Genomic DNA, 57,671 nt, shown 5'->3' on the forward strand with positions numbered 1-57,671 from the left:
ATTTCCGATTTGTACGCTTTTTTCGTCGCTTTTTTAGCGTAGGTATACGATCTTCTATATCAATTACTTTCTCCAAAAAGTACCCCTCCTTTATATTTATTTCGCTAATTGATAAATAATACCTATTATTAACCACATTGTTACTAAAGATGTTCCGCCATAGCTAATAAAAGGCAATGTTACACCTGTTACTGGCACTAAACCAATCACAACAGCTATATTAAGAAATGCCTGCACCATCAGCATTGTGACAAGCCCTATAATGGCATAATAGGATGTTCGTGTTTTAGCCTGTACAGCAAATTTATAGCCTGCATAAATCACCAGTACAAAAAGTGCCAAAATAACAAGCCCACCAATTAATCCAATCTCTTCTAGAATAATGGCATAAATAAAATCATTTTGTGGCTCTGGTAAGTATAAAAACTTTTGACGGCTTTGACCAAAGCCATGTCCAAAAATACCAGCTGGTCCAATCGCCATGAGTGATTGAACTGCCTGGAATCCACTTACCAGCGGATCAGCCCAAGGATCAAGAAATGCCTCTATGCGTTTAAGTCGATACGGTGCTGTTGCAATCATTCCTACTAATCCAGCAATGCCAGCTAGCATAATAATGGCATACAGCTTTAATGGATAACCTGCCACAAAAAATAATAAAAACACTGAAACAACGAGAATAAATACAGAGCCAAAGTCTGGCTGCAACATAATGAGTGCAACAGGTAACAGCAGCACTAAGCCATGACGCCAATTTACAACGGGCGCACCTGTTTTATGCTGTGCCAATATATGGCTCAAGTACACAATGACTGTAATTTTCGCTAACTCTGCTGGCTGAATCGTTAAAGGGCCTACACCAATCCAGCTTTGAGAGCCATTTCGTACAAGTCCAATACCAGGTATTAACACTAGCACAAGTAGAATAAGCGAAAATATATAGGCCATTTTCCAGAAGGACTGCTCTCTTAAAATTTTCAAGCGAGTTGTGATTAAAAACACAATAATCGCAACTATAAAATAGACACTTTGCTTCATATAAAACGGCATTTTTCCACTATAATGAACGGCACTCCAATAAGTACCTGCAGAATAGACGAAAATAATGCCGATTATTGATAACATCAAAGTTGTGACGAGCAATAAATAGCTTTCTTTCCCTCTCAGTAATGCCATCCTTCCAAGTCAAGTATATTCTAAAATAGTTACAGGGTCATTACAGCTTCATTACAGCATCAATAAAAACATCGCCGCGTATTTCAAAGCTGTCATATTGATCCCAGCTTGCACATGCTGGTGAGAGTAAAATCACATCACCCTCTGCAGACATCGGTGCTGCATAATGCACAGCATCTTCTACATTTTGCGCGATAACTGTTTGTGAAACGCCGCATGATTTCGCAAACTCTACAAAACGTAAACCCGTTTCGCCAAATGCGACAACACCCTTCACATGATGCATACAAGGGCGTAATTCCTCAAAAGAATGTCCTCGGTCTAAGCCGCCTGCTAGTAAAATAACAGGTGCTTCGAATGCGTCTAATGCACTCTTTGTCGCTAAACAGTTGGTTGCTTTAGAGTCATTGTAAATCTTACGACCATTCCACTCACGCACAAATTGGGTACGATGCCTTACGCCACCAAATGTTGCTAGCACTTCTTCCATTTTTTCTTTGTCACAGCCTACTAAAATGCAGGCTGCTATAGATGCTAAAATATTTTCTAAATTATGCTTACCTGGCAAGGCAATATTTGCACGTTCCATATATGGTTCGCCTTGCCAGTAAATCGTTGTATCATCGGCACTAATGCCATGTGCTGTCCGTCCATTCACGCTAAACGGAATTTTTTGTGCCTTTGATTGTGTTGCATAATCTGCCACAATCGCTTGGTCCGCATTATAAATAAAATAATCGCTGTCATCTTGATTGCACGTCACAGCAAACTTTGCTTGTGCATAATTATCAAATGTGCCGTGATAGTCAAGATGTGCATCATATAGATTTGTTAAAATAGCAATTTTAGGCTTAAACGTTTGTGTTCCCATCAATTGGAACGAGGATAATTCTGTTACAATAATATTATCCTCTGTTGCCTCCTTTGCAACGCCACAAGCAACTGTTCCAATATTGCCCGCAATCAAAGGGTTTTTACTACCTTTATCAAGCATATCAAAAATTAATGTTGTTGTTGTTGTTTTACCATTCGAACCTGTAATACCAATAAATGGCGCATCACTAATTAAATAAGCCAATTCAATCTCTGTCCATACAGGAATCTCTCGGCTAATTGCATCTGCCACAATGCGATTACTATAAGGAATTCCTGGGTTTTTCACTACTAATTCAAAGCCCTCATCAAGTAAATCCTCAGGATGGCGACCACAGATAACTGTAATCCCTTTCTGTAATAGCCCTTGTGCATCTGGGCTTTCATCAAATGGTTTTGAATCATTGACTGTGACAAAGGCGCCTAGTTCATGTAAAATTTCAGCAGCTGCCACACCACTCTTTGCTAAACCTAACACAAGTACCTTTTTATGTTGTAAATCCGTATAGTTTTTCATTAAAACGCCTCCGATAAAACTGCAATCAATGCTACTGCTAGGGCAGTTGACCAGAACACAAGCACTACTTTCCATTCTGACCACCCTGATAATTCAAAATGATGGTGGATAGGACTCATTTTAAAAATACGCTTTTTTCGAAGCTTAAAACTACCTACCTGCAAAATAACAGATAATGTTTCGATAACAAACACCAAGCCCACTAACAATAGTAAAAACTCCTCTTTCACTAAGACAGATACCATTGCCAATGCGCCGCCTAATGCTAATGAACCTGTATCACCCATAAATACCTTTGCTGGATTAGCATTAAACAGTAAAAAGCCTAATAATGCACCTGTTACAGCAAATGTAAATAAAGCGATATCTGCTTGGCTTTGGAATAATGCAATAACACCAAATGCTGCAAAAGCAATAGAAGCCGTTCCTGCCACTAATCCATCCAAACCATCTGTTAAATTTACTGCGTTGGAGAAGCCTACTAACCAGAAAATTAAAAAGGCTACATAGAAAACTCCAAGATCAATTGTCCACTCTGTAAACGGAATCGCAAGTGTTGTATCAAACGCTCCAACATACAGAAGGAAGTAAGCAAGAATAGCAATGACAATTTGACCAATCAGCTTTTGAAGTGACGTTAATCCTAAATTTCGTTTAAACACAACCTTTAAGCCATCATCCAATAAACCGATTAATCCAAACCCTGCTAATACTAATAATAATACAACGGTTTGGGTTGTTAATAAGTCTAAAAAGCTACCTACACCAACAGTTGTTAGGATGATAGAAAGTAAGAAAATAATACCTCCCATTGTTGGTGTACCAGCTTTTTTCATATGGGATTTTGGCCCTTCTTCACGAATACTTTGCCCAAATTTTAGACGGCGAAGAAGCGGAATACTAATTGGTGCTAGGATAACTGTTACTATAAAAGCAAGAGCTAAAATGGTAAGTGTTGTTGCGAGTTTCATTGAAAAATCTCCTTTAAATCTTGTTTCACTTTCTTCTTTTGGAAAAAAGCATAAACTTTCATTGTATTTATTACTACCCTTCATAATAATAGTGGTTCTTTCCCATTTTTTAAAGGTAAAGTTATATTACTTCTCCAAATATAAATGAATGGTACCATCTTGTTTGATAACACTATCCACCTCAGGTAACTGATTGCCAATTTTCGTGCCCTCTCCATGCCATTCTATACGGAATGGATAAAATTGCTTGGCAATATCATCCTTTGTTTGACCGATGAAATTTGGTACCTTCACAGTAATTGGATCACCATAACGATAATCCTTTTCAAGCTGTTCCTTTGATTTTTCAATACCAACAAAAGGTGCAACGTCCTCAATAATTTGCCCAACAATAGGTGCTGCTACAACACCACCAAATTGTGTTGTCTTTTTTGGATTGTCAACTGCTACATAAACGACGATTTGTGGGTCATCTGCTGGCGCAAAGCCAATAAAGGATACAATATATTCACCACTTTTATAGCGACCATCCTCAACCTTCTGTGCTGTTCCTGTTTTACCACCAATTCGTAAGCCCTCTCGAAAGGCTTGCCGCCCTGAGCCTTTTGCTACTACTGATTCCAGCGCGCCTCGAACTTTTGCAGAAGTTTCCTCACGAATTACCTGATTTTTCACAGTCGGCTTTGTTTCCTGAATAACCTCTCCTGTTTTCGGATTAAAAACCTTTTTCACAACATATGGCGTGTATAGCTTGCCTCCATTAATTGCCGCAGCTACCGCTTGCACTTGTTGAATCGGTGTAACAGCTACCCCTTGCCCAAATGATGTTGTAGCCTGCTCCACTGGTCCAAAGGCTTCCTTTGAAAATAAAATACCTGAAGCTTCACCGGCAATATTAGAGCCTGTTTTTTGACCAAAGCCAAAATCTTTAATATATTGCAGCAAGCGTTCATTGCCTAGTCGTTGCCCTAGCTCAATAAAGCCAGGGTTACAGGAGTTTTCTACAACTTCTAAAAACGTTTCATGCCCGTGCCCCTCACGCTTCCAGCAGCGAAGCCTTGCACCAGCAACCATTGTATAGCCTGGATCATAAAATGTATCATTTTCTAAATCGACTACATCCTCTTCCAATGCTGCACTCAACGTAATAATTTTAAAAGTAGAGCCTGGCTCATATGTCATCCATACAGGTAAATTTCGATTATAAATAGCAGGCTCTACTAATTGATAGTCAGCAGGATGAAAAGTTGGATAGGACGCTAATGCAACAATTTCACCATTATTTGGATTCATCGCAATAGCCAATGCTTGATCAGCATCATAACGTTTCATCGCCTGTGATAGCTCACGCTCAACAACCTGTTGCACATCCACATCAATGGTCAACTCAATCGTTGCACCATCCTCTCCTGCCTTCCAAGCACTTGCAACATTAGGCAAATTATTGCCTTTAGCATCTGTAAAAAGACGAATGGCAGATGAATTCGCTGTTAAAAACTTATTATATTCATATTCAATACCAGCTAAGCCTTGCGCATCATAGCCTGTAAAGCCTAAAAACCGTGAAAGCATTGTACCGTAAGGGTAATCTCTGGAGTAATCTACACCGCTATATAGCCCTTCAATCTGCATACCCTGCAATTCCACGGCTTTTTCATATGGAATATTTTTGCCTTCTGGTGCTAGTTTAACTAAGTAATCCTTTTTCTGCATCTTCTCAAGCAGCTTTGCTTTATCCACCTCTAAAACTTGTGCAATTTTTTCGGCTGCTCCCTCAATATCTTTGCTTTGGGCAGGCATAAAATATAAGGTTGGTGCTAGTTTATTTGTCACAATGCTTTTACCATCGCGATCTGTAATATGCCCTCGTTCATTCGCAAATGGAATTTCTCGATCCCAGTTTTCTTCCGCTTTTTGCGTTAGCTCTTTTTGATCTAACACTTGCAAAAAAAACAATCGAATAATAATTGCCGCTGCTACACACATAAACAACACATATAAAATTCGTAAACGTTTTTTAGAATGGATAGAAATCCACTTCATTCGACATCACACCTTGTTTTTTACAACGTATGAAATAAAGTGGACTTCTATTCAGCGTTATTTTCATCCTCAATTTGCTCTAGCTCTTCTTCGGGAATTTCTTCTCCCTCAGAGGACGCTTCAACATCCTGAATAAAACTTTCAGCTGGTGTTTTAAGCTTCACAACAATTGGTGAGCTATCTGTAATAATTGTACCTGCTGACACACTTTGACTAGCTACAAAGCCCTCACCGAAAACTTCTATATCTATTCCTGCCATTGCTTTAAATACAAGTAAATTTCGTAATGACCAATTCGTAAAGTCTGGCAATGTAGTATCACCATCTGTCTTTAAAAATACAAAACTACCTTTTACTAACTTTTGAACATCCTTTGGATATTGATCAATAATTTGGCCGCCACCGCCAACAATAACTGGCTGTAAACCATCATTTACTAACTCTACTTGAATAGCATCCGCATTTCTGCCTGTATAATCTTGAATACCAACATGATCTACATGCTGAACATCATCTGGATTAATATTGAGATGCTTTAAACTATTTAGCATAACAGGCTTAAACACTTTAGATACAGGCACTGAGCCCTGCTCACCTTGCTTTAATTGCGGCTTTTTCACTGAAACATAGACAATTAACTGTGGATCATCGACAGGCGCTAAACCTAAAAATGAATACAAATATTGGTTTGAAAGATAACCACCGCTCGCTTTTGGAATTTGGGCAGTACCTGTTTTCCCTGCAACCTCATAATCCTCCAATATAAAATCCTTCGCTGTACCATACTCTGATGTTAATGTAGATGCAAGAATTTCTCGTACTTGTTTAGCTGTATCCGCTTTAATCGGCTGTCCCTTTTCAACAGGCTTGTGGTTTTGAATCACCTTCCCTGTTGACGAGTCTACAATCTGATCAATAACGTATGGCTGCATCATTTTTCCATCATTTGCGATAGCTGTCATTGCTTGTACTAGCTGAATGGGTGTTACGGTAGAGCCTTGACCATAGGTAGTTGTGACACGCTGAATTGGATATTTAGATAGCAGTGTACCTGTTGCCTCATTTGGTAAATCAATGCCTGTTTTCTGCCCAAAGCCAAAGCGATCTAAGTAGTCGTAAAAGACATCCTCACCAATAATCTTTAATAAATGTGCCATTGCTGTATTAGATGAACGCTGGAACCCTTCTAAGTAAGTAATCGTTCCCCATCCTCTACCATTATTATGATCTCGAATATCACGATCAAGCACTCTATATCTACCTGACGCATAGGTTGCATTTGGTGGCCATGTATCTGTATCAATCGCCGAAGCGAGCGTGAATGTTTTCATCGTTGAGCCAGGTTCAATTGTTTCCTCAATCACTTCATTGAGCCACTTCATATTTTGGCTATCTCGTGTTTCAGGGTTAAATGTAGGGCGCTGGGACATTGCCAAAATTTTCCCTGTTTTCGCATCTGCAACAACTGCTGTCATCCCTTCAGGGCTATATTCCTTTTCAACCTTTGTCATTGCCTCTTCTAAAAAGCTTTGAATAGTTTTATCAAGTGTTAAATAAATATCATTACCGTCTTTTGCAGGTGTAATCATTTTCTCGCTATTTGGTAGTAAGTAACTAAATGCATCTGTTTCGTACTTGACCTTACCATTAACACCTGTTAATTCCTTGTTATACGTATACTCAAGACCCATCTCGCCTTTTGTTGTAACAGTACCATCACCATTATCCTTTTTTAATGCATAGCCTATTAAATGTGAGGCAAACACCCCATTTGGATAATAACGCTTTAAGTCATTAACAAATAAAATTCCCGGTAATTTTTCCTCTTTGATTTTTGTCATCACTTCATAGCTAATATCTCGACCTGCACTACCAAACTCCACTTGGTATAAAGGTTCCCCATCACTTCGATAACGGTTATTCAACCGTTCAAGGATATCCTCCTTCTTCATTGCAGGAATATATTTAGCTAAAACCTCTGCCGTTTTTTCAGCATCTACAACATGGCGAGGATTTTTTGCATCAATTGTAGCCTCTTCATTCACAATTGCCACTAATCGATAGCTTAATGTATCCTCCGCTATCACTTGACCATTGCGATCATAAATCTTTCCTCGATTTGCTGTAATAACACTCTCTTTGCCATACTTAGCCGCTGCCTTTGCAGCAAGCTCTTGTCCTTCTACCTGTCCTGTCGCTTGAATGGTTACCATTCTTGTGAATAATAGAAAAAAGAGCCCTCCATAAAAAATTAATAATAGAAAGGCTCCCCACTGGAATCGAAATCTCTTTTTTTTCATTCTCCCGGCACTACCTTTACATTTTTCTCATTTTGAGTTAAACCGAGTTCTTCCGCTTTTTTCCATATATTTTCGTATGTAGAAAGTTCACTTACCCGCACTGTCAAGTCAACATTCTGTCTTGCAACTTTATCTGCTTCTGCTTCGATTTTTTGAATGTCTATACTTGTTGTTTGAATAGCTGCTTGCTTATTTAGCACGAATACGCCCAATACAGCGATAATACCAACTAATACGAGTAGCATTGTTTTTTCAAACTTCTGGTTTGTTTTTTTACGACGTCTGATAGTGGGTTGTGGACTAGGTGGTGTTATTGGTTGTTGCACTTGTTGATGTTGGTGCTGTTTTACACGAACTGCTGCCATTTACTCACGCCCTTTGTCGTTAATTTTTTCTACCACTCTAAGCTTTGCTGAACGCGCACGATTATTAACTGCCAATTCCTCATCAGAAGGAACAATTGGCTTTCGTGTTATAAGCTTTAAAGTTGGTTTCATGTCATCAGGAATTACAGGTAAATTTGGTGGTAACTCCGGTAATGACGATGCTTCCTTAAAAATGGTCTTGCATAGGCGGTCTTCCAATGAATGGAACGTAATAACACTAATACGTCCACCTACATTAATCATATCAATCGCATCGACTAGTGAATCCTCTGTTGCGCCTAGCTCATCATTAACAGCAATTCGTATTGCTTGGAAAATGCGCTTCGCTGGATGTCCACCCTTTCGGCGTGCCGCTGCTGGAATACCCTCTTTAATTAATTCTACAAGTTGGCCAGTTGTTTCGATTGGTGCTGCTTTACGTGCTTCCTCAATTTTACGAGCAACTTGCTTTGAAAACTTCTCTTCCCCGTATCGGAAAAATATCCGCACAAGGTCTTCATATGCCCATGTATTGACAACTTCAAATGCTGTAAGCGTTGCCGTTTGATCCATGCGCATATCAAGTGGGGCATCGTGGTGATAGCTAAAACCTCGTTCAGGTGTATCTAACTGTGGGGAAGATACGCCTAAATCATATAAAATACCATCAACCCGCTCGATGCCATGAGCTAATAATTCATCTTTTAAATAGCGGAAATTCGCATGGATAAATGTTACGCGCTCTATATAGGGCGCTAAGCGAATTTTCGCATTTTCTATAGCCGTTATATCTTGGTCAAAGCAAATTAAACGACCTTTATCTGATAATTGTTGTACTAAATATTCACTGTGTCCTGCACCACCTAACGTACAATCCACATAAATACCATCAGGATCGATGTTCAACCCATCAACAGTTTCCTTTAGTAACACGGTTGTATGATCGAACATACCACTCGCTCCTCTCAGGCCTTAACCTTATTTAGCTAGCGCTAACATATTTATCAAAAGTTAAAAATCAAAGCCAATCATATTTTCTGCAATTTCATTAAAAGATTGTTCAGACTCACTAAAGTACGCTTCCCATGCATCCTTCGCCCAAATTTCAATGCGATTGGAAACGCCTAACACTACACATTCCTTCTCAAGATGTGCATGCTGGATAAGCGTAGCTGGGATATTTATGCGACCTTGCTTGTCTATTTCTACCTCCGTTGCACCAGAAAAGAAAAACCTTGCAAATGCTCGTGTATCTTTTTTGGTCATCGGTAAACCTTTTAATTTTTCTTCGAGTTTTCGCCATTCATTCATAGGGTAGCCAAATAGACAATTATCAAGCCCTCTTGTCACAACAAACGTTTCGCCTAAAGCCTCACGAAATTTTGCAGGTATGATCAATCGTCCTTTTGCATCAACGGAGTGTTGATATTCTCCCATGAACATGCTACTCACCCCACTTTATTAAATAATGTACCACATCCCCCCACTTTCCTCCACTTTTTTTAAAAAAACTTGACATTTTATCAATGAATATGCAAATAGACCTTTAATGAAATATTTGATATATGCTAAATGGCATAAAAAAAGAGCCATCCTTAGTAGGATAGCTCTTTATATACTATTTTTCTCGACAGTATTCATCAAATCTATATCGCATCAAATTATTATCTGGGTATAAAGCATCTAATAGTTGAGATTATATATATAGTAAATAGTGGTGTTTATCAATACTGTAATGTTGCTTTAACATTTCTGTAATAAACATAGGTCCAAACTCATTAAAATATTGATATGGATTATAAGCTCGCTCTTGGAAGCCATCGTTTGGATATAGCTCATTGTGTAATGTCATAAATTTTCGAATGGTTGTTTCATGCTTGCTCAGTACCATTTGTTCAATTTTTTGCTGTAGATAGTCAAATTGCTTGAGATGATTCTCTTGATTTTTTACAAGTATTTTATCGAGATAAAGGTGCTGCTCCTCTAAATAACCTGCAAGCTCCTTGTATTTTTCAGTGATCATTTGCTGCATTGCTTGAATTTGACGCTTCGCCTCATCATCCTGCACATCAGCAATAAACTGTTCCTTTAATTGCAATGCTTTCCCATCCCAAACATCAGCAACCGTTAGCTGATACTCCTGCAATAACTGCTCTACATGACGTGTCACAATTGTAATATGCAGGCGGGGAGCAAAAATTGGCATTTGTAGGTCTAATGCTGTAAAGGCATTTTTCAGTGTTGCCCAATACGCCAGCTCCCCTGGTCCACCAACAAATGCAAGCACAGGCAATACCATTTCCTGCATTAACGGACGTGTTACAACATTATTACTTAAACGTTCAGGGTGCTTTTCTGCTATCTCCAAAAGTTCCTCTTGAGAAAACTTAATGTTTGCCGCTAAATTAACAAAAAGCTTATTTTTTCTTTCTAGCAGATGACGCTCTCCATCCTCTACATAAAATAAATTAGCTGCATCCTTTGTTGCTAAAATAGGTTTACCGTAGCCAGCACACTCAAGTGCCTCTTCCTGCTCAGTAACAACGCTGGCAATTTCCTCAGTGTGCTGAATAATACGTGTGAAAGGCTTGCTTTCATATTGGCGCAAGCGAAAATCTGCTGCATCTATTAATAATAAGCCCTCACCTTTAAATAATTGATTCATCAATCGTGCAAAGAAATCCGTAAATGTTTCGCTATCATTTAATACATTTACTAATTGCTCCATAAGCCCTTCTGTAAATGCGGTTTCGCCATAATCTCTCACAATTGTATTGATTAATTGTGTCATTGCCTCTTTATTTAGCGCTGTTGCAGAAGCCATCGTTTTACGTCGAGAGCGCTCACTATATGTGCGTTTTTTAAGCGCTTCGCCTTGCATTGTATAGGTGTGATTAATCTCTTCTAAATCATGATCTTCTCCAGCTATCCAAAAAACAGGAACGACTGGCTGCTGAAGCTTCTCACTTTGTTCTTTTGCTAATGCAATAACCGAAATTGCTTTATGAACGGAGTAAAGGGGACCCGTTAAGATACCTGCTTGCTGCCCACCGACTATTACCATAGCTCCTTGCTCTAATTGTTTTAAATGTTCACTTGCTTTGCTGGATAGCCCAAGTGGCTCCATATATTGACGGATAATTGCTGTTAGTTCTTTTTGGTCATGGGCACGCTGTGCTAAATACGCTGCTCTTTTCTCAAAAGCTTGATCATGATAATCGTATTCAAAAAACTTATGGATGGCAGTATTTGGCGACCAATAATCTGCAAGCACATGATTTTTAATCGGTGCTTGGATAGACTCCAGTTTCATTTAACAAAAACTCCTCTACTCACTAAATCATTTTCCTCATTTTTAACAGGAAATCGACTCCATTCATACTATGCATATTATGCTATCAATAGTGCTGCTGCGCTGTTGTAAAAGTGCATGTTCCCTTCAAATATCATTCACAACAGCAAGCTATTTCGATACTATGCTTCTAGCACTAGAATTTAGTCACTATTCCCGTTTATATAAAATGATTTTTTATTACTATTTTCAATGCTTATTATTTTAACGCTTATAGCTCTAACATGAAAAGAAAATGCTTAAGCCACCTGTAAATATTCTATAATCGATTGAATAACGCCTACTAGACAAATCACAACATATGCCGTGCTTAGTATTAAAAACAAAAAGCGCCAAATTTTTTTCAACAGCAGCTTTACTTCTAGCTCCTTTTTCGTCCGCCAATCAATATATGTAAAAATTATCGCCAGCATTATTGCCAACATCACTAACAATGCCCCTACATTTATATGCCAAAGCACACCAATTGCTAAGGGCACTGAAAAGAATAAACATAATGTTGTAATATCAGATGCTGCACCAAATGCATGTGTGCCACGAATTTTAACTTTTCGACCAATCCAATAAACAATGATAAAAAGCACAATTGGGCAAAAAATTACAATACTAATGATGATATGTAAAAGGTCTTTCAACTTCGTTCACCGCTCTCCTCTATCGCAAGTACCTGATGATATAGAGTACGCAAGGTAGGTAAATTGTGTCCATTCACTAAAGCCTTGTTCAAAATAGCGCCAACAATTGTTTCAATTTCACTTTTTCTACCCTGCATACGATCTGCAAGCATAGATGATGTATTTTCGGCTGTTTTCCTACATAAGTCTACCACATCGTTAAAGGATATAGTGTGTGCAATGCTTGTAAAAGCTGCTGTCAGCTCCTCATATATCGTTTGCATTAGCAAAAACGCTTGTTGATTGGTTACTAATTCTCCATTCTTCACCTGTAAGACAGCCGTTAATGGATTAATCAAGCTATTCAAGATTGCTTTTTCAAATAGCATTTGCTCTGCGTCTTCGACATGTTCAACAGGAAATAAATAATGGTGTAGCTGAAGTAGCTGTTGAAAGGCCCGCTGTTGACCACGCGCTATCGCAATTTTGCAAGAACCAATCCCGCTATGTTGAACCGTTGATTGCCCTGCTATTCGCGCACCAAAAGACACTGAGCAAAAGGCAATATTGTGATGCGGTAATGCAAGAGCTTCTTCAAAATGCGCTAAGCCATTTTGCATAAACAACAATGGTGTATCATGTGCTAACGTTATAATTTGTTGATAGAGCTTTTGTAAATGACTATACTTCACAGCAATTACGATTAAATTTTGTGGTGGTAATGTAGCTAAATCTGTGGTAGCCATCACCATATGCTTGGTTTTTGTACCATCCATATTGATACGTGTTAGCTGATGTGTTTGAAGTTCATTTACCTGCTCCTGTCTTCTTGCTACCAATGTCACTGACATACCAGCTTCTGCGAAAAAGCTTGCTGTTAATTGACCAACTGCGCCCGCACCAATAATGGCTACCTTCACTCTCTCCACTCCTTTCCTTTTGATAACAACAAAGTGCCTTAGAATATTTCCAAGGCACCTTCTATATACATTCTTCTATTATACAGGATGGATGAATTGTTGACGATAGACAGGTAGAAAAACACATACACTTTCTTTTCGCTCTTATATTGCCCTTAATCTTTCATTAATGAATATCCCTGTTGTAGCCATTTCACTAATTTATCATGCTCATTTTGCAATTCGCGATGCTTCATTTCAAGGTTTTGATAAGCTTCTGTTAATTCGTCAAAACTTGTCAATGCTAATTTTAAGTGACTTCGCATAGATTGTTGTGGTTGATTGCGTACAGCTAATAGTGACTGACTATATTGGCTACGCAATGTTTTATTCCAGCGAAAACCACATGCTTGTTTTGTACGACCTAGCTCTGCAGCAGCTAATTCAAATGCCTCTAACTGTGTTTTGCCATTTTGCACATTATGCAACACAATTTCTGCTAGTCTTTCATCGTCTTCCTTTGTCCATTGGTCTTTTCTTTTTTTCAATTCCATAATCTATCACCCTCGCATTTTTTACTACTATATGCAAAAGCGAGCAAAATAGAATCATTGCATAAAAAAAGACAATGATGATGTTGCCCTCTCATCATTGTCTCTATCCATTACTGATTATTTTTCTTCGTCAAGAAATTATTAACAGCCTCGTGATGTGCCTCACTTTCCCACAATTTCGCACAGGTGCGAACTTCCTCCATCACACGTTCATACATATTGCGCTCACGCCACTTACGAAGTTCAATTTCTTTATAGGCTTTATGAACAGACGGATGAATTTTTCGCATATGTTCAATAAAATCGTTTAATGCCTCTTCCTTTGAGCCTTCGAAAACCCGCATTGCCCATCCTATTTCATATAGTAGCTGTGCTGGATATGGCTTGGCATCCACTAGCATCTTCATGGCACGGTCATGGCGTAAGCCTCGTTCAAATAGATATGTGCCACCACCCCAGCCGCTTGTAATTGCTAAAGTTCCTTGAATAAACCCACATTTTGCATGGCTTGCTACTAGACGAAAATCACATGCTGTAGCAATTTCACAGCCGCCACCAACAGCCGTGCCATTAATAAGCGCAATAGTTGGTACAGGAAGCGTCGCAAGGTTGTATAATATTTTTCCCATCTTGCTTAACATACCAAATGCTTCGTCCTCTGTTTCCAGTGAATGAAACTCTGATAAATCTCCTCCTGAGCAAAATGATTTCTCTCCTGCACCTGTCACTACTAAAAAGCGCACATCCTCATGCTCACGAATATATGTAATAACTTCCTGTAGTCCATCCATTACCTCATCATTCACAGCATTGCGTTTTTCTTCACGATTAATCGTAAATGTCATCACACCATCATGATGGTCAATTGTATAAGACATACTATTCCCCCTTTGTTTCTATGAATAGATTGTATCATACAATGATTTTACGATTATATGAAACTGCAGCACCAACGAAATATTCTGTCTTTTTAAGCTAACAAAAAGGCTAGTAAAGAGCCATGGTCTCTCTACTAGCCTTTTAAGTGAGCAAACACTGTATTATTTGCTTACTACTTCTTTACCTTTGTATTGTCCGCAAGCTTTGCAAACACGGTGTGATAATTTAGCCTCACCACAGTTAGGGCAAGTTACCATACCAGGTACAGATAATTTGAAATGCGTACGACGCTTTCTTTTTGCAGTTTTAGAAGTTCTTCTAAATGGTACAGCCATTGATGGCACCTCCTTACAGATCGTCTATTCGTCTGTTTGATCAAAATACTTAGCTAAAGCAGCTAGTCTTGGATCCACTTTTTGTTCGTCAGCTTTTTTGTGTAGCTCTACGTCTTCATCTGTTGCATAAGACCAATTTTTACCGCCTTGCACTTGTCCTTCAGAGTTTTCTTTGAACACTTGCATAGGTACCTCAAGTAACACAAGTTCCTCAAGCACTGGTTTCATGTCGATAACTTCACCATCAATATAGTGAATATCTCCATCATCGTCTCCTCGTTTATCTTCGTCAATCCAGCTAAAAATTTCAACTGTATCCACGTGGATAGGGAACTCAACATCCTCCCATGTACGAGCACACGGAAGTGTTAACGTTGCTGTCACAGTTAACTGACATGTCATTTGCGATGCACCAAAAGTACATAGCCCTTTTACATGAACGGGCGAAATTGCTCGAATATCCTGGTTTCGCGCCATCACTTCATCCAGTTGGATAAAGGCATCAATTGGCATCCCGTTTTGACGGTACTTCGATAATTGATGAATTGACCATTTCATTCGCTTAATCACCTCGAAACAACACTGTTGATTATATAATGTGTAAAAATAGATGTCAAGATAATTTCTTGTCACCATAAAAAAACCCACCTATAATTGTATACGATTAAACGTATAATTGCGTCTAATAAGTTTACAGCAAAGACATAATTGATAAGGAGGGATGGCATGCAAGCAGTTGGAATTGTTGTTGAATATAATCCATTTCACAATGGACATGCCTATCATTTAAAGCAGGCTAAAAAAGCAGCACAGGCGGACCTTGTGATTGCTGTTATGAGTGGAACATTTTTACAACGCGGCGAACCCGCAATGGTGGATAAATGGACGCGTACTAAAATGGCTTTGGCTGGTGGTGTAGATATTGTCATTGAGCTACCATACGTCTATAGTACAGCACCTGCTACAGATTTTGCAAAAGGTGCTATTTCATTATTAAGTGCTGTTGGTTGCAATTCCTTTGCATTTGGCAGTGAAGATGGTTCAATCCAGCCTTTTTTAAATACATTTGAACTTATCAACAATCACCGCGCTGAGTATGATGCACTTATTAAAGATAGCCTTAAAACAGGCGCAAGTTATCCAAAAAGCCTGTATTATGCCTATCATCAGCTTTCTCAAAAGTTTCCTGCTTCATACATTGATCTTGCACAGCCCAATAATATATTAGGCTTTCATTATTTAGAGGCAGCAAAGGCTCTTAATCGCCCTATAAAGCCACTGACGATTCCTCGCATTGCAGCAGGCTATCATGATGCGCTACAGGAGGATGCCTCCATTGCCAGTGCCACAGGAATACGTCAAGCACTTGCCGCTAGCCAATCATTACAAAGTGTGCAGCAAGTTGTTCCTGAAGCATCCTTTCAATATTTAACAGATTGGCAAACAAAATATCATACATTTGCAAGCTGGGAAGCATTTTGGCCATTGTTACGCTTTACAATTATGCGTCATACGCCTGCTGAACTTACTCGCTATGCAGAGGTAACAGAAGGAATTGAAAATGCCATGCTCAAAGCAGCTAAAACAAGCCAATCGTTTAGTAGCTTTATGGAAAAAATCAAATCAAAGCGCTATACATGGACGCGCCTGCAACGTATGCTGACACATATCTATACAGGCTTTACAAAAGAGCAGCTCCAAAGCTTTCAAGCGCCCTCCTTTATTCGCTTATTAGGCATGAGTACCATAGGTCAGGCTTATTTAGGGCAACAAAAAAAGCATATTGAGCTACCATTAATTAGCAGGGTTGCAGCTACGAATGATGCCATGCTTGCTATCGATATCCATGCAGCAGAGCTCTACAATTTAAGTATAGAGCAGGGAACTACAGGCTTCAGTCTTCCAAAAGACTACCAAACACCTCCCATTCGTTTTTAAACATAGCAGAGGGATGCTAGTTGTGTTGCTAGCATCCCCTTATTTTGGTTCTAGTTGTCTTAAATAATCAATTGCATCATCCACTGTTTTGACAGGAACAATTTTCATCTTTGTACCAATTTCCTTTGCTGTTTTTACGGCTGTTGCATAATTTGATTCTAGTTCTGGATGCTTAGCCTTGATCTCCTCCGAAATTTCATCATCTGGTGCAAAGAAAATTTCCATGCCATCACGATCAGCGGCGATCACCTTATAATCAATTCCGCCAATTCTACCAACAGAGCCATCTACAAGCATTTCACCAGTGCCTGCAATTGCATAGCCTTTTGTTAAATCTTCCTCAAGTAGCTGGTCTAAAATTTCAAGCGTAAACATTAAGCCAGCAGATGGTCCCCCAATGTCCTCTGTTTTCATCGTTACCTTTGGATGGGTTTCAATTGATTTGCTTTCTGTATAGGAAATACCTAAACCTGCACGATGCTCTTCTGTATTCGGAATTTCCTTTAATGTAATCGTAGCTTGTTGTTGCTTCTCATTACGTATAAATTGAACGGTTACTTGATCGCCAAGTTGCTTCGGCTCTAAAAGATCTATCAACATTTGCTGATTTGTTATTTTTTGACCATCCACCTCAACAATTTCATCTCCAGCCTTTAAAATACCGTCAGATGCCCCACCATCTAATACGTTTAATATAAAAACGCCATTAAAATGTACCGTTGTTTCTAACCCTGCTCTTTGAAAAGCTACATATTTTGCATTAAATTGGGAATCAGACATTAATTTTAATTGTCGAATATTATATTCTTCATCATCTTCTAATGGATTACGCACTTGCTCGATATCCATAAGCTTTTGATATTTTTGCCATTTTGCCCATGCATAAGTAAATGGTGTCGCTTGCTGCATAGCAACTGTCATTAAGCTCATGGAGCCTTCACTATCTGCCTCTTTGCCACCGACAGTGACAAATTTACTGACATCATAGGCACTGCCAGGCTTCATAATATACGCGTCTAGTCGGTATAGCATCGAAAAACAAATCACGACTAATAACACTACATAAATACTAATTTTTTTCTTCAATTTAACACACCTCCTAGGACGCCTACAAAACGACACGTTCATGTTTTTGCCTTTTTCACATATATTGATTTTAGCATTTGCCTATGTGAATGACAAAAAGTTGAAACGAGATGATAACATGTTTGCTACAATTCAAATAGCGCTCTGCATAATTCTTATTCTCTTACTCTTGTTATTCCCACAAACTGCTCATAGTGGCACTGACTTAGGTTTAAATCTTTTTATGGAGGCACTATTTCCATATTTATTGCCATACCTTATATTGACACAATGGCTTCTACGTTTAACAGCTCCTATGCGTACGAAAACAAAACGTGCCTCATTATACGTACAAGCATATATAATTAGTGCACTTGGCGGCTATCCAACTGGCGCAACAACCATTGTTTACTTAAAAAATAGCGGTCAGTTACATGTAAAAGAAGCCAATTTTTTGCTTGCTGTTTGCCATGCACCAAGCCCACTCTTTGTCCTTGGTTTTGTAAGCCTTGATTTACTACACAGTAATACGTTTGGATGGTTGTTTTTATGTTTACTACATACGTTTAATATTTGTTGTTTAATAACTGGTTATTTTTTATTTCGCAAAACAGCTCCACCAAGTATCTCCGTCCACAATACACCACTATATACTGCACCTTTCTCAGAAAGTATTCGAGAAACAGCTCCAACCATCCTTTTAGTTGGTACAACCATTATCTTTTTTACAACGATTCAGACCATTGTGCAAGAGGGTTTAGACCAAATGTTTCCTACACTGCCCTATACCCTTGAACTTTCCATCGCAGCGATCCTAGAGGTGACAAATGGTCTTCAAATGACTGTTACAGCCTTTCCAGACCTTCCATATACCTCTTTACTAGTTGTCATTTTATTAACAATGCAAAGCATTAGCATTCATTTACAAATTTTCGTTATTGCTAAATCATCTAGACTCTCTGTTCGTCCCTATATTAAACTACGCCTTCTTAGCATAATCATTGTGCCAACTATTTATGCTCTATTTTTTCTGAAATAGCACACTACTTTCAGAGGCTATCCGTCACTTTGCAAGCTCTATCCACAAACAAAAAGAGGATGTCTACTACACTGACATCCTCTTTCACACTTATTTTATAAAGCCATATTTTTCTTTTAAAGCCTGTGCCACATAAGCAGGTACAAGCTCGTCCACATTGCCACCATATTTTGCAACTTCTTTCACAATGCTGGAGCTTAGGAATGAATACTGATTTTTCGTCATAATAAAAAATGTTTCAATCGTTTCATCTAAAAAACGGTTCATAGATGTAATTTGCATTTCATACTCAAAATCCGAAACCGCTCGCAAACCGCGCACAATAGCCTTTGCATTTTTTTCCTTCGCATAGTCGATTAACAGACCTGAAGAGCTCTCTATCCGAACATTTGGCAATGCCTTTGTAACCTCAGCCATTAAAGCCATACGTTCCTCTACAGAAAACAATGGCTGCTTCGCTGAATTATTTAAAACTGCTACATATACGATATCAAACACATCTGCTGCACGTTTAATAATATCTAAATGGCCCAATGTGACAGGGTCAAAACTTCCAGGAACTACGGCTATTTTCTCTGACAACTTATTCTCCCTCTTCCTCTGTACAGCGATAAACAGATATAATTGTTCCGCCATAAGTTTCTTGTCTTGTTAAGCTAAAATCTCCAAAGCTTTGAGGTAATTGCACCTCTTTCGCATGCTCGCATAAAATAATCCCATCTTGCTGAATTTTATGATGGTCAACAAGCGTTTGGACTAAATCATAGTATTCCTTTTGATGGTATGGTGGGTCTAAAAAAACAAGTTTAAATGTAAGGTCACGCTTTAATAGCGCTTTCACAGCCCGCTTTGCATCAATACGAAATAGCTCTGCATAATCCTCATAGCGGCATTTTTTTATATTTTCTTGTAGCACTTGAAATGCCTTTGCATCCTTTTCAATAAAAATCGCATGCTCTACACCACGACTTAGTGATTCAATCCCTAAGCCACCGCTTCCAGCAAATAAATCAAGTGCAATGCCCCCATCAAAAAATGGACCAATGATATTAAAGATTGATTCCTTTACTTTATCAGTTGTAGGTCTTGTTGTATTGCCAGCTATTGCTTTTAGTGGCATTCCTTTGCGCTCTCCTGCTACAACTCTCATAACAGCCTATCACCATACTTTCATTTATATCAATTACAACTTGCCATAGTTGTATCCAGATTTTTTCGGGTTTACGAGGGACACTGTGACCTCTACGGCTTGTACAAACAGCCGTTAAGTCAGCATAAAGCATTTTGCAGCGGAAGACTACGTCCCCGCTGCAAAAATTATTGTTGTTCTTGCGAAATAACTTGAATTTGTTGATCTTTCTTTTGTAAATCAACAAGGAATAAACGCTGTAACCACGTTTCCTCCACATAGTAACGATCAGCAATTTTAATAATCGGCTCTGAAATTGTTGAATATCTACGTTGATTGAATACATAGAAGCCATGATTTAGTGGGAAGCGGAATGTACGATTCTCACTATTGACGTAATAGCCATGCTCCCCTTCTCCAGCCGAATAGCCGAGATAAGGTAATAACGTATCTGCTGTATACAATTTTTGACCCTCATATAAAATAACACGAACATCCTCTCTCTGTATACCATCTACATATACCTTGCTTGCATCTTCAAATAATAGCGGATAGGTGCCATTTTTTTGAGCTGCATTTAATGTAAAGTAGGATGTTTTCGCATTTAATACTTGTGACAAATGATTATCCATTGTAGCTGGTGTAATCGGTTCATCGCTCATATTTTTTAGTGTATCTTGCCAAGCTTGCTGCTGATTAGCTGTCATATATTCATTTAATGTTTGAATAATTTTCTTTGCTTTATCTGTACCAATCACATCATTTACTAAATAGGATGCCACTACCTCTGGTAACCATTCTGGTGCATCTTCAAATGTAAATTGTGACTTTATTTGCGATAAAATCACTTCCTGCTCCACAGCTTCTGGCGTTAACGCTGGTAAAAATAACAATCGATCATCATGGGCTGTTACTGGGCTTTTATCTTGAATAATCGCAATATGTTCATCACTTAAAAACTGTATATTTTTCAATGCTTGAAGAAAATCATTTGGAATGGCTTGCTGTGCATAAATCGATAATACAGATGTTTGTTCCTGAAGCGCTAGCCCACCTGCCTGCCAATAAATATCATGCACAGCACCGTATCCGCTAAACATTGTATAATTAACCAGTGATAGCTGTTGCTGCCCAACTAATGGTAAGCCAGTTACCCATTGACCCTGCACTTTACTATCTGTTGAAATATGAACAATCGAATAGGATGCTTCCCCATTTGTTAGTGTGGCAAAAATATTTTGAAGCAGCATTTTATTTTTCAAGCCACCCTCAATTGGAATTATGTATGATACAGATTGTGATTTTGTTTCTCCCTTTGCAAAATAAGAAAGTTCTTCTGATAAACGATTGCAGCTTTTTTCATTTTCAATAAAGCAACTAGGGTTTACAGCTTTTTCTGGCCATTTAATGTTGACCTTTTGATCTGGTAAATTTTTAAAATGTTGTCGAATATCTAAACTATTTTCACGATAGACAATTTCTATTTCCTGAGAGTAATGAAAATCCCCCCCACCTGTTTCTAAATCGGATGAATAGGCATGGTATTGGAAAAATAGTGTCCCCGCAATAATAAGTGCTAGAATGGAAAAAAAGCTTAATGCAAATTTCATGTGCTTGACCTCCCGCAGCATGATACTATAAGGATTGGAAAGGATGTGCATTTATTATGCCACAACAATTTATAGAATTAGGAGAAGGCTATGGTGATGTTTACGAGCTACTCGAAATTATTAAAACGAATCAGGAACGCTTTCATCAAGCCTTTATACTAACCTCTACTACAAAAGAAGGTAAACAAGTTCTCTCATTAGCAGTTGCATTCAAACCAGTTGGCGAAAGTAAATTTATGCCTATTTATATTTGCCGTGAAGGCATTCCTTTTAATGAAGAACAACCGACACAGCGACAAAAAATGTTTGAAACACAAATAGAACAACTCAATCGAAAAGTAGTTGTTGTAGAAATAAAGCACTCATCTATATTTTCGGAATCAAAACTATTTTATCAATACTTAATCGGTATATTAAGACTAAATAACTATATACCTGCATTATCTTAATATTATAAACCTACCTTATAATCATATTCCTTGGCTTTATCTGGCTTCGCATTTTCATATTCTGTTTTTACAAATGGACGATAAGATTCCACAACGTCTTTCACAAATGGAAGGCGTTGTAGTTTTGTTGTCATCATATCAATGTCCTCACGATTGCAATAAAGCACAACGTATTTTTGCCTTCTTGAAATATAAAGAACATGACCATATTTTCGCAAAGATTTCGCATGTTTTAACTGATGGACGTAAACGATTAGCCCTTGTCGTTCGTTCATATTAGACTCCCTCATTTCTTACATAAAAGAATACCATAGACCAGAAAATGATAGCAACAGAGTTTAGCTGACAGATCGCTCAATTTTCCGTTATAATGAAAAACATACTTGTAGTAATTCAAATCACCACAAGTTACAATATATTTGAACCATTATTAAAGGACAAAAGCAAACATCATCTTTCACTTATACTAGTTACTAGTAAAGCATCTTGACTACAAGAGCTGATGAATATTTTTATATAAAGCGAATTATTAAGGAGGACAAATATGGGTAAGAAAACAAAAATTGCACTTGCCATCGCAGCAGCAAGTGCAGCAGCTTGGGCAGGTAGTAAGGCTATTTCGAAACCACAGCAACGTGAAGGTAAGCAAGCATTACAATTTGATCGCCCTATTATTCTTGCGCATCGTGGTGGAGCACATTTAGCGCCTGAGCATACAATGATCGCATTTGACAAGGCCGCACAATTAGGTGTAGATGGCTTTGAAATAGATATACGTTTAACAAAGGATGAGGAAATTATTGTTTTCCATGACGACACTGTTGAACGTACAACAGATGGTTATGGACTTGTAGCTGATATGACATTAGCAGAAATTAATGCCTTCAATCATGGCTATCAATTTCAAGATTTAGACGGGGCTTTCCCATATCGAGAAGAATCACTAAATGTTGTGACATTGCGCGAACTGCTTGAGGCTTACCCAAATATGCTTGTTAATATTGATATAAAGGATGCTCCAGATACATACGAAGGAAGTTTAATGCCTTCTAAGCTGTGGCGTTTAATTGAAGAGCTAGGGGCAGAAAATCGAGTTGTTGTCACAAGCTTTTATGGTGAGCAAATTGATCGCTTTAATTTATATGCACAAAACCAAGTAGCACTTGGCGCAGGCGAATCAGATGTACGCAAGGCATTTGCTTCCTTCTCAAGTCAATTTGGACATTTATATCATCCAAAGGTAGATGTCTTCCAGATTCCAACAAAATCTGGTGTACTCGCCTTAGATTCACCAAAGTTTATTCAGTTTTTAAATAACTTAAATATCCCTGTTCATTATTGGACAATCAATGATCTGGATATAATGAAAAAATTAATTAATAATGGCGCTAAGGGCATTATTACAGATCGACCTGACATTGCGATAGAGCTATTTCAAGCTCAAGCACCTATTGAACAATAAAAAGACAAAAATCCACGAATAGTACACGTGGATTTTTTCCTTTTTATATTAGCTCATGCATAATGGCGTCTGTTACCTCTCGTAATGTTGCTGTCCCACCTAAATCAGCCGTTTTGATACCCTGTGCTAATGTTGCTTCAATTGCATTTAATATTTTTGTTCCCACTTCAGGATAACCAAGAAAATCAATCATCATTTTGCCTGTCCATATTTGTCCAATTGGGTTAGCAATTCCTTGACCTGCAATATCTGGTGCAGAGCCATGAACAGGCTCAAACATAGATGGATACTGCCCTTCTATATTTAAATTTGCTGCTGGTGCAATGCCAATGCTGCCCATAATCGCGCCACCTAAATCTGTTAAAATATCTCCAAACAAATTAGATGCTACAATCACATCAAAGCTTTCTGGCTTCATTACTAAAAACGCTGCTAATGCATCAATATGATTGGATGCTTGGGCTATCGCTGAATATTCGTTGCCTACTTGTGCAAATACCTCATCCCAAAATGGCATACTATGTGTAATGCCATTAGATTTTGTCGCACTTGTTACATGCTGACGACGTGTTTTTGCTAGCTCAAATGCATAGCGTATCGCACGTTCTGTACCTTTTCTTGTAAAAACAGCATTTTGAATGGCTACTTCCTCTTGCCCGCTATGTAATCTCCCACCAATATCTGCATACTCTCCTTCAGAGTTTTCCCGCACAACAATAAAATCAAAATGATTCGGCTGCCGCAAAGGTGAAGGGAGCCCTTGCAGGAGCTTTGCAGGTCGTACATTAATGGATTGCTGCATTTCTCGACGAATTTTAATGAGCAATCCCCATAAGGAAATATGGTCTGGCACTAATGCAGGCATTCCTACTGCGCCTAAAAAAATATGGTCATATTGTTTTAATAGCTCAATCCCATTATCAGGCATCATTTTGCCTGTTTCTATATAATACTCACAGCCCCATGGAAAGGTTGTCCACTCAAAACAAAAACGCCCATCCAATGCAGCCGCTTTATTTAGCACCTCTATAGCAGCAGGTACAACCTCTTTTCCTATGCCATCCCCTGGTATAACAGCAATTCGATATGTTTGCATATTATTATTCCTCCCTATCAATTATGCCCCAGCATCAGGTACAGCCACTGGCACTGGAGCTTTTATCTTGGTTCAGTGGGCGTTTGGATACCCACTAAAAAAGACTGTATACAAACTCTTTTAATACCATCGAGTTGTCTACAGTCTAGTCGTAATGTGGATATATTAAGCTGAGCAAGAGCAGGAGCCGCCTGAGCCACATCCTCCTCCACAAGATGAACCAGCTGCAAAAAATGGATTACTAACAGGAACTTTTACTGCTTCTGAAACTGTTTTGCCTATTAATAGACTAATTTCATCCAGCAAATCCTGAAATTCATTTTCAGCAATCTTTAATGCTGAAACCTTCTCATTTAAGTCGAGTGCCCGCTTCTGCTGACGAATCGACTTCATAATTGTATGGTAGTCCGGATGATATTTTCCGAAACGTTGTACATCTTCGTACTGTTCCTTCATGCGATTAAATGCATAAATAGCCTCTACAAGCTGTACATCACTATACACTGCATCATATGCTTGCTGTAGTGCCTTTGCAGGTTCTGAGGAAAGAATCATCTCACAAAGCGCCTCCGCCTCATCCAAAATGATTACCCAGTCAGAGGTTATCATCATTTTTAATTCCCCCAATCTCTTTCCCATCATAACAGATTTTATGGTAATTTTACATTATTGATAATTTTAATGAAAGAGGTTTTCCAATTGATAACAACATCTAAAGGACAAATTGAACAATTACTAGCAGCTATTTTACAGGACAGCTCTGAGGAGGATGAGGAGGTTTTATTGCACCTTTTACAAGGGCTTCACGATAAACAGCAAGGCATTCATCGGCGTTATATTAATGCAGCCCTTCATATGATAGGCAAGTTTGAGCCTGATGTCAGCGAGGTGCGTATTCCCATTACACCTGTTATTCATAATACGATTAAAGTGCCACATGGAGGAATTATTGCAACAATTGCTGATGCCGCTATGGGAGGACTTGCTTCACGTGCTGCACCAGAGGGCTATAATGTTGTAACAACCAATATGAATATTAGCTATATTGCAACAACCAACAATAACGAGCTGATTGCACGTGGGCGCTTTGTACATAAAGGACGCCAAACATTTGTAATGGAGTGCGATATTGAAGATGAAACAGGGCGCAAACTAGCTATTGCAACAGGCTCTTTCTTTGTTATTCAACGTCGTCCGTCATAAAGCTAGCAAAGTAATCTTTAATGCATTGTTGGTCGGAAAAGGGCAATTTTTGATTTTTAATTTGCTGTGTTTGCTCATGCCCTTTTCCAGCCACAAGTACAATATCGCCTTTTTTTGCCTTTGCTAACGCCTGATGAATCGCTTGCCTACGATCTAAATAAATTTCATAGTATTGTTGCTCTGTAAAACCAGCAATAATGCTTTCATTAATAACAATAGGATCTTCATCACGTGGATTATCCGTTGTTAAATAAATAATATCTGCATATTTACTTGCTACAGCCCCCATTGCAAAGCGCTTCGCTTTATCCCGATTGCCACCACAGCTAAACACAAGATAAATGGTCTTTGAATGATCAAACGTTTGCAATACTGCTTGTAAGGCTTCTGCTGTATGTGCATAATCTACATAAACATCAATGCCTAATGGATTATCAATCTTTTCGAGTCTTCCTTCTGGTAGCTTTAATGACCACATATGCTCGATAATATCTTCCATAGGGATACCTAAACGCCATATAGCCATTAATGCTGCTGTCGCATTTTGAACATGATATTTCCCAACAAAGGGGATCTCCACAATATGCTCACTCGCAGTTGTTTGTAAACAAAGCACAGTCTTTCCAACGGATTCACTAATAATTTGGATATGTAAGTCATTGTGATGTTCAAAGCCAAATGAGCAGGATTTTTTCTTATCATAAATACCTACAGATCGGCAAAAATTATCATCTCCATTAATGACTAGCTTTTTTGATAAATCTGCTAATCGTTTCTTTGCACGTTTATATGCCTCTAATCCACCGTGGTCCTCTAAATGATCCTCTGATAAATTTAAAAATACACCACAATCAATATCACAATGATCGAGTCTATGCTGCTGTAGCCCCATTGAAGATGCTTCTAATACAACATGTGTCACACCTTTGCGTACGCATTGCTTTAATATTGGGTGCAACTCCTTTGCCTGTAATGTCGTTAATTGCTCATAAGCCGTCTGTTGCTTCTCACCATTGATGAAAAAGCCTACAGTGCCAATAACAGCAACTTTTTTGCGTAAGGCGCTAAGAAGCTGACTCACAAAATGGCTGACAGTCGTTTTACCATTTGTACCTGTTATTGCAATTACCGATAAAGCCTCTGCCGGAAAAGCGGCAAGCTTCGCACTTGCATACGACAAAAATAAAGCTGTATTCGGCACCCAAACAAAAGGAATATCCTTATCAATAATAGGTAGCGAGATACTTTCCTCAGCGACAATTGCAGCCGCCCCTCGTGCCAATGCCTCTTTCACAAAGCGACTGCCTGATGTTTTTTTTCCTTTGCGTACAATAAAAATATCGCCTGGTTGTACAGCTTGTGCATAGTCCTCTACACCTGTAATTACCGTTCGAATTGATCCTCCCGTCACACTGCATGGCCAGTCTTTCAATAGCTCTGCTAATTGCAAGCCTGATTCCCCCTTTCAGTTCTCTATCATATGACGGCCTTTGTAACGGTGTGACGAAAAATACAGAAGCCTAGCAAAGGGGAAAAAATAAAGACAAGCTCAATTTTACAAGCTTGTCTTTAGGCTACTTACTTAGTTGTTATGGAGCAGTGAGATCATCCTGTTCTTGCCCCTCTGTATCCTGCTCTTCATTCTCCACACTTGGCGCAGTAGAAGCAGGCTCTAGATAAATTTGTGTATAATAATTTACAAAAACGCCAGAACCAACGCTTGAATATTGTTCATCCAGTAATACTTTTCGATGCTCAGGTGAATTTGTCCAGCCATGCATCGCTTCAATCGCATCAAAATAGGCTGTCGCAAGATTTTCATTTGCTTCACTATAGTCAATACTTTGTGCCTGTAATCGCTTTTTTAAATCTCCATATGTCGGAGAATCATGTGCTAAAAAATTTTGTATCTTCATATCCTCACTATGCATTTTTGCCACTTCCTCTAATGACTTATTAATTTCTAATGGCGGCAATGCATGATGAATTCTTGTGACATTTAGTAAATCATCCAACTGTTTACCGCTAGCTATATCAATTTCTTGTTGTAAAAACGAGGAGGGTGGTGTGCGTCTAACTAGCTCACCCTGATAGCTCATCTCATATGGCTGATGCAGTACGAGTGTTTCACTATTTGTATAACGTATTCCTTGCAGCTCACTTGTTTCTCGATCTATATAAAGTTGTGCATAAAGCCCATCAAATTTAACAAGCAACCTTGTTTGCATATCTTCCTCACTCATTGAGAAAATAAAAATATTATCATCGACATTGGCTGTTACCTCATAGTCAATAATCGTCATACGGTATATTTCATCACGCTTTTGCCCCACCTTAAAGGGAGATGCATCGATTTCTTGTCCTGCTATGTAAACTTGTGTCACAACATTGTTTTCAACACCAACCATAAAAAACGTTGCAACATCTTTATTATAGACCCACCATTGATAGCCAAATGAAGATGGTTCTTTTCTAGCTGGCTCTCCATACTGCTCTAAAACAGCCTGTGTCCCCTTCCCAATCAATGTGGATATCCCTGTTTGTGGACGTGTCATTGCCCCAACAGCAGGCTGCTGCTTTAGCTGTGTTTGAGGAATAATATTAGGGTTAGCGTTTGGACCTTCTAATGGCTCATTTTCCTTTGGGGTATTAAAAAACATAAAGCCGATTAATGCAATTGCACCACAAATCATTAAAATGCGGAATAAAGCTTTCATACAGGACTCCTTTTCATCACCATTATTATCGTTATTATATCAATTAGAATTAGCTTGACACAATGTTGTCATTGCAACAATGTCGAATATGCTCTATTATAAAAATGAGCGTATACTTTGTACGAGAACCTAAAGGAGGACTATACATGTATTTTGAAAATACTAACCTTGAAAATTTAACAGCTGATCAAGAACTAATTGTCAGCATTATGAAAAAACATGGTTTAGAATGTGATGGTGGCTGGGATTACGAGCGTATGACATTCGATAAACGCTTTGATACTCGTGAAGGTCGTTACTACCTACGTGTATTTGCCTATGCTATCTCTGGTGATGTAGGTGCACATGATGCCATCCTTACATTAATGAAACCAGTTCTTGGTAAATACTATTACCCACATGGTGTTGAATATGGTGATGACGAAGTTTATCCAGCACACCTTGTAAAAAAATGTGAAGAAATCTTAAAAAAGGTTAAATTAGAATTAGATCAATTCGCAATTGAGCCTATCAATAAAAATAATTTTGAACCTATTGACGCAAACTAATCTTTAATCCATTAAAGTGACGGCACATATAGCGTAAATAGCTTCGTTGTTCTGAAAAGACTGGTCATCCAGTCTTTTTTTATCTGCACGAAAGCGAAGCGTCAGCGACAGATGCTTCAGCATTCTATTAGCCTAAAGCTTCAACGAATACCGTGCACTTTAAATTTGAGTAAAAATAAAATTTTATCTCATACTACCTATATCTATTACAAGATGTAGGTGAGAACATTGTTATCCTTTTTCAATCATCCCTTTTTCCGTCATCCCATTATCGTGATAGCTATTGGTATTCTTATTGTTTGGTTAATTTCATTATCATTGCCCATTTTACTTGCCTACTTTACTGCACTGCTTTTAGAGCCTGTTGTTATTCGCATGTGCAAACGTTTCCGAAAAAAACGTAAAATGGTCGTATCCATCTTTTTTTTATGTTTTCTTAGCATCTCATTACTAGTATGTGCGCTTCTCCTCTTTATAAGCTGGAAACAATTTTCATCATTTATGCTTCATATCCCAGACTATCTAAATCAATTATCGGCGATATGGATTCAGCTACAATCCAAGCTTAGCAACTACACCTATCATTTACCTGTAGAGCTTGTTGCACAAATCCAAGCTATAATTGTTAAGGCTTTAGCTTCTATTGAGAAATTTGCTCTATCTTTAACAAATACCAATGTATGGTCAGTATTATTCACCTATATTCCATCACGTTTATTTGATATTTTTGTTTATTGGATTGTTTTATATATGCTGTTATTGGAATTGCCCTCCATCAACCATAAATTATTACTATCTGTCCCTTTCCATTATCAGCAAAAAATTATTTTTATTGGGCAGCGTGTAAAAATAGCATTATTTGGCTTTTTAAAGGCACAAGTATTTGTAGGTGTTGGCATATTTGCTCTATCTGTTATTACCTTTTATATTTTAAAAACACCCTTTCCTATTCTTTTATCATTGCTTCTTGTTTTTTTAGATATTATTCCGTTTCTCGATTCATTTCTTGTCCTGATTCCATGGGCGGTATATAAAGCTTTTACAGGTGAATATCTCTTTGCTGTTGCCTTAATACTGCTTACTGTGGCTCTATTTTTAGTGCGTCGCATGATTGAACCAAAAATTATCGGCAATAAAATTGGGCTTTCCTCCCTTACTACCTTTATCGCAATGTTTATTGGCTTTAAAGTATTTGGCTTTCTCGGCATTTTAATAGGGCCATTGCTTATTGTTGTCGTGCTATCGATCTTCCAACCAAGTACAAAAAATCTCCCATCCTTACAAAAATAAGGAGGGAGATTTCATTAAAATCCTAATATCGCTTTAATAACAGATGTTGTTTCACCCGGTTCAAATAATACATACAATAGTATATACACTAATACACCTGTGATTGCCACAAAGAACCAAATAATACTTGTAATCGGTCCAATACGTCTGTGTAGCTTAATATTTGTTTTTAGCCCTGAAATAATACTAACAATCCCAAATACTGCTCCAACTGTTGCCAGGATAATATGGAAAATAAGGAAGAACGTATAATATGGCTTTAAATGTTCTCCGCCACCAAAGGCAGTATTCCCAACAAAGATTGTACGTGAAGCATAAATAATAAAGAAGATAAGTGCAGCAGCACCCGCAGCCAGCATCACTTTTTTATGTGCTTCTACATTTCTTTTTAAAATTAAGCCCCAACCTATTGCTACGAGTACAGCACTAATAACAATAAATGATGTACTAATAGTAGGCAAAATTTTTAAATCCATTCTCAAAACCCCTTATACAAAGTAAATTTCTATTTTACAATCCATGTTGCTGTTGACTTTCCCATTTCTTTTGATGTGCAGCTAACGCATCAGCAGTAATTTTATCTGGGTCTTTTTGTTCAGTGCGATACCATTTTGTAAAAATAACAGTAATTAATACACCAAAAATAAGCTCTTGTAAAATTTTCATAAGAACACCACCCAATTGCTGATCGGCAACAGGCTTCATATCTGTAAATAGCTCAGGCCCTGATAGTGATAAACCTGATAATGTGGAGGCTGGCACACAAAGCTCCATTGCCTTTAGCCAAGCGTCACCATTTGTATATGTTTCATAAAGTGCATTAGGTGCGAAAATAATCAATCCACATGCAGGCGTAATTAACACAGCATTCGCAATAATATAAGCCAATTTATGCAGTGGCTTCATTTGAGCACCGTCTGGCATATTTTGAATTAAAGGCCAGTACATAAAAACAGCGGAAAGGAATAATACAAGTGTATAAACATTGTGTAATATTTCATTCAATTTAATATAATCCATCACTGAAGGTAGATGATAGAAAGAAAATAGACCAATAAACACAAAAACTGCAACAACTGGTAATGTCATAATTTTAAATATCGTTCGAGCAACGGGAGCCTCCATTACAACCTTCCAAAGCCACCAAGGAATCCCTTTAATTAAGAAAATCGGTACAAGCAGTAATAGCACAGCCATTTGCACCATATGCATTGTAAACATAATATGCGCCATTAAATCAATAGGCGATCCTTTAATAATATAAATTGTCACCATGGCTAACACAAAATAAATAGCCTCACCCTTTTTTAAAGGCTCACTTACTTTAAAATCTTTGCGCCACTTTGTTGTGACTAAAAAATAAACTACTGTTATAAAAATAAGAACCCCAATCAAGTATGGGCTCCATAATGCTTGAAAACCAAAAATACTAAGTGGCATATAGAACGCACTCCTTTAAACTTCAGTATCCCTATTATAGAACGCTTACAGCCATACTGCAATGAACGAAAGGTGAACAAATATTAAGTTTAGACCTGCATCCTCTGCGTATACTATGACAAGCTCCCTTACTAGATTATCTTTAAATATCGAAAATTAAAATAGAAGACTTGTTGATAAAAAATATTATAGACTAAAATTTCCATACTCATACAAAGTATCTTCTTTCTACTACTATATAAAATTTTTTCAGCAATATAAAAGCACGTTCGTTATGTTGAAACGAACGTGCTCTTTTTGGTGCTTACCACCAAATAATTGTTAAGAATGCTAAGAAGAATGTAAAGGCAATAACCATTCCCATCCACATAAAGAAGCCAATTACACCACCGAAGTGTGTCTTTTTATCCTCTAAGTGCATGAAAGAATAGAGCTGCAGTACAACTTGAACACCCGCAAGTAATAAAATAAACGGGAAGACTAAGTATTTAGAGAAACCAGCCGCAGCCATGCCAAATGCGATAAATGTAAGGAAAATCATAATCGCAAAATTGATGACTTGCTTACGCATATGAACGGCATTATGATGACGATCATATTCGTATTGTGCCTGTGATTTAGCAACTATAGGTGTATCGTGTGAAGACATTATCCGATCACTCCCATCAAGTATACTACTGTAAAGATAAATACCCAAACTACGTCGATAAAGTGCCAATATAAAGCAGCCACGAAGAACTTAGGTGCATTGTATAAGTTTAGACCACGTTTTGCATTGCGAATCATTAACGTTAAAATCCAAACAAGACCTAATGATACGTGGAAACCATGCGTACCTACTAATGAGTAGAAAGCAGTGGCAAACGCCGATTGTGTAAATGTAAAGCCAAGATGTGTATAGTGATAAAACTCATAAATTTCTAAAGCTAAGAAACCAAAGCCTAGCAACACTGTAATACCAAACCATGTTTGCATCCCTTTAAAGTTAAAGTTACGCATATGGTGAATCGCATAAACAGATGTTAGTGAAGATGTTAATAGTAACATTGTCATCGCAAATGCTAATGGTAATTCATATAGACCTTGAGTTGTGAACTCCATGCCAGCTGGCCCTTTGTTCTTAAGCGCTAAGTAAGTAGCAAATAAACTTGCGAAAAGTACAACTTCACAGGCAAGGAAAATCCAGAAACCAACGACTTTATTTTTCCCCTCCATTGTAGCTTGTTCAGGGTGATCTGGCCAAGTGTGAGGAGTAAATTTAGTATTGAAATCCATTATTTATTGCCTCCTTTGCCGTAAAGATGCTCTTCAATTTCAAGAATCTCTTCTTTGTGTAAATGGAAGCCATGATCGTCTTTAACAGATCGGAAAATCATCGCACCAAATGTAATTGCAAGACCAATAATTAATACATAAATTGACCATGGTTTATCTGCATCTGGATTATAAAGTGCACCGAATGCTGCGATAAACATACCTAATGAAATAACGAATGGAATCGCTGAGTTATTTGGCATATGAATGTCACCGATTGGCTCAGCAAATGTCACTTCTTTATTACCTTCTTGCTTTTCAATCCACCATGGGTCTAAACCACGAACAAGTGGTGTTTGACGGAAATTATAGAATGGAATTGGTTGTGGAATTGACCATTCTAATGTACGTCCATCACCCCAAGGGTCGCGACCTGCTGGTTTACCTTTAATCGACATTAAGCAGTTGATTACCATCATGATAACCCCAACGCCCATCATTAATGCACCGATTGTAGAAATATAGTTGAACTGATCCCAACCTTGCCCTTCCATGTAAGTGAATACACGACGTGGCATACCCATTAAACCTAAGAAATGCTGTAGGAAGAATGTTAAATGGAATCCGATAAAGAATACCCAGAATGTCCATTTTCCTAACGTTTCGTTCAACATACGGTTGAAGAAAATTGGCCAGTAGAAGTGCGCTGAACCAAATAATGCTGTAACGATACCACCAACGATTACATAGTGGAAGTGAGCTACGATAAAGTAAGAATCATGTAATTGATAGTCAAGAGGTGCAGATGCTTGCATAACCCCTGTAACCCCACCCGCAACGAATGACGGGATAAAACCAAGTGCATAAAGCATCGGTGTTGTAACTTTAATTGATCCGCCCCAGATTGTTAAAATCCAGTTGAATACCTTCATACCTGTTGGAACGGCAATTGCCATTGTTGCAACAGCGAAGATTGCGTTTGCTGTTGGTCCTAAACCAACTGTAAACATATGGTGGGCCCAAACCATGAACCCTAGGAAACCGATTAAAATTGTTGCGAATACCATTGAAGAGTATCCGAATAAACGTTTACGAGAGAACGCTGGAATAATCTCAGAGAATAAACCAAACGCTGGTAATACTAAGATATAAACTTCTGGGTGTCCAAAGATCCAGAATAAGTGCTCCCAAATAATTGTGTTACCACCCATCATATGGTCAAAGAAGTTACCGCCGAACATACGGTCAAATAACATCATTAATAAACCAATTGTTAATGGAGGGAATGCGAATAAAATTAACGCACTTGATACCATTGATGTCCAAGTGAATAATGGCATACGCATAAATGTCATACCTGGAGCACGCATTGTAATGATCGTCACAATAAAGTTAAGACCTGAAATTAACGTACCTGCCCCTGAAATTTGTAAACCAAGTACATAGAAGTCAATCCCATGTCCTGGAGAGTATAAAGATAATGATGCATAAGAAGTCCAGCCCGCATCAGGAGCGCCACCCATAAAGAATGACAGGTGAAGGAATACTGCACCCAGGAAGAATAACCAGAACCCTAAAGAGTTAAGGAACGGAAATGCAACGTCACGTGCACCAATTTGTAATGGTACAAGCATGTTCATAAATGCGAATAATAATGGAGTCGCAGCTAAGAATAACATTGTTGTTCCGTGCATCGTTAATAGTTCATTGAAAAAACCAGCTGACACAAAATCATTATTTGGCTTCATTAACTGAATACGCATTAATAATGCTTCAGCACCAGCAATAGCGAAGAACAATGTACCGGCTAATAAATACATTACTGCTAACTTTTTATGGTCAACAGTTGTAATGTAATCCCAGACAGTTGCTCCAAAGCCCTTTTTCTGTGTGTATGAGCTCACAACTTTTACCTCCCTCAAAATTTGTTACATATAAACAAAAAATTATTTTTCAACTGATAAGCCCATGATATAACTTGCAAGAGCTTCTATTTCTTCATCAGATAAATCGCCATAAATAGGCGCAGTGCCCTCAGCGTTCATCATTAAGTTACCTGGTTTGAATTCCTCAGGGTTTTTAATCCAAGCTTTTAAGCTTTCTTCATTGTGCTCTAAGAAGCCAGCAACACGGTTACGATCACCAAATGTAGTTAAGTTTGGACCTGGTGCACCACTTGCTCCTGAGCCTGAAACAGCATGACAGCCTAAGCAGCTATTAGCAAAAGTTGCTTCACCAAGGTCTGTTGATTCTTTATCAGCAGTTTGGCCTTCTGTCGCTTGCATAGCAGCTACCCATGCATCAAATGCCTCTGGGCTTAATGTTTTTACTTTAAAGTCCATTAATGCGTGTGAAGGTCCACATAGCTCAGCACATTTACCATAAAATACGCCATCTTTTAAATCTTTGGATTCTTGGTCAAATTCTAAGTAGAATTTGTTTAAGTTCTCTACGTTTGTATCCATTTTACCGCCTACAGCAGGAATCCAGAATGAGTGCTTAACATCAGCAGCCTTTAAATTAAAGTAAACCTTTTCACCTGTTGGGACTACTAGCTCTTGAGCAGTTACAATACCTTGGTTAGGGTATTCAAATTCCCACCAGTACAATTTTGCTGTTACATTAACTGTTAGGGCTGTTTTGTTCCCCTCTTCATCTACCTCATCCATTGCAGCAACATCTGCAAATTTATAAGTAGTTGTAACAACTGGTACAGCGATAATTAATAATAAAATAATTGGAATAACTGTCCAAATCACTTCTAACGTATGGCTACCCTCTACTTGTTTAGGAATAACATTTTCCCCAACGCGTGAACGACGGTATTTTACGAATGCAAGTAAATAGATAACAGATACTATTACTACTACTAGCGTCATAATTACAGTAGTTAACAGTAATAGATTTAATTGTTGTCTGCCTACTTCTCCAGTTGGTTTCAGCGTAGATAGATAATCTTCACCACATCCTGAAAGGAAAACCATCATCACTGCTAGAAGTGAAAAAAGACGCCATTTTTTAAGCCCTTTCATCATAGCTTAATTAAACCCCTCTTTCTTTGTTGTATTTTCATGTGTACCTAGGACATTAGTTCTGTCTATATGAATTCTTTAGAAAAAGAAAGAATCCCCTAAATTAGCTAAACACCGCAAATATAATGATGGCTACAAATAGTATTGTCATATGATTCAATGAGTAAATAAACATTTTATTTGCCCATTTCATATCATCATTTGTAGTAAAGCCTTTTAGAGCTAGTATTAACCAACCTAAGTTCAATGCAGTAGCAAGAGTTAAAAAGCCAATTCCAAGCTCTGGTAACAGGAAAGGTAACGGGAATAATAAAAGAATCCAAAATAGCATGGAATACTTTGTTCGTTTAAATCCTTTTACAACAGGTAGCATTGGTATTTTAGCTGCACGGTATTCCTCTGTACGTTTCATAGCAAGCGCATAAAAATGCGGTGGCTGCCATGCGAACATAATAAGAAATAAGGCAAGTGCTCCTAAGCCTAAAGTAGGCTCAACCGCTGCATATCCAATAATCGGAGGAATAGCCCCAGAAATGCTTCCTACAACCGTGTTACTAACATGCTTTCTCTTTGACCACATTGAATACAGAACAACATAAGCAAATATTCCTAGTAGTCCCCACATGCCGGCCGCAAACGATGCCGCAAATAACAAAATTTCACCTACAATTAAAAATGAGAGGGCAATGGTCAATACTAAATTTGGCTTAAATCTACCAGTTACTGTCGGTCTTGCCTTCGTTCTTTTCATGATCGGATCGATATCCTGATCAATAAAGTTGTTCATTGCGCCTGAGCCACCAATGATTAATGCCGCACCTAGCATGGTGTAGAATATGACATCAAGCTCTTGCAAGAAATGTCTACTAGTTAATTGAAACGCCAGCCACATCCCTGTAAATGTTGTGACAAGATTCGAGTTAACGATGCCAATTTTTATTAGTGCTAAAAAATCTTTTACAACGGATGTTGTTTCTGGCTCTGGATTTCTAGTAGCCGCCAGTGTACGACCGTTTGACATATTACCTCTCCTTTCATTTTTGTAAGCATATTCCGCTATCATAACTATAGCGAAATTTGCGATTGATTTCTAGACATTAAGTGAAATTTAGATGAAGTTGTAAAAATTAGTTTTGCCTAGAAATATAAATAAAAACAACATATCTATAGTAAAACATTTTCTAAAATCAATTGTGAAGGTTAAAGCACGAAATTATGAACAATTTGTGAAATGGAATCGACATCTATTAGTCCCTTCTCTTTACAAGTTGTTTTTTAAACGTATTTTCGATATTATCTAGTAGCAGAAACATTACGCTCTTGTAATGTTGATAGATAAAGTAGGTGACTCATTTTATGCAACACAACAGGTATTTGAAGTGGTTTGCTGTTGCCGCTACAGTTGGAATGCTCCTAATTTTACTTGGTGGAGCGCTTGTTACAAAAACAGATAGTGGCTTAGGCTGTGGTCGAAACTGGCCTGATTGTAATGGATCTCTTATTCCAAAGGAAATTACACCAGAAGTTCTTATTGAATTTTCACATCGCCTTGTGACTGGAGTCGTATCTATTTCAATTCTTGTACTAACAGTTTGGACATGGCGTAAACTCGGACATATTCGTGAAGTAAAGTTATTAGGTTTTTTGGCAATGTTTTTCTTAATCGCACAGGCTTTAATTGGAGCAGCCCAAGTGTTATGGGGGCAAGGTGATTTTATCCTAGCGCTGCATTTTGGAATTTCTCTTATTTCCTTTGCTGCTGTTCTTCTGCTTTCTATGATTGTATTTGAAGTGGATCGGAAATTTGATGCTGATAACGTATTTATGGGGAAAAAATTACGTTGGCATACAATTGCTGTCACAATTTATTCTTATTTAGTCGTTTATACAGGAGCGCTTGTACGACATACGGATTCTAGCTTAATTTGTCCTGACTGGCCATTTTGCTATAATGAATCACCTTTAGCACTGCCAAACAATATGTATGAATGGGTGCAAATGGGGCATCGTCTAGCTGTTCTTATTATTTTCATTTGGATTGCATACATAACTTGGCATGCTGTGAAAGAATATAAAAACCAGCGTGTTATTTATTATGGTTGGATTATTGCCTTTACAATCGTTGTTTTACAAGTAATTGCGGGTATGTTAGTAGTCCTGACAAGATTAAATTTAACAGTTGCTTTACTACATTCGCTATTTATTTCTCTGTTATTTGGTTTATTATGTTATATGATTATGCTAGTCGCTCGTAGTAACTATAATGAAAAGAAGAAATAGCACATGAAAAGGATTCGGCACGAGAGGATGTGCCGAATCTTTTATCTTTTTTCCTGCTTTTTCATTGTTTCTGATCCTATAATTCCAATAATTAAAATAATCACAGATACTAGTGCATAATCTTTAAAAAAGGTTGTAAATGGAATGTCAAAATAGACACAAATTGCTGTTACAATGCGTCCTCCTAATAAAATTAAGCCAATAATCAGCAGCCAATTAAATAGCGTTTTTAGTATTTTAAACTTCCCCCTACTTGCATAACTCTCCATATAGCTTAACATATATTCATAAATAGCTCTTTGATTGAAGGTGCTGTCCATCATCCTATTCTTATCTTTCCATCCCTAATATAAAAAAGGCTATTAGACGCTAATATGCATCTAATAACCTTTTAAGCATTTATTATTCCATTTCAATCAATAGATCGCCTGTGGAAATGGCATCACCTGCGGCAACATAAACCTCTTTAATAATACCATCCTTTGGTGCTTGGACAGTTGTTTCCATTTTCATTGCCTCTGTAATCAGAAGGTGATCACCGCGTTTCACAGGGCTGCCTTTCGAGATAACAACCTTTAACACGGTTCCTGGCATTGTTGCACCAATTTGATTTGGATTGCTGGAGTCTGCCTTTAAGGCTACACTACCATCCACTTCTACTGTCATATCTTGAATCACTAGCTCACGAGATTGGCCGTTGAGCTCAAAGTATAAAACACGCGTACCATCGTGCTGTGGTTCACCGATGGATACTAATTTAATAATTAATGTTTTTCCTTTTTCAATTTCAACCTCAATAATTTCCCCTAGCTTTAAGCCGTATAGGAATGTTGGTGTATCTAACACGGAAATATTGCCAAAGGATTCGGCTGTTTTAGCATACTCTTCAAAAACTTTTGGATACAATGCATAGGCTAGGACATCTTTCTTGGTTACAGGACGGCTTAATTGATCCTCTAGATGTGCTGCTAGCTGTTCAAATTGAATTGGCTCTAATAGCTCTCCAGGACGTACTGTGATCGCTTCACGGTCCTTTAAAACAACCTTTTGCAGCTCCTCTGGGAATCCACCATGTGGCTGCCCAAGATAGCCTTGGAAGAACTCAATCACAGAGTCTGGGAAGTCAATTGTTTGCCCTCTTGTTAAAACAGTATGTTCATCCAAATCGTTTTGTACCATAAAGAGTGCCATATCCCCGACTACCTTCGATGATGGCGTCACTTTGACAATATCGCCAAATAGAAGGTTGACGCGAGAATACATATGTTTTACTTCTTCCCAACGGTCGCCAAGCCCTACTGCTTTTGCTTGCTGTTGTAGGTTACTATATTGTCCGCCAGGCATTTCATGCACATAAATTTCAGAATGTGGACTAATCATACCACTTTCAAAATCCTTGTAGTATTTACGCACATCCTCCCAGTAGTAGGATAGCTTTTCAAGCGAGTCAATATCCGCACGTACCTCACGCTGACTGCCTTTCATCGCATAGTATAAGGAGTTTGCACTTGGCTGTGATGTAAGACCAGCCATTGCACCTAATGCTGTATCAACAATATCTACGCCTGCCTCAATTGCTTTGGCATATAAGTAAATACCATTACCGCTTGTATCATGTGTATGCAGATGGATTGGCAGATTTGTTGTGTCTTTTAGCTCTGAAATTAAACGATAGGCTGCTTCTGGCTTTAATAAACCAGCCATATCTTTAATCGCTAAAATATGTGCACCTGCTGCCTCTAGCTCCTTCGCCATATCCTTGTAGTATTGTACAGAATATTTCGCGCGTGTATCATCCAAAATATCGCCTGTGTAGCAAATCGCTGCTTCAGCAATTTTGCCAGATTGACGTGCTGCATCAATCGCTACTTCCATGCCCTTAATCCAGTTTAAGCTATCGAAAATACGGAATACATCAATGCCTGATGCAGCCGATTCTGCAATAAATTCACGGATAAGGTTATCAGGATAGTTGGTATAACCAACGGCATTCGCCCCGCGCAAAAGCATTTGGAATAATACATTCGGAATTTGCTCACGCAGCTTCGCTAGGCGCTCCCATGGGTCTTCTTTTAAGAAGCGGTATGCGACATCAAATGTTGCGCCACCCCACATTTCTAACGAGAATAGCTGGTGCATCATACGTGCTGTCGCATCAGCCACCTGGAACATATCCTGTGAACGTACACGAGTTGCTAGTAATGATTGGTGAGCATCACGGAAGGTTGTATCCGTTAAAAGCACATCATCCTGTGCTAAAATCCATTTTACTAAGCCTTCAGGTCCTTGTGCATCCAAGATTTGCTTTGTACCAGCTGGTGGCACAATCAATGGGTCAAATTTAGGCACGCTTGGCTGTACAAAAATAGGCTTGGACTTCTTCTCCACTCCTGGGAAGCCGTTTAGTGTAACATTGCCAATATAGCTTAATAGCTTTGTCCCACGGTCTTTTCTGACGGGGAATTCAAATAGCTCTGGTGTTGTATCAATAAAGCTTGTATCAAAGGCGCCTGATAAAAATTGTTCATGTGTTACTACATTATTTAAAAATGGAATATTTGTTTTCACACCACGAATACGGAATTCCTTTAAGTTACGATCCATTTTCGCAGCTGCTTCTTTAAATGTCATACCTGATGTAGAAATTTTCACAAGCAGGGAATCATAGTAAGGTGTCACTACAGCACCTTGGAAGCCATTTCCTGCATCTAAGCGTACTCCGAAACCACCACTTGAACGGTATACCATTAATTTTCCTGTATCTGGCATAAAGTCATTAGCGGGGTCCTCTGTTGTGACACGAGCTTGAATCGCATAGCCAATCATTGGGATATCTGCCTGCTTTGGCATATGAATTTCTTCACCATGCAGGGCATAACCCGCTGCTACTTTAATTTGAGCATGAACAATATCGACGCCTGTAATCATCTCTGTAATCGTATGCTCTACTTGAATACGCGGATTCACCTCAATGAAATAAAAATCATCGCCTGCGACTAAAAATTCCACCGTCCCTGCATTTATGTACGAGACATTCTTCATTAATTGCACGGCTGCTTCACAAATGCGCTGTCTTAATTCCTCAGAAATAGAGTTCGATGGCGCAATTTCCACTACTTTTTGGTGACGACGCTGGATCGAGCAATCACGCTCATACAAATGCACAAGATTGCCATGCTGGTCACCAATAATTTGCACTTCAATATGCTTTGGCTTGATAATCGCCTTTTCCACATAGACCTCATCAGAGCCAAATGCAGCTTTAGCTTCTGACTTTGCACGCTCATAGGCAGATGCAAGTTCCTCTTGTGTATGCACAAGACGCATCCCACGACCACCGCCACCAAGCGCTGCCTTAATCATAATTGGATAGCCATAAGTGCTGGCAAAATCCTCTACCTCTGCTAACTGGGCAACGGGGCCGTCTGTGCCAGGAATAACTGGAATATTGGCCGCAATCGCTTGTTCACGCGCTTTGACCTTATCGCCAAACATATCTAAATGTTGAGATGTTGGACCAATAAAGATAATGCCTTCTTCCTCACAGCGACGTGCAAACTCTACATTTTCTGATAAAAAACCATACCCTGGATGAATCGCATCAACATCTGCATCCTTGGCAATAGCAATAATCCCTTCAATATCTAAATACGCATCGATTGGTTTTTTGCCAGCTCCTACTAAATAGGCTTCATCTGCTTTAAAGCGATGAAAAGCCCCACTATCCTCCCTTGAATAGATCGCAACTGTTCGAATATCTAGCTCCGTACAGGCACGGAAAATGCGAATTGCAATTTCGCCTCGATTGGCTACGAGAATTTTGTTAATTGATTCCATAGGTATCCTCCTTTATGACTGTGCTTTTTTTCTTTCTACCTTTTCAAACATAGAAACATTGATTAATATGCCCATTGCTAAAGATAGAATAATTATAGATGTACCGCCATAGCTAATAAAAGGTAACGTTACACCGGTTAACGGGATTAACCCAGTTACACCCCCAAGATTAATAAACGTTTGCCAGCCAATCCAGCTCGCAATACCAGCCGCAATCATGCGTGCTAATGGGTCTTTCGTTCGCAATGCAATCGAAAAGCCCTTATATACAATAAAACCTAAACCAAGCAAGACAATTAATACACCCCATATGCCCAATTCTTCCATAATAATGGCCATAATAAAATCTGTCTGAGGTTCGGGTAAATATCCTAACTTTTGAATAGATTGGCCAAGACCTCTACCTTCTAGGCCGCCTCCACCAATCGCATAATAACTATTAACAACCTGATGACCGCTAGTATCCTCATACTCAAACGGATTCAAATAGGATAAAATCCGCCCTTTCCGATTGCCTGTCAGCAATTCTCCTTTAAATAACCATAGTATACCAAGAATTGCCGTGCCAAATGCACCTAATACGCCAAAAAACTTCCAAAATGTTTTAAAAGGAATACCGCTTGAAGCGACAACAGATACAGCAATCCCACATAAAATAATAACTGCACCTAAATCCGTTTCAAAAGCTACGCCAGCAACCACTAAAATCCAAAGAAAAATTGGGTAGAAAATTTCGGTTGGCTGAAGCTTTTCAAATGTATATTTTTGCGCTTTCCGATAAAAAGCAGCAGCAAAATATAAAATGATAAATAGCTTTGCATACTCAGAGGGCTGAAAATTCCCAAAAAACGGAACAGTGATCCAGCTTTGAGACCCTACTTCATCCGCTCCATTACCATTTACTTTTACCCATGTAAATAACACTACTAGCACAACCGTTAGCAATAGCATAATATTTTTATTCGCATAATGCTTATATGGGAAAAAGGCTGCTGCAAGAAAGCCCAAAAATGCCACGATTAAATTTGTTACTTGCTTTTGATAAAAGTAATCTGGCGCTTGTTCTTCACGCACAATAGCTATCATCATACTTGAACTATAAATCATAATTAAGCCAAATATACTTAACAATAGGACCGTAAAAAATAATGGGTAATCAAAATTTTGTGCATAACGTTTTAAATATTGTTTCATTCGAAAACCTCGTTCTAGTAAAAAAACTCAAAGCGCAAAAAAAGCGTTTGAGTTTTTCATTTTATTTGTCTGTATACGCATCGTGTAGTACAGAAAGCTCCTTCTCGAGCGAGTCGAGAATTTCTTTACCTTTTTCACGCTCAATTAAGCCAAGCTTTACAGCAAAGTCAATTTCACGTGATAGACCAAACATTTGTGTATCTAATACTTCCTCATATAGAGGGCATTGTGGCATTGTTAAATGATCCATTTGTACTCGAATAAGGCGAGCAATTTTATCTGCATCAGCAACTAAAAGCTCCAAAGCCTTCTCTTGAAAAGAAGTTTGTGATTTCGTATCCATGAGGACGCCCCCATTATCTGATATTTCTTCGATTCTATCTTAATAAAGTTTATCTTTTAGTTGTTAAAAATGCAAGTGTCTTCATTGGAAAATAGAGAATTCAAATTATATTTCTTTATTATCCCTAGGTATTAGCGTTATACTAAGTCATGGATATACAAGTTTTGAGGAGGATTTCTATCAATGGAAACAATAATTCCTATCAAAGGTGCAGTTTTATACCAACTAACATTAGACCCGACTGTGTGGATTTTTGATGATCGTAAATTAGATTTAAACACATACTTTGTGTCACAAAATATTGAGGAAGATGCAGATACCAAATATATGCGCGAGGTAGGGGCACACTGGTCACGCGAAATTATGGAGGGGGCAACATTCCCACCTACATTAAAATCAGAGCGCAAATTTGACCGTAAAGGAATGGAAACAGGTACATTCGGCATCGAATTAAGCCATTTTTTAAATAATGCCGAGCTTCAACCTGAAGCAACAAAAATCGTCTTTGAATGTAAAGATGGACAAGAGTATCCATTTACAATTGAAGAAGCGTATACATTAATTTTAAAATATAGCCAAGACGGCAAACCTCTACTGGAAGATGGCCCAATCCATGTATTACTGAAAGACGGCTCCAATGTAGATAATCCTATTAAAAATGTCTTAGCCATTCGTGCGGAATAGGAGGAAATGCCATGCGCGTCAAATGCGTTATTTGCGATGTGATTAATCATTTAGATGATGATTTACCTTTAGCTAAAAAGTTGCGCAATCGCCCAATTCATACCTATATGTGTGATAGCTGCCATACCCGTATTAAAGAAAATACAATTGCGCGAATCGAAACAGGTAATTTCCGCTTTTATCGCACATCTCCACAAATGGATAAAGAATTTTAATAGACGAAAAAGAGGTGCTTTATGTTAAGTCACCTCTTTTTTATATTAGCTGCTATTTTTAATAATAGCCCTTTCAAGTAATTCTACAACCTGATACATAATTGTTGCAAAAAATGCGATGATTAGTAGGGACATCAGCACAAGGTTAAAATTAAATACTTGGAAGCCATAAATAATTAAATACCCGAGCCCTTTGGAGGCAACTAAAAATTCCCCAACAATAACCCCTACCCATGATAAACCTACATTTACTTTTAAAGTCGAAATAATCGTAGGAAATGATGCTGGCAAAATGACCTCTTTAAATATTTGCCATCTCGTTGCACCAAAGGTTTGTAGCACCTTACTATAATTGGGGTCAACCCCTTTAAAGGCTGTATATACTACGATCGTTGTAATAATAATGGAAATCAATGCACCCATGGCAATAATCGAAAAATACCCTGGACCTAATGCAACAATTAAAATAGGTCCAAGTGCCACTTTAGGCATTGCATTTAAAATCACTAAATAAGGGTCAAAGACCTTTGATAGCAACGGAAACCACCATAGCACAATAGCGATAAACGTACCTAGTAAAGTCCCGGCGATAAAGCCTATAACTGTTTCCATTAGCGTCACACCAACATGTAATGTTAACGTCCCATCACTGACTTTTTCAACAAATGTCTGCCAAACCTGTGTTGGTGAACTAAAAATTAAACGATCAATCCACTCAAACCTAGAGAGAAGCTCCCATCCTCCAAAAAATATAAGCAAAATAATAAGCTGATATAGCCGCACAAAACGCTTTTCTTTTTTTAGCATTTGCTGATATTGTTTAAATAATGTATTATCCAAGGCTCTCCAGCTCCTTCCAAATTGTTTGGAATACGTCCGTATAGGCTGGATGCTGTCTTACATCAAAGGGTGAAAGCTCACGAAGCACCTGTGGAATTTCAAACACTTTATGCAATGTGCCTGGATTTGCGGAAAAAAGAAATACACGCTCACTCATTGCAATCGCCTCACCAATATCATGCGTTACAAGAATAGCTGTTTTTTTATACGTTTTTAATGTTTCTACAACTAAATCCTCAAGCTTTAATTTTGATTGATAGTCTAAAGCCGAAAATGGCTCATCTAACAATAAAATTTTCGGATTCACAGCTAATGTGCGAGCAAGTGCCACACGCTGCCTCATGCCGCCTGATAATTCGCGTGGATAATTTTTGCCTATGTGTGGCAAGCCTATTTCCTGCAAAAGTGCATTGGCTGTTACTTTATGTGTTTTCGTCTTGCGCTCCATCAATTTTAAGCCAATTGTGACATTCTCCTCGATAGTTTTCCAAGGAAATAAATAGTCTTGCTGTAGCATATAGCCAATGCTAGGCTGATGAAGCGTCGACAGCTCCTCTCCATCTATATAAATTTTCCCCTCTGTTGCAGGGAATAATCCCGCGATAATAGATAATAATGTTGTTTTCCCACAGCCACTTGGTCCGATAAAAGATACAAATTCACCTTCCCGAATGCTTAAACTAATATCATATAATACTTCCTTTGCCTGGGTGCTTGAAAAATAACTATGGTGAATGTTTTCTAGCTGTAAAAATGTCATATTATTCAACAGCCTTTTTTGCAAAGGTTGTATTAACTAGCTGTTCATACTCCACACGTTGAGGAAGTTCACCTGCTTCCTCCATAATTGTTTGCAAGTGATCCCACTCTCCTTTATCAAGAATAGGATCTGTCGCATACGAGCCTTGTGCCTTATAACGCTCTACAACTGTTTTAATAACCGCTATATCCACATTTTCAAAATATGGCTGGATAATTTTTGCCACCTCTGCTGCACTTTCATTTTGCACAAAATCTTGTGCACGTTTTAATGCGTTCGTAAAAGCCTGCACAGTTTGAGCATCATTCTTTAGGTAGCTGCTTTTTGCCATAAAGGATGTGTAAGGTATTGTGCCAGATTCTGTACCAAATGATGCAACAATATAGCCCTTGCCCTCTTTCTCAAAGACACTTGCAGTTGGCTCAAATAATTGAACATAGTCGCCAGTACCTGAAGCAAAAGCTGTGGCAATATTAGCAAAATCAATATTTTGAATAAGCGTTAAATCGTTCACAGGATCTATACCATGCTTTTTCAACACAAACTCTCCAGCCATTTGAGGCATGCCACCTTTACGTTGCCCTAAAAATGTAGAACCCTTCAACTGATCCCATGTAAAACTATCCGTCTTCTCTCTTGCTACTAAAAATGTACCGTCCGTTTGTGTTAATTGCGCAAAATTTTGAATGGGGTCATTCGCTCCTTGCAATGTGACATAAATGGAGGTTTCTGATCCCACTAAAGCAATATCAATGCCATCTGACAATAAAGCCGTCATTGTTTTATCGCCACCTGCAATGGTTTGTAGTTCAACAGCAAGACCCTCCTCCTCAAAGAATCCTTTCTCAAGTGCTACATATTGTGGTGCATAGAAAATCGAACGGGTTACTTCTCCTACTTTGACTTTTTCTAGCTCTGCTTTATTACATGCTGTCAAAGAAAGGAGTAACAAAGCAATGACACTGAACCATAAACCTTTTGTAAGCCAACGCATTCCCTTTCCTCCTTGATGTGATCAAAATTAGCCTATCAGCATTAATCTATTCACATAAGAAGATTTCGGTTCCTATCCATTTCTACAAAAAAGCAGCCTTAGCATAATAATGCTAAGACTGCATGTAATAATCTATTGATTTGTAGCTTGTTGTTCTTCTTTTTTTTCACGCCATAATCGTGTTTTATAAACAATTAAAATTAAGGCCGCTACAATAAGCCCTTCAACCATTGGAAGATATAATGCAAAGAATGTCAACATAATACAGCCTAAAAATAGGAAAATATAAATAATCATATTTTGTGACCATTTTAGTTTCTTTGCAAAGCCTAGTTTGTAGACAATTGCTGACAGTATAAACACAAGGAAAAATAAAATATAGCCAGCGATTTCATAGCTAGGCATATTTTGATATAAAAAGCGTGTAACTCCAGCCATTTTTTTATAGGCTTCCTCTGTTTCCTGTATATTTACTTGTGCAGCCACTTGAATAACATTTAGTTCACCCAGTAAAGCGGACTTCAGACCCAAGATTCCTCTTCCTTTCACGGAAGCAAAAGATTATTGTTCAGCGTTTTTTAATTTTTTCGCTATTCTTTCACGTTCATTTTTATCAAGAATTTGTTTACGAAGACGAATAGACTCTGGTGTAATTTCTAAATACTCATCATCGTTTAAAAACTCTAATGCTTCTTCAAGCGTTAATAAACGTGGTTTTTTAATAACGTTTGTTGCATCTTTTGTCGCGGAACGAACATTCGTTTTTTGCTTCATTTTTGTAATATTAACAGTGATATCATTGTCACGTGTGTTTTCACCAACGATCATACCTTCATAAATTTCTGTACCTGGCTCTACAAATAGTGTACCACGGTCTTCTACCTGCATCATACCATAAGTTGTTGATTTACCTGTTTCCATTGATACAAGCACACCTTGGTGACGTCCACCGATACGTCCTGGAATATATGGTTGGTAGCAATCAAATGTATGGTTAATAATCCCAAACCCTTTTGTCATTGACATAAACTCAGTTGTATAACCAATTAAACCACGAGCAGGCACTAAGAAAATAAGACGAACTTGGCCATTGCCATTGTTCACCATATCAAGCATTTCACCTTTTCGAGCACCAATCGATTCAATAATAGAACCAACATTTTCTTCTGGCACATCAATTTGTACACGCTCAAATGGCTCACATTTCACACCATCAATTTCACGAATAATTACTTGTGGTTTGGATACTTGCAATTCAAAGCCTTCACGACGCATATTTTCAATAAGAATCGATAAATGCAGTTCTCCACGACCAGAAACAACCCATGCATCTGGTGAATCTGTATCTTCAACGCGTAATGACACATCTGTTTGTAGCTGTGAACGTAAACGCTCCTCTACTTTACGAGCTGTTACCCATTTTCCTTCACGGCCTGCAAATGGCGAATTGTTTACTAAAAATGTCATTTGTAATGTTGGTTCATCAATGCGTAATGGTGTTAAAGCATCTTGATGGTCAACAGGACATACTGTTTCACCAACATTGATGTCTTCCATACCTGATACAGCAATTAAATCTCCAGCTTTTGCTGATTGGATTTCTTCACGCTTTAAGCCAAAGAAACCGAAGAGCTTTGTCACACGGAATTGTTTCACTGTACCATCTAGTTTCATTAATGCTACTTGTTGTCCTACCTCAATTGTACCACGGAAGACGCGGCCAATCCCAATACGACCCACATAGTCATTATAATCTAGTAATGCCACTTGGAATTGTAGTGGCTCTGCTGAGTTATCCACTGGCGCAGGAATTGCTTCAATAATTTTTTCAAATAAACATTGCATATTTTCTTCTTGCTTTGTTGGATCAGCATCAAGAGAAGCTGTACCATTTACACCAGAAGCATAAACAACAGGGAAGTCTAATTGATCGTCATCTGCTCCTAATTCAATAAATAATTCCAATACTTCATCCACAACTTCTAATGGACGAGCTGAGTCTTTATCGACTTTGTTTACAACTACAATTGGTGTTAGCTTTTGCTCCAACGCTTTTTTCAATACAAAGCGTGTTTGCGGCATACAACCCTCATACGCATCGACAACTAGTAAAACGCCATCTACCATTTTTAAAATACGTTCTACCTCACCACCAAAGTCGGCGTGTCCAGGCGTATCAAGGATGTTGATACGAGTTCCGTTATAGTTTACTGCAGTATTTTTGGCTAAAATTGTAATACCACGTTCGCGTTCAATATCATTAGAGTCCATTGCACGTTCTTCCACATGTTCGTTTGAACGGAATGTACCTGATTGTTTTAATAGTTGGTCGACTAAGGTAGTTTTACCATGGTCAACGTGGGCGATTATTGCGATATTGCGAAGATCTTGACGTAAGTTTGTCATTATTCCACTCCATATTCTTTTTTCGAATGTTTAACTGTGATATTATAGCACAAGAAGGATAGAAATGTCCTTATTAGAATTTCCATCATTCTAAAAAATATATTTGATCGACAAATTTTTATATAGGGGGCTCGACTATGAATCGTGCAAAAATCGTTATGGCCATTTATGCATTAGCCGCTATTTTAGCGATGTGCTCTATCGGCTATTCAATCGCAGCTAGCAGTGTCCTTGGTATCATTGCAGGTATTGTGGCTACATGTGTCATTTTCATGACAGCCTTTAAAATGAAACGCAAACTACGTGCACAAGGGCTGCTCTAAACAACATACAGCCAAAACAACAAGCTTTCAGCTAAAGAAAAACCAAACTACCTTGCGAAAAACATTTCGTAATAGTTTGGTTTTTCTCGTTATCGTTCGCCTTTACAGAGGACAATTGTATATTGGCTATAATTCATATTGCTCTACAATATCATTTAATGCTTGACTTAAGTCTGTTAAATGCTCGGCTGACATAGCGACTTGTGCAATAGCGCTAATTTGCTCATCAATAGATGCTGTAATTTCCTCAACAGCAGCGGCAGTTTGACCTGAAATACTTGAAACATTTTGGACAGCCTGTGTAATCATTTCATTTTGCTTTGTAATCATTGCCAGCTCTTGATTGAATACTGTAATTGCCTGTGTTGTTTCTGAAATAGCTTGCATAATATGACCAAATTCCTGCTCTGTTTCATTTACTACTGTGTCTAGCTGCTGTGAGCGTTGAATATTGCTTGCTACAGCATCCACTGTTTTTTCTGCGCCCATTTCAATCGCGGCAATCATACTTTGAATTTGCTTTGTTGCCTCATTGGATTGCTCCGCCAGCTTCCGTACCTCCTCAGCGACAACAGCGAAGCCCTTACCATGCTCCCCAGCACGTGCCGCCTCAATACTAGCATTTAATGCTAATAAATTCGTTTCAGATGAAATGCTTTCAATCGTTGTTGTAATTCTAGATATTTCAGCAATTTCATTATGTAAAATCGTAATATTTTTACTGACCTCATTAGAGGAAACTAATGATTGTTCATTAGACTGCTTTAAACGTTGCATCATTGCTTGACCTTGATTAGCTGTTAGCTCCGCCTGTGCAGTGATTTCTTGAATCGTACGGTTTTGTTGATTCATAGCCTCAATTGATGTATTCAGCAGCTCAATTTGTTGAGTTGTTTGTTCTAAATCTGTTGCTTGGTTTACTGTTCCATTAGCAATATCATTCATCGCTCTTCCAACCTCTTCACTACTAGAAGCCGTTTGCTCTGAAATCGCTGATAAAGACAGTGAAGTTTCTGCCACCTTACTGCTTGTTTCTTGAAGCCGTCCAATTAAATCTCTTAATTGCACTAGCATATTGTTAAAGGACTTACCAAGATAACCAATTTCATCATTTGATTCTGGCAATGTTTGGGGCTGAATGTTACGTTCAACAATACGTAAAAATGCCATTGAAATACTTTCTAATAGCTTAAATTTTTTACGTGATGTTAGGTAAAATAATGCTGTACTAATGAATGTAATAATAATTGTGATAAGAGCAATATACCATTTCACCTGATTCAGCTCGCCATAGAATGTTGTATCAAATACACTCATTCCAACAGACCAATCCCATGGCTCAAATTGAACCATATAGGCAGTTTTAGTTACCTGATTGCCGTCGCTATCTACATCCTGAAAATGATGAAAATGTTCCTGAGAATTTGTGGCTTGTGCAGCACGCACCATATTTTCACGATTTGTTGTATCATCAGGTATATGCCCTATTGGGTTTGTAGGATGGAGAACAGCGGCATAATTTGCATTATAAGCAACTAAATAGCCATCTTTTTTATAAAGGAATGCAGAATTTTTATAATCATAGCCTTCAGCAAGTTGTGGACCATTCAACAATACCCTTGCCCTATTTTGTGCTTCTTCAAGCGATAGCTCTCCTGCCTCTACTTGATCATTTAATACTGTTAATGTCACCAAAGCAGTATCAACAAGATGTTTAATATCGCTTTCTCCTGCTGCTACAAGCTTTGTTTTAGCTAAATAATAGCTTGTACTACCAATACCTCCCGCTGTTAGTATAATAATACAAACAATCAATAAGGTTAATTTTGTAAAAATACTATTAAAAATAGAGCTTTTGTACTGTTCCTTCATTTTTATCCACTTCCTATTTTTAGTTTTCCCTATACCCTTTATATTTTATTGTACATGCACTATGCTAAAAGTGGTAATTGTTTTTTATATACATGACTATCGATTTAGTCATCACGTTTTACAGCTAATAAAAAAGTAATATAAACCATTAATAATGGTTTATACTACTTTTTTCTATTTATAGGGCACGATGTATTTCTCTAATAATTCTTGGTGAATGGCAGGGTTAGCTATAATAAATGTATCCTGATGTAGAAAATCAAAGCCTGCTCCATGTAAATTTGTGGCAATAGCGCCGACTTCCTGCGCAATAATTGTACCGCCAGCAATATCCCATGGTGATAGACGCATGGATACATAGGCATCTAATTTACCACTAACCACAAAGGCGATTTCCATTGCGGCTGAGCCATAGGAGCGTGTGCCACGAACTTTGCGAATCATATCAATCACTTTTTCATGGTGAATATGTCGATTAGGCGCTACCCAATGTGCGTTAATGCCAATAACAGCCTCTTCCATTGTAATCGTTTGTAGCTTACGCAATGGTGAATCATTATACCATGCACCTTGACCTGCAACCGCATAAAATAAATCCTCACGCATGACATCAAATATGTAACCAAGCTTTCCTATACCATCCACAAAAATGCCAATAGATATCATAAAATGACGGTGCTGCTTCACGAAATTCATCGTGCCATCGATGGGATCAATAATCCACACAATGCCATCCAATGACTCTACCTTTTCGCCCATTCCTTCTTCCCCTAAAATTTTATGCGTTGGATCAAAAGCTTTAATTTGTTCAATAAAAAACAATTCCGTTTCTCGATCAATATTTGTTACAAGGTCATTTGCCCCTGACTTTGTTTCAATTACGAGGTTATACGAAAAGGCCTTTCGAATACGACTTCCTGCTTCAAAAATAATTTGTTGTGCAAATTCATCTAATCGTTGTAAATCCACTAAAAACCCACCCTTCGAATATAAGAAAAGGCCCTTTATTTTCTTTACCGAATGCTATATACCTTTCCTCATTACTTAACAGCTCACTTCTTGATGACATCTACATACTTTCATTATGTTGTAATACCTATTTTACCCTTTGTCAAAATAAAAATCACCTGCTGTCGGAATATTCAGCAAGTGATTTTTAAATAGGTATGAGATTGTTGTTACGCATAGGCGTGCAAACTTTCCAGTTCCATCTGAATCTCAGCCAGACGTTTTTTACTTTTTTCAATTTCAATTTCATTATTGTCATTCATCGCTGCGAAGAGAGATGCTAATTCGTAGTCTAATTCTAATTGTAAAATGTGCTCATATTGCTTTTCAATGTCAACTTTACGTATAATTTTCACAACTGGTTTCATAAAAAACCACTTCCTTTTTTTAATTTTTTTACAAAAACTTTTTCAATTCGATAAAGTTCTTGTTATAAGATTTTTTCCCAAATTCATTGTAAAATAAACATGATAAATCGAAAGGAGCAAAGAAAATTGTCAAAACTAAAATGGACCACTAAAGACTTTAACGTTTTTACAATAGATGGCTTAGAACAAAGAATGGATGCCTTAAATACCCATGTACGTCCAAAATTTCATCAGCTTGGTGAAGATTTTTCTACTTATTTCTCCAGTCAATTAGGTGAAGAATTTTTCCCTCATGTTGCCAAACATGCTCGCAGAACTGTGAATCCTCCAAAAGATAGTTGGGTTGCCTTTGCTCCCTATAAACGAGGCTATAAATCATTGCCTCACTTTCAGATTGGTCTATGGCACACACATTTATTCATCGTCTTAGCTATTATTTATGAAGCACCACAAAAAAATATAATGGCTGAACGTCTAATTGCTCATAAAGCATTATTAGAGCAGCTTCCAGATGATTTTATTGTGTCAGGGGATCATATGTCTGCTGCAGCGATTGCCCTTCAAGAAGCCAAGGAGGACAAGCTTGATGCACTGCTAGTACGTTTACGTGATGTGAAAAAAGGTGAATTTTTAGTAGGTCGACATATTCCAAAAGAGCAAGCCGTTCAATTATCTGCAAACGAACTAGCTCAAACCATAGAGGAAACATTTAATCACTTATTGCCTATTTACAATGTCATTATAGGAAAATAACGGAAACTTTTGTAAAGGTAGTGTATACAACATATCGCTTTTTTACACAAAAAAATGGGTGTGAGAGTTTTCTCACATCCATTTCATGTTGTTGTAATCCTCTTTTATCAACGGCAGAACTAGACTTGCATGTTGCTATTATTTTATTTTTGTGCCAAATATATTTTTTATGCGAAAATATAATCATGGTCAGCTTTATTTCGAAACAGCTTTGATTAACGTGCCATCTGTAGCCTCTTTTGTTTGCTTAATAATGGGGTAGCTACTATAGCCGCTTACCTCTTCAAATTCGCGAAAAATTGATTTTTCCTCAGCTTGTGAAGGGACAATTTCTTTAAAGCGACGATATTTCGCAAGCATTACCTCACGCTTAATGCCCTTTTCATAAGCTTGTTCAATTCCCTCAAAAAATTGCACAACATCTACAATTTCCTTTGTAGACCAATCAGTTGAAAACGGATAAGAATATTCCATTTGACAAAACCACCTTTACGTTATTGCCCCCATTTTACGCGGATACCCTCAGCTTCTGCAACCATTCGATTGATGAGCTCCTCAACAGTTGGTATATCATGAATCATTCCTGTCACCTGACCAGCCCAACCAAATCCTTGACTTGTATCACCATCATAAATAAATCGTTTATTGGCTGAACCACTTATATAATCTTTTAACGCCTCATAGGTCGGCGTTTGCTGCTCAATTTCTAAAATCTTTGCTGTAAAATCATTGCGTAGCGCGCGCGCTGGTGCACCGATTGAACGTTTAATAATCGTTGTATCAGCCTCCGTACTAGCAAGCAGTGCCTCTTTATAAGCCTCTGATGCATCTACACATTCCTTTGTTGCAATAAAGCGGGTGCCCATTTCAATGCCTTCAGCGCCCAATGCATGTGCAGCCATCCAGCCTCGACCATCACCAATACCGCCAGACGCAATAACTGGAATGCCCACACTATCGACCACCTGAGGCACTAGTACCATTGTTCCAACATCATCACGCCCAAGATGACCACCACCTTCTTGTCCAACAACCATCACTGCATCCGCTCCAAGCTGTTCTGCCTTTTGTGCCTGTCTTCGTGCAGCAACAAGAACTAATTTTTTAATATTTGTTCCTGCTAGCAATTCAAAAATAGGTGCTGGATTGCCACCAGTCATTGTGACAACAGGTACTTCCTCCTCAGCAGCAACACGTACCATATCCTCATAGCCTTGACCATGCATACCAATGGCAAAATTTACACCAAATGGTTTGTCTGTTAATGTGCGTACTTTATGAATTTCCGCCCGTAATAAATCGGGATCACGTAAACTCATGGCAGTTATTTGTCCAAGTCCACCAGCATTCGACACAGCTGCTGCCAAATCAGCATATGCTAAATAGGCTAGTCCTCCTTGAATAATTGGATATTTCACCTGTAAAAGCTCTGTTACACGTGTATGCCAATTCATAAAACCTCCCCTTTCATACGCTACTAACTTCTCGTTATCCTGAAAAAATCCTTTTATTTTTTGTGAAAAGTCTATTTTTTCATGTCGTTAGGTGCTATAATTCATTTGTTTTCCTAGATATTATAAAGTGAGGTGGTACCTGCGTTGTCACAATTAGAGACTCCATTGTTCGACGTATTACTTAAACATCGGAACAGACATCCTATTCAGTTCCATATCCCAGGCCATAAAAAAGGACAGGGAATGGACCCTGCTTTCCGAGAATTCGTCGGCGACAACGTTTTATCAATTGATTTAATTAATATTGCTCCACTAGACGATTTACATTCACCAAAGGGCGCTATTAAGGAAGCGCAAAATCTTGCAGCGGAGGCCTTTGGTGCTGATCATACATTCTTTTCCGTTCAAGGTACTAGTGGCGCTATTATGACGATGATTCTAACTGTCGTTGGTCCAGGTGATAAAATTCTAGTACCACGGAATGTTCATAAATCTATTATGTCGGCGATTGTATTTGCTGGTGCAATTCCAATCTTTATTCATCCTGAAGTTGACAGCGAATATGGAATTTCTCATGGTATATCTCCTGAAGCTGTCGAAAAGGCTTTAACTGCTTATCCAGATACAAAAGCAGTGCTTGTTATTAACCCAACTTATTATGGCTTTACGGCTGACTTAAAACGTATTGTTGAAATCGCTCACAGCCGCGATATTCCAGTAGTAGTAGATGAAGCACATGGTGTACACATTAAATTCCATGATGATCTACCATATTCAGCAATGGAGGCAGGTGCTGATATGGCAGCTACAAGTGTACATAAGCTTGGCGGCTCTATGACACAAACATCCATTTTAAATGTGCGTGAAGGACTTGTTTCAGCAAAACGTGTACAAGCTGTTTTTTCTATGCTTATGACTACATCAACATCCTATCCATTGCTTGCGTCACTCGACACAGCTCGACGTCAGCTAGCCATTCATGGGTATGATTTAATTGATGATGCATTGCGTCTAGCAAAGGATGCACGTAAACGTATTAATCAAATTCCGCATTTAAAATGTGCAGGTAAAGAAAAGCTACATTCATCTGCAACATATGATATGGACCCTTTAAAGCTTCTTATTAGTGTGAAAGATTTAGGTATTTCAGGGCATCAAGCTGAGGAGTGGCTTCGTTATAATGCCAATATTGAAGTAGAGCTATCTGACCTATATAATATTTTATGCTTAGTAACATTAGGTGATACTAAAAAGGAAATTAATCTACTTATCAATGCACTTAGCCGTATGTCAAAAACATTTGATTCCGAAGCGGCTATTACGGAGGCAGTGGTGAATGTTCCAGAAATTCCAGCTCTTGCTATGTCACCACGTGATGCCTTTTATGCGGATACAGAGGTTGTTCCTCTTGCAGAAGCAGATAACTGTATTTGTGCAGAATTTATTATGGTATATCCTCCTGGTATTCCAATTTTTATTCCCGGGGAAATAATTACCCAAGAAAATATTCATTATATTCAAATGAATATTGAAGCTGGCTTACCAGTACAAGGACCAGAGGATACATCTTTAAAAACAATTCGCGTTATTAAAGAACGCAAACCAATTATCTGAATATAATAATTATATTTATTAGTGATAAAAATATAGCGATTGAAACATAGCACTCAAACAAAAAAACCAAGCTATGATGAAACATGAAATAAGTGTTTTATCATATAGCTTAGGTTTTTTTCTAATTATCTCAGCTTTTTTATAGAAATAAATAAACAAATAGTGGACAGAAAAATGCGCCAATTACAGCTGTTAAGCCCATAGATAATGAACCAACTGATAGCTCCTGCTCCCCGTATTCTCTTAGTTTGACAAGCCCTACACCATGAGAGGCACTGCCTACTGCTACACCTCTACTAACAGCCGTATCCAACTTGCCATACTTAATGACTAGTGGGCCAATAATCGCTCCTACAAACCCTGCAATCATCACAAATACTGCAGTTAAAGGTGGAATACCACCAATCATTTCACTTACCTGCATCCCAACAGGTGTTGTTAATGATTTCGGCAGTGCTGTTAGCATCCAGCTTTCCTTTACACCTATCCATTTCAGCAACACAAAAATGGTCGCTAAGCCTGTTATCATCCCAATAAATAGCCCTGATAAAATGGAATATTTATATTTCATAATAA

The 57,671-nt window shown here is 38.1% G+C and carries 60 protein-coding genes (2 of these 60 only partly in view); 13 read left to right on the top strand and 47 right to left on the bottom strand.

The features are described from left to right. The 16 genes from ACIQVU_RS03515 to ACIQVU_RS03590 all read right to left on the bottom strand — a co-directional run. Positions 1–76: the beginning of a cell division protein FtsQ/DivIB gene (locus ACIQVU_RS03515; RefSeq protein WP_340804638.1), read on the bottom strand. 755 nt of this gene lie to the left of the window's left edge; only the first 76 of its 831 coding nucleotides appear in the window; the start codon lies at positions 74–76; its stop codon lies off the left edge, out of view. Between the two features lie 20 nt (positions 77–96). After that, complete coding sequence (ftsW, locus tag ACIQVU_RS03520; protein WP_340804637.1) at positions 97–1,176, bottom strand: putative lipid II flippase FtsW; 1,080 nt, start codon at positions 1,174–1,176, stop codon at positions 97–99. Between the two features lie 40 nt (positions 1,177–1,216). Beyond that, entirely contained in the window at positions 1,217–2,566 is a 1,350-nt protein-coding gene (gene murD, locus ACIQVU_RS03525) for a UDP-N-acetylmuramoyl-L-alanine--D-glutamate ligase (protein WP_340804636.1), read from the bottom strand. Then, positions 2,566–3,537 (bottom strand): phospho-N-acetylmuramoyl-pentapeptide-transferase, encoded by a 972-nt coding sequence (gene mraY / locus ACIQVU_RS03530; protein WP_340804635.1) that lies wholly within the window; start codon positions 3,535–3,537, stop codon positions 2,566–2,568. The genes murD and mraY overlap by 1 nt, the downstream gene beginning before the upstream one ends. A 126-nt stretch (positions 3,538–3,663) precedes the next feature. Continuing rightward, a complete protein-coding gene (locus tag ACIQVU_RS03535) occupies positions 3,664–5,580 on the bottom strand; it encodes a stage V sporulation protein D (protein ID WP_340804634.1) in 1,917 nt (638 codons plus the stop codon). 47 nt (positions 5,581–5,627) lie between these two features. Beyond that, on the bottom strand, positions 5,628–7,880 hold the full coding sequence (locus tag ACIQVU_RS03540; RefSeq protein WP_402893865.1) for a penicillin-binding protein: 2,253 nt from the start codon (positions 7,878–7,880) through the stop codon (positions 5,628–5,630). Next, positions 7,877–8,245, bottom strand: coding sequence for a cell division protein FtsL (gene ftsL2, locus ACIQVU_RS03545; RefSeq protein WP_340804630.1), 369 nt, complete (start codon positions 8,243–8,245; stop codon positions 7,877–7,879). The genes ACIQVU_RS03540 and ftsL2 overlap by 4 nt, the downstream gene beginning before the upstream one ends. After that, the gene (gene rsmH, locus ACIQVU_RS03550; RefSeq protein ID WP_402893868.1) at positions 8,246–9,196 is read right to left on the bottom strand and encodes a 16S rRNA (cytosine(1402)-N(4))-methyltransferase RsmH; all 951 of its coding nucleotides are present in this window, start codon (positions 9,194–9,196) and stop codon (positions 8,246–8,248) included. Positions 9,197–9,256: 60 nt separating this feature from the next. Next, positions 9,257–9,688 carry a division/cell wall cluster transcriptional repressor MraZ gene (mraZ, locus tag ACIQVU_RS03555; protein WP_340804628.1) on the bottom strand — a complete coding sequence of 144 codons (432 nt, stop codon included), beginning with the start codon at positions 9,686–9,688 and terminating at the stop codon, positions 9,257–9,259. A gap of 253 nt (positions 9,689–9,941) precedes the next feature. Beyond that, on the bottom strand, positions 9,942–11,558 hold the full coding sequence (gene bshC, locus ACIQVU_RS03560) for a bacillithiol biosynthesis cysteine-adding enzyme BshC (protein WP_402893873.1): 1,617 nt from the start codon (positions 11,556–11,558) through the stop codon (positions 9,942–9,944). A gap of 278 nt (positions 11,559–11,836) precedes the next feature. Next, positions 11,837–12,232: a DUF3397 domain-containing protein gene (locus ACIQVU_RS03565; RefSeq protein WP_340804626.1), complete on the bottom strand. Its 396-nt coding sequence runs from the start codon at positions 12,230–12,232 to the stop codon at positions 11,837–11,839. Continuing rightward, on the bottom strand, positions 12,229–13,131 hold the full coding sequence (locus ACIQVU_RS03570; protein ID WP_340804625.1) for a ketopantoate reductase family protein: 903 nt from the start codon (positions 13,129–13,131) through the stop codon (positions 12,229–12,231). The genes ACIQVU_RS03565 and ACIQVU_RS03570 overlap by 4 nt, the downstream gene beginning before the upstream one ends. A gap of 155 nt (positions 13,132–13,286) precedes the next feature. Further along, positions 13,287–13,664 (bottom strand): transcriptional regulator, encoded by a 378-nt coding sequence (locus ACIQVU_RS03575; RefSeq protein WP_053993823.1) that lies wholly within the window; start codon positions 13,662–13,664, stop codon positions 13,287–13,289. Positions 13,665–13,774: 110 nt separating this feature from the next. After that, a complete protein-coding gene (locus ACIQVU_RS03580) occupies positions 13,775–14,542 on the bottom strand; it encodes an enoyl-CoA hydratase/isomerase family protein (protein ID WP_340804624.1) in 768 nt (255 codons plus the stop codon). A 162-nt stretch (positions 14,543–14,704) separates the two neighbouring features. After that, complete coding sequence (gene rpmF / locus ACIQVU_RS03585; protein ID WP_004224819.1) at positions 14,705–14,878, bottom strand: 50S ribosomal protein L32; 174 nt, start codon at positions 14,876–14,878, stop codon at positions 14,705–14,707. Between the two features lie 24 nt (positions 14,879–14,902). Next, positions 14,903–15,436, bottom strand: a complete 534-nt coding sequence (locus tag ACIQVU_RS03590) for a YceD family protein (RefSeq protein ID WP_340804622.1) — start codon at positions 15,434–15,436, stop codon at positions 14,903–14,905. Between the two features lie 168 nt (positions 15,437–15,604). Between ACIQVU_RS03590 and ACIQVU_RS03595 the strand changes: the two genes are divergently transcribed. Further along, a complete protein-coding gene (locus ACIQVU_RS03595; protein ID WP_340804621.1) occupies positions 15,605–16,816 on the top strand; it encodes a nucleotidyltransferase in 1,212 nt (403 codons plus the stop codon). Between the two features lie 39 nt (positions 16,817–16,855). Here ACIQVU_RS03595 and ACIQVU_RS03600 read toward each other — a convergent pair whose 3' ends face one another. Next, positions 16,856–17,902, bottom strand: coding sequence for a SepM family pheromone-processing serine protease (locus tag ACIQVU_RS03600; protein WP_340804620.1), 1,047 nt, complete (start codon positions 17,900–17,902; stop codon positions 16,856–16,858). 118 nt (positions 17,903–18,020) lie between these two features. Between ACIQVU_RS03600 and ACIQVU_RS03605 the strand changes: the two genes are divergently transcribed. Next, on the top strand, positions 18,021–18,920 hold the full coding sequence (locus ACIQVU_RS03605; protein WP_402893880.1) for a hypothetical protein: 900 nt from the start codon (positions 18,021–18,023) through the stop codon (positions 18,918–18,920). 90 nt (positions 18,921–19,010) lie between these two features. Here the strand turns inward: ACIQVU_RS03605 and coaD are convergent, their stop codons facing one another. The 3 genes from coaD to ACIQVU_RS03620 form a co-directional block, all read right to left on the bottom strand. Beyond that, entirely contained in the window at positions 19,011–19,502 is a 492-nt protein-coding gene (gene coaD / locus ACIQVU_RS03610) for a pantetheine-phosphate adenylyltransferase (protein ID WP_340804618.1), read from the bottom strand. Between the two features lies 1 nt (position 19,503). Then, positions 19,504–20,070, bottom strand: coding sequence for a 16S rRNA (guanine(966)-N(2))-methyltransferase RsmD (gene rsmD, locus ACIQVU_RS03615; protein ID WP_340804617.1), 567 nt, complete (start codon positions 20,068–20,070; stop codon positions 19,504–19,506). 167 nt (positions 20,071–20,237) lie between these two features. Next, the gene (locus tag ACIQVU_RS03620; RefSeq protein WP_402893884.1) at positions 20,238–21,659 is read right to left on the bottom strand and encodes an RNA polymerase II; all 1,422 of its coding nucleotides are present in this window, start codon (positions 21,657–21,659) and stop codon (positions 20,238–20,240) included. Between the two features lie 56 nt (positions 21,660–21,715). Between ACIQVU_RS03620 and ACIQVU_RS03625 the strand changes: the two genes are divergently transcribed. Further along, entirely contained in the window at positions 21,716–22,108 is a 393-nt protein-coding gene (locus tag ACIQVU_RS03625; RefSeq protein WP_340804615.1) for a DUF7147 family protein, read from the top strand. Positions 22,109–22,110: 2 nt separating this feature from the next. On the opposite strand, the gene ACIQVU_RS03630 is transcribed toward ACIQVU_RS03625, so the two are convergent. Next, complete coding sequence (locus ACIQVU_RS03630) at positions 22,111–22,383, bottom strand: YlbG family protein (RefSeq protein WP_036125303.1); 273 nt, start codon at positions 22,381–22,383, stop codon at positions 22,111–22,113. Between the two features lie 269 nt (positions 22,384–22,652). Here ACIQVU_RS03630 and ACIQVU_RS03635 point away from each other — a divergent pair, with 269 nt between their 5' ends. After that, a complete protein-coding gene (locus ACIQVU_RS03635) occupies positions 22,653–23,570 on the top strand; it encodes a glycerophosphodiester phosphodiesterase family protein (RefSeq protein ID WP_340804614.1) in 918 nt (305 codons plus the stop codon). 43 nt (positions 23,571–23,613) lie between these two features. On the opposite strand, the gene ACIQVU_RS03640 is transcribed toward ACIQVU_RS03635, so the two are convergent. Both ACIQVU_RS03640 and ACIQVU_RS03645 read right to left on the bottom strand, forming a co-directional pair. After that, positions 23,614–24,666 carry a tartrate dehydrogenase gene (locus ACIQVU_RS03640; RefSeq protein ID WP_340804611.1) on the bottom strand — a complete coding sequence of 351 codons (1,053 nt, stop codon included), beginning with the start codon at positions 24,664–24,666 and terminating at the stop codon, positions 23,614–23,616. A gap of 165 nt (positions 24,667–24,831) precedes the next feature. Continuing rightward, positions 24,832–25,278, bottom strand: a complete 447-nt coding sequence (locus ACIQVU_RS03645) for a YlbF/YmcA family competence regulator (protein ID WP_340804609.1) — start codon at positions 25,276–25,278, stop codon at positions 24,832–24,834. Positions 25,279–25,365: 87 nt separating this feature from the next. Between ACIQVU_RS03645 and ACIQVU_RS03650 the strand changes: the two genes are divergently transcribed. Next, positions 25,366–25,869 (top strand): PaaI family thioesterase, encoded by a 504-nt coding sequence (locus tag ACIQVU_RS03650; RefSeq protein ID WP_402893889.1) that lies wholly within the window; start codon positions 25,366–25,368, stop codon positions 25,867–25,869. Here the strand turns inward: ACIQVU_RS03650 and ACIQVU_RS03655 are convergent. Both ACIQVU_RS03655 and ACIQVU_RS03660 read right to left on the bottom strand, forming a co-directional pair. Beyond that, on the bottom strand, positions 25,847–27,319 hold the full coding sequence (locus ACIQVU_RS03655) for a UDP-N-acetylmuramoyl-L-alanyl-D-glutamate--2,6-diaminopimelate ligase (protein ID WP_340804607.1): 1,473 nt from the start codon (positions 27,317–27,319) through the stop codon (positions 25,847–25,849). The two genes, ACIQVU_RS03650 and ACIQVU_RS03655, sit on opposite strands and share 23 nt — an antisense overlap. 139 nt (positions 27,320–27,458) lie before the next feature. Continuing rightward, positions 27,459–28,586: a CAP domain-containing protein gene (locus ACIQVU_RS03660; protein WP_340804606.1), complete on the bottom strand. Its 1,128-nt coding sequence runs from the start codon at positions 28,584–28,586 to the stop codon at positions 27,459–27,461. Between the two features lie 146 nt (positions 28,587–28,732). Here ACIQVU_RS03660 and ACIQVU_RS03665 point away from each other — a divergent pair, with 146 nt between their 5' ends. Further along, positions 28,733–29,134 carry a YugN family protein gene (locus ACIQVU_RS03665; protein ID WP_340804605.1) on the top strand — a complete coding sequence of 134 codons (402 nt, stop codon included), beginning with the start codon at positions 28,733–28,735 and terminating at the stop codon, positions 29,132–29,134. A 219-nt stretch (positions 29,135–29,353) separates the two neighbouring features. Next, positions 29,354–30,424 carry a sporulation integral membrane protein YtvI gene (ytvI, locus tag ACIQVU_RS03670; RefSeq protein ID WP_340804603.1) on the top strand — a complete coding sequence of 357 codons (1,071 nt, stop codon included), beginning with the start codon at positions 29,354–29,356 and terminating at the stop codon, positions 30,422–30,424. 14 nt (positions 30,425–30,438) lie between these two features. Here the strand turns inward: ytvI and ACIQVU_RS03675 are convergent, their stop codons facing one another. The 7 genes from ACIQVU_RS03675 to cyoE form a co-directional block, all read right to left on the bottom strand. Further along, positions 30,439–30,900, bottom strand: coding sequence for a DUF420 domain-containing protein (locus tag ACIQVU_RS03675; protein ID WP_340804602.1), 462 nt, complete (start codon positions 30,898–30,900; stop codon positions 30,439–30,441). A 34-nt stretch (positions 30,901–30,934) separates the two neighbouring features. Then, positions 30,935–31,864, bottom strand: a complete 930-nt coding sequence (ctaG, locus tag ACIQVU_RS03680) for a cytochrome c oxidase assembly factor CtaG (protein ID WP_402893900.1) — start codon at positions 31,862–31,864, stop codon at positions 30,935–30,937. 304 nt (positions 31,865–32,168) lie between these two features. Beyond that, positions 32,169–32,513, bottom strand: coding sequence for a cytochrome C oxidase subunit IV family protein (locus ACIQVU_RS03685; RefSeq protein WP_340804599.1), 345 nt, complete (start codon positions 32,511–32,513; stop codon positions 32,169–32,171). After that, positions 32,513–33,139 (bottom strand): cytochrome (ubi)quinol oxidase subunit III, encoded by a 627-nt coding sequence (locus ACIQVU_RS03690; protein ID WP_340804597.1) that lies wholly within the window; start codon positions 33,137–33,139, stop codon positions 32,513–32,515. The genes ACIQVU_RS03685 and ACIQVU_RS03690 overlap by 1 nt, the downstream gene beginning before the upstream one ends. After that, on the bottom strand, positions 33,139–35,022 hold the full coding sequence (gene ctaD, locus ACIQVU_RS03695) for a cytochrome c oxidase subunit I (protein ID WP_340804596.1): 1,884 nt from the start codon (positions 35,020–35,022) through the stop codon (positions 33,139–33,141). Before ctaD ends, ACIQVU_RS03690 begins: the two co-directional genes overlap by 1 nt. A 42-nt stretch (positions 35,023–35,064) precedes the next feature. After that, entirely contained in the window at positions 35,065–36,153 is a 1,089-nt protein-coding gene (coxB, locus tag ACIQVU_RS03700) for a cytochrome c oxidase subunit II (RefSeq protein WP_340804595.1), read from the bottom strand. Between the two features lie 100 nt (positions 36,154–36,253). Then, a complete protein-coding gene (gene cyoE / locus ACIQVU_RS03705; protein WP_340804593.1) occupies positions 36,254–37,171 on the bottom strand; it encodes a heme o synthase in 918 nt (305 codons plus the stop codon). Positions 37,172–37,506: 335 nt separating this feature from the next. Here cyoE and ACIQVU_RS03710 point away from each other — a divergent pair, with 335 nt between their 5' ends. Next, the gene (locus tag ACIQVU_RS03710; RefSeq protein ID WP_340804592.1) at positions 37,507–38,430 is read left to right on the top strand and encodes a COX15/CtaA family protein; all 924 of its coding nucleotides are present in this window, start codon (positions 37,507–37,509) and stop codon (positions 38,428–38,430) included. A gap of 41 nt (positions 38,431–38,471) precedes the next feature. Here the strand turns inward: ACIQVU_RS03710 and ACIQVU_RS03715 are convergent, their stop codons facing one another. From ACIQVU_RS03715 to ACIQVU_RS03730, 4 genes are all read right to left on the bottom strand, one after another. Continuing rightward, positions 38,472–38,753, bottom strand: a complete 282-nt coding sequence (locus tag ACIQVU_RS03715) for a hypothetical protein (RefSeq protein ID WP_402893906.1) — start codon at positions 38,751–38,753, stop codon at positions 38,472–38,474. A 79-nt stretch (positions 38,754–38,832) separates the two neighbouring features. After that, positions 38,833–42,267: a pyruvate carboxylase gene (gene pyc / locus ACIQVU_RS03720; RefSeq protein WP_340804589.1), complete on the bottom strand. Its 3,435-nt coding sequence runs from the start codon at positions 42,265–42,267 to the stop codon at positions 38,833–38,835. A 12-nt stretch (positions 42,268–42,279) separates the two neighbouring features. Then, positions 42,280–43,461, bottom strand: coding sequence for an FtsW/RodA/SpoVE family cell cycle protein (locus tag ACIQVU_RS03725; protein WP_340804588.1), 1,182 nt, complete (start codon positions 43,459–43,461; stop codon positions 42,280–42,282). A gap of 61 nt (positions 43,462–43,522) precedes the next feature. After that, positions 43,523–43,804 carry an Fpa/YlaN family protein gene (locus ACIQVU_RS03730; protein WP_004224778.1) on the bottom strand — a complete coding sequence of 94 codons (282 nt, stop codon included), beginning with the start codon at positions 43,802–43,804 and terminating at the stop codon, positions 43,523–43,525. A gap of 183 nt (positions 43,805–43,987) precedes the next feature. On the opposite strand from ACIQVU_RS03730, the gene ACIQVU_RS03735 reads away from it, so the two are divergent. Next, entirely contained in the window at positions 43,988–44,488 is a 501-nt protein-coding gene (locus ACIQVU_RS03735) for a peptidyl-prolyl cis-trans isomerase (RefSeq protein ID WP_340804582.1), read from the top strand. 11 nt (positions 44,489–44,499) lie between these two features. Beyond that, the gene (locus ACIQVU_RS03740) at positions 44,500–44,703 is read left to right on the top strand and encodes a YlaI family protein (RefSeq protein ID WP_340804581.1); all 204 of its coding nucleotides are present in this window, start codon (positions 44,500–44,502) and stop codon (positions 44,701–44,703) included. 45 nt (positions 44,704–44,748) lie between these two features. Here ACIQVU_RS03740 and ACIQVU_RS03745 read toward each other — a convergent pair whose 3' ends face one another. The 5 genes from ACIQVU_RS03745 to typA all read right to left on the bottom strand — a co-directional run bounded on the left by ACIQVU_RS03745 (position 44,749) and on the right by typA (position 49,703). Next, complete coding sequence (locus ACIQVU_RS03745; protein ID WP_340804580.1) at positions 44,749–45,543, bottom strand: ABC transporter permease; 795 nt, start codon at positions 45,541–45,543, stop codon at positions 44,749–44,751. Then, positions 45,536–46,303 carry an ABC transporter ATP-binding protein gene (locus ACIQVU_RS03750; protein ID WP_340804579.1) on the bottom strand — a complete coding sequence of 256 codons (768 nt, stop codon included), beginning with the start codon at positions 46,301–46,303 and terminating at the stop codon, positions 45,536–45,538. Before ACIQVU_RS03750 ends, ACIQVU_RS03745 begins: the two co-directional genes overlap by 8 nt. A gap of 1 nt (position 46,304) precedes the next feature. After that, the gene (locus tag ACIQVU_RS03755; RefSeq protein WP_340804578.1) at positions 46,305–47,297 is read right to left on the bottom strand and encodes an ABC transporter substrate-binding protein; all 993 of its coding nucleotides are present in this window, start codon (positions 47,295–47,297) and stop codon (positions 46,305–46,307) included. 132 nt (positions 47,298–47,429) lie between these two features. After that, a complete protein-coding gene (locus ACIQVU_RS03760) occupies positions 47,430–47,828 on the bottom strand; it encodes a YlaH-like family protein (RefSeq protein WP_340804577.1) in 399 nt (132 codons plus the stop codon). Between the two features lie 30 nt (positions 47,829–47,858). Then, entirely contained in the window at positions 47,859–49,703 is a 1,845-nt protein-coding gene (gene typA / locus ACIQVU_RS03765; RefSeq protein ID WP_340804576.1) for a translational GTPase TypA, read from the bottom strand. Between the two features lie 137 nt (positions 49,704–49,840). On the opposite strand from typA, the gene ACIQVU_RS03770 reads away from it, so the two are divergent. Continuing rightward, positions 49,841–50,026 carry a DUF5325 family protein gene (locus ACIQVU_RS03770; RefSeq protein WP_053993786.1) on the top strand — a complete coding sequence of 62 codons (186 nt, stop codon included), beginning with the start codon at positions 49,841–49,843 and terminating at the stop codon, positions 50,024–50,026. 126 nt (positions 50,027–50,152) lie between these two features. Here ACIQVU_RS03770 and ACIQVU_RS03775 read toward each other — a convergent pair whose 3' ends face one another. The 3 genes from ACIQVU_RS03775 to ACIQVU_RS03785 all read right to left on the bottom strand — a co-directional run bounded on the left by ACIQVU_RS03775 (position 50,153) and on the right by ACIQVU_RS03785 (position 53,274). Continuing rightward, positions 50,153–51,898, bottom strand: a complete 1,746-nt coding sequence (locus tag ACIQVU_RS03775; protein ID WP_402893916.1) for a methyl-accepting chemotaxis protein — start codon at positions 51,896–51,898, stop codon at positions 50,153–50,155. Positions 51,899–52,072: 174 nt separating this feature from the next. Continuing rightward, complete coding sequence (locus ACIQVU_RS03780; protein ID WP_340804574.1) at positions 52,073–52,867, bottom strand: inositol monophosphatase family protein; 795 nt, start codon at positions 52,865–52,867, stop codon at positions 52,073–52,075. A gap of 209 nt (positions 52,868–53,076) precedes the next feature. Continuing rightward, complete coding sequence (locus tag ACIQVU_RS03785; RefSeq protein WP_053993784.1) at positions 53,077–53,274, bottom strand: hypothetical protein; 198 nt, start codon at positions 53,272–53,274, stop codon at positions 53,077–53,079. 126 nt (positions 53,275–53,400) lie between these two features. Here ACIQVU_RS03785 and ACIQVU_RS03790 point away from each other — a divergent pair, with 126 nt between their 5' ends. Continuing rightward, positions 53,401–54,027, top strand: coding sequence for a YktB family protein (locus ACIQVU_RS03790; protein ID WP_402893918.1), 627 nt, complete (start codon positions 53,401–53,403; stop codon positions 54,025–54,027). Positions 54,028–54,222: 195 nt separating this feature from the next. On the opposite strand, the gene ACIQVU_RS03795 is transcribed toward ACIQVU_RS03790, so the two are convergent. Next, complete coding sequence (locus ACIQVU_RS03795) at positions 54,223–54,501, bottom strand: UPF0223 family protein (protein ID WP_340804572.1); 279 nt, start codon at positions 54,499–54,501, stop codon at positions 54,223–54,225. Positions 54,502–54,521: 20 nt separating this feature from the next. Further along, the gene (locus ACIQVU_RS03800; RefSeq protein ID WP_340804571.1) at positions 54,522–55,481 is read right to left on the bottom strand and encodes an NAD(P)H-dependent flavin oxidoreductase; all 960 of its coding nucleotides are present in this window, start codon (positions 55,479–55,481) and stop codon (positions 54,522–54,524) included. A 144-nt stretch (positions 55,482–55,625) separates the two neighbouring features. Here ACIQVU_RS03800 and ACIQVU_RS03805 point away from each other — a divergent pair, with 144 nt between their 5' ends. Continuing rightward, the gene (locus ACIQVU_RS03805) at positions 55,626–57,095 is read left to right on the top strand and encodes an aminotransferase class I/II-fold pyridoxal phosphate-dependent enzyme (RefSeq protein ID WP_340804570.1); all 1,470 of its coding nucleotides are present in this window, start codon (positions 55,626–55,628) and stop codon (positions 57,093–57,095) included. Between the two features lie 139 nt (positions 57,096–57,234). Here ACIQVU_RS03805 and ACIQVU_RS03810 read toward each other — a convergent pair whose 3' ends face one another. After that, positions 57,235–57,671, bottom strand: the 3' portion of a protein-coding gene (locus tag ACIQVU_RS03810) for an LrgB family protein (RefSeq protein ID WP_340804568.1). 241 nt of this gene lie beyond the right edge of the window; 437 of the gene's 678 nt are visible here — the last part of the coding sequence; the start codon falls outside the window, past its right edge; its stop codon occupies positions 57,235–57,237.

It is taken from the genome of Lysinibacillus sp. NPDC098008 (assembly GCF_044760715.1).
GTDB lineage: Bacteria > Bacillota > Bacilli > Bacillales_A > Planococcaceae > Lysinibacillus.

Coding starts and splice junctions, on each gene's coding strand:
- pyc (WP_340804589.1), bottom strand. CDS start 42,267: ATGGAATCAATTAACAAAATTCTCGTAGCCAATCGAGGCGAAATTGCA.
- ACIQVU_RS03660 (WP_340804606.1), bottom strand. CDS start 28,586: ATGAAAGCTTTATTCCGCATTTTAATGATTTGTGGTGCAATTGCATTA.
- ACIQVU_RS03690 (WP_340804597.1), bottom strand. CDS start 33,139: ATGGATTTCAATACTAAATTTACTCCTCACACTTGGCCAGATCACCCT.
- ACIQVU_RS03535 (WP_340804634.1), bottom strand. CDS start 5,580: ATGAAGTGGATTTCTATCCATTCTAAAAAACGTTTACGAATTTTATAT.
- ftsW (WP_340804637.1), bottom strand. CDS start 1,176: ATGGCATTACTGAGAGGGAAAGAAAGCTATTTATTGCTCGTCACAACT.
- ACIQVU_RS03635 (WP_340804614.1), top strand. CDS start 22,653: ATGGGTAAGAAAACAAAAATTGCACTTGCCATCGCAGCAGCAAGTGCA.
- ACIQVU_RS03580 (WP_340804624.1), bottom strand. CDS start 14,542: ATGTCTTATACAATTGACCATCATGATGGTGTGATGACATTTACGATT.
- murD (WP_340804636.1), bottom strand. CDS start 2,566: ATGAAAAACTATACGGATTTACAACATAAAAAGGTACTTGTGTTAGGT.
- ACIQVU_RS03730 (WP_004224778.1), bottom strand. CDS start 43,804: ATGGATACGAAATCACAAACTTCTTTTCAAGAGAAGGCTTTGGAGCTT.
- ACIQVU_RS03675 (WP_340804602.1), bottom strand. CDS start 30,900: ATGGATTTAAAAATTTTGCCTACTATTAGTACATCATTTATTGTTATT.
- ACIQVU_RS03540 (WP_402893865.1), bottom strand. CDS start 7,880: ATGAAAAAAAAGAGATTTCGATTCCAGTGGGGAGCCTTTCTATTATTA.
- rsmD (WP_340804617.1), bottom strand. CDS start 20,070: ATGAGAGTTGTAGCAGGAGAGCGCAAAGGAATGCCACTAAAAGCAATA.
- ACIQVU_RS03750 (WP_340804579.1), bottom strand. CDS start 46,303: ATGACATTTTTACAGCTAGAAAACATTCACCATAGTTATTTTTCAAGC.
- ACIQVU_RS03645 (WP_340804609.1), bottom strand. CDS start 25,278: ATGATGATAACCTCTGACTGGGTAATCATTTTGGATGAGGCGGAGGCG.
- ACIQVU_RS03755 (WP_340804578.1), bottom strand. CDS start 47,297: ATGCGTTGGCTTACAAAAGGTTTATGGTTCAGTGTCATTGCTTTGTTA.
- ACIQVU_RS03590 (WP_340804622.1), bottom strand. CDS start 15,436: ATGAAATGGTCAATTCATCAATTATCGAAGTACCGTCAAAACGGGATG.
- mraY (WP_340804635.1), bottom strand. CDS start 3,537: ATGAAACTCGCAACAACACTTACCATTTTAGCTCTTGCTTTTATAGTA.
- ACIQVU_RS03595 (WP_340804621.1), top strand. CDS start 15,605: ATGCAAGCAGTTGGAATTGTTGTTGAATATAATCCATTTCACAATGGA.
- ACIQVU_RS03685 (WP_340804599.1), bottom strand. CDS start 32,513: ATGTCTTCACACGATACACCTATAGTTGCTAAATCACAGGCACAATAC.
- coxB (WP_340804595.1), bottom strand. CDS start 36,153: ATGATGAAAGGGCTTAAAAAATGGCGTCTTTTTTCACTTCTAGCAGTG.
- ftsL2 (WP_340804630.1), bottom strand. CDS start 8,245: ATGGCAGCAGTTCGTGTAAAACAGCACCAACATCAACAAGTGCAACAA.
- ACIQVU_RS03715 (WP_402893906.1), bottom strand. CDS start 38,753: ATGATGGACAGCACCTTCAATCAAAGAGCTATTTATGAATATATGTTA.
- ACIQVU_RS03800 (WP_340804571.1), bottom strand. CDS start 55,481: ATGAATTGGCATACACGTGTAACAGAGCTTTTACAGGTGAAATATCCA.
- ACIQVU_RS03775 (WP_402893916.1), bottom strand. CDS start 51,898: ATGAAGGAACAGTACAAAAGCTCTATTTTTAATAGTATTTTTACAAAA.
- ACIQVU_RS03605 (WP_402893880.1), top strand. CDS start 18,021: ATGTTTGCTACAATTCAAATAGCGCTCTGCATAATTCTTATTCTCTTA.
- ACIQVU_RS03740 (WP_340804581.1), top strand. CDS start 44,500: ATGCGCGTCAAATGCGTTATTTGCGATGTGATTAATCATTTAGATGAT.
- ACIQVU_RS03575 (WP_053993823.1), bottom strand. CDS start 13,664: ATGGAATTGAAAAAAAGAAAAGACCAATGGACAAAGGAAGACGATGAA.
- rsmH (WP_402893868.1), bottom strand. CDS start 9,196: ATGTTCGATCATACAACCGTGTTACTAAAGGAAACTGTTGATGGGTTG.
- ACIQVU_RS03640 (WP_340804611.1), bottom strand. CDS start 24,666: ATGCAAACATATCGAATTGCTGTTATACCAGGGGATGGCATAGGAAAA.
- bshC (WP_402893873.1), bottom strand. CDS start 11,558: ATGAAACTGGAGTCTATCCAAGCACCGATTAAAAATCATGTGCTTGCA.
- rpmF (WP_004224819.1), bottom strand. CDS start 14,878: ATGGCTGTACCATTTAGAAGAACTTCTAAAACTGCAAAAAGAAAGCGT.
- ctaG (WP_402893900.1), bottom strand. CDS start 31,864: ATGCCACTTAGTATTTTTGGTTTTCAAGCATTATGGAGCCCATACTTG.
- ACIQVU_RS03710 (WP_340804592.1), top strand. CDS start 37,507: ATGCAACACAACAGGTATTTGAAGTGGTTTGCTGTTGCCGCTACAGTT.
- mraZ (WP_340804628.1), bottom strand. CDS start 9,688: ATGTTCATGGGAGAATATCAACACTCCGTTGATGCAAAAGGACGATTG.
- ACIQVU_RS03665 (WP_340804605.1), top strand. CDS start 28,733: ATGTATTTTGAAAATACTAACCTTGAAAATTTAACAGCTGATCAAGAA.
- typA (WP_340804576.1), bottom strand. CDS start 49,703: ATGACAAACTTACGTCAAGATCTTCGCAATATCGCAATAATCGCCCAC.
- ACIQVU_RS03725 (WP_340804588.1), bottom strand. CDS start 43,461: ATGAAACAATATTTAAAACGTTATGCACAAAATTTTGATTACCCATTA.
- ACIQVU_RS03735 (WP_340804582.1), top strand. CDS start 43,988: ATGGAAACAATAATTCCTATCAAAGGTGCAGTTTTATACCAACTAACA.
- ACIQVU_RS03795 (WP_340804572.1), bottom strand. CDS start 54,501: ATGGAATATTCTTATCCGTTTTCAACTGATTGGTCTACAAAGGAAATT.
- ACIQVU_RS03770 (WP_053993786.1), top strand. CDS start 49,841: ATGAATCGTGCAAAAATCGTTATGGCCATTTATGCATTAGCCGCTATT.
- ACIQVU_RS03620 (WP_402893884.1), bottom strand. CDS start 21,659: ATGAAATTTGCATTAAGCTTTTTTTCCATTCTAGCACTTATTATTGCG.
- ACIQVU_RS03785 (WP_053993784.1), bottom strand. CDS start 53,274: ATGAAACCAGTTGTGAAAATTATACGTAAAGTTGACATTGAAAAGCAA.
- cyoE (WP_340804593.1), bottom strand. CDS start 37,171: ATGTCAAACGGTCGTACACTGGCGGCTACTAGAAATCCAGAGCCAGAA.
- ACIQVU_RS03630 (WP_036125303.1), bottom strand. CDS start 22,383: ATGAACGAACGACAAGGGCTAATCGTTTACGTCCATCAGTTAAAACAT.
- ACIQVU_RS03625 (WP_340804615.1), top strand. CDS start 21,716: ATGCCACAACAATTTATAGAATTAGGAGAAGGCTATGGTGATGTTTAC.